General features: G+C 67.1%; 54 protein-coding genes, 1 other RNA gene and 1 pseudogene (1 of these 56 cut by a window edge). 26 read left to right on the forward strand and 30 right to left on the reverse strand.

The genetic code is table 11. From position 1 onward, the window contains the following. On the reverse strand, positions 1 to 1364 hold a 1364-nt coding region (dnaX, locus tag JMF86_RS08930), incomplete at its 3' end, for a DNA polymerase III subunit gamma/tau (RefSeq protein ID WP_201316960.1). 127 nt (positions 1365 to 1491) lie between these two features. Beyond that, an RNA gene (gene ffs, locus JMF86_RS08935) (signal recognition particle sRNA small type) lies at positions 1492 to 1590 on the reverse strand. 390 nt (positions 1591 to 1980) lie between these two features. Between ffs and trxA the strand changes: the two genes are divergently transcribed. From trxA to JMF86_RS08975, 8 genes are all read left to right on the forward strand, one after another. After that, positions 1981 to 2307 carry a thioredoxin TrxA gene (gene trxA / locus JMF86_RS08940; RefSeq protein WP_006402348.1) on the forward strand — a complete coding sequence of 109 codons (327 nt, stop codon included), beginning with the start codon at positions 1981 to 1983 and terminating at the stop codon, positions 2305 to 2307. A 194-nt stretch (positions 2308 to 2501) separates the two neighbouring features. Next, positions 2502 to 3764 (forward strand): transcription termination factor Rho, encoded by a 1263-nt coding sequence (gene rho / locus JMF86_RS08945; protein ID WP_006478662.1) that lies wholly within the window; start codon positions 2502 to 2504, stop codon positions 3762 to 3764. Between the two features lie 128 nt (positions 3765 to 3892). After that, positions 3893 to 4393, forward strand: coding sequence for a MerR family transcriptional regulator (locus JMF86_RS08950; RefSeq protein WP_011549679.1), 501 nt, complete (start codon positions 3893 to 3895; stop codon positions 4391 to 4393). After that, complete coding sequence (locus tag JMF86_RS08955) at positions 4390 to 5946, forward strand: MFS transporter (protein WP_011549678.1); 1557 nt, start codon at positions 4390 to 4392, stop codon at positions 5944 to 5946. The genes JMF86_RS08950 and JMF86_RS08955 overlap by 4 nt, the downstream gene beginning before the upstream one ends. Before the next feature lie 38 nt (positions 5947 to 5984). Further along, positions 5985 to 6818 carry a zinc-dependent peptidase gene (locus JMF86_RS08960; protein ID WP_011549677.1) on the forward strand — a complete coding sequence of 278 codons (834 nt, stop codon included), beginning with the start codon at positions 5985 to 5987 and terminating at the stop codon, positions 6816 to 6818. 157 nt (positions 6819 to 6975) lie between these two features. Further along, the gene (locus tag JMF86_RS08965; RefSeq protein ID WP_011549676.1) at positions 6976 to 7242 is read left to right on the forward strand and encodes a type B 50S ribosomal protein L31; all 267 of its coding nucleotides are present in this window, start codon (positions 6976 to 6978) and stop codon (positions 7240 to 7242) included. A 144-nt stretch (positions 7243 to 7386) separates the two neighbouring features. Then, entirely contained in the window at positions 7387 to 9219 is a 1833-nt protein-coding gene (locus JMF86_RS08970) for a glycosyltransferase family 39 protein (RefSeq protein ID WP_006478657.1), read from the forward strand. A gap of 2 nt (positions 9220 to 9221) precedes the next feature. Next, on the forward strand, positions 9222 to 10574 hold the full coding sequence (locus tag JMF86_RS08975) for an MATE family efflux transporter (protein ID WP_011549675.1): 1353 nt from the start codon (positions 9222 to 9224) through the stop codon (positions 10572 to 10574). Between the two features lie 11 nt (positions 10575 to 10585). On the opposite strand, the gene lipA is transcribed toward JMF86_RS08975, so the two are convergent. The 6 genes from lipA to JMF86_RS09005 form a co-directional block, all read right to left on the reverse strand. Beyond that, on the reverse strand, positions 10586 to 11551 hold the full coding sequence (gene lipA, locus JMF86_RS08980; protein WP_011549674.1) for a lipoyl synthase: 966 nt from the start codon (positions 11549 to 11551) through the stop codon (positions 10586 to 10588). A 2-nt stretch (positions 11552 to 11553) separates the two neighbouring features. After that, positions 11554 to 12669, reverse strand: a complete 1116-nt coding sequence (locus JMF86_RS08985; protein ID WP_201316961.1) for an acetoin dehydrogenase dihydrolipoyllysine-residue acetyltransferase subunit — start codon at positions 12667 to 12669, stop codon at positions 11554 to 11556. A 4-nt stretch (positions 12670 to 12673) separates the two neighbouring features. Further along, positions 12674 to 13678, reverse strand: a complete 1005-nt coding sequence (locus JMF86_RS08990; RefSeq protein ID WP_011549672.1) for an alpha-ketoacid dehydrogenase subunit beta — start codon at positions 13676 to 13678, stop codon at positions 12674 to 12676. Between the two features lie 54 nt (positions 13679 to 13732). Beyond that, entirely contained in the window at positions 13733 to 14716 is a 984-nt protein-coding gene (locus JMF86_RS08995) for a thiamine pyrophosphate-dependent dehydrogenase E1 component subunit alpha (RefSeq protein ID WP_011549671.1), read from the reverse strand. 76 nt (positions 14717 to 14792) lie between these two features. Next, the gene (locus JMF86_RS09000) at positions 14793 to 15569 is read right to left on the reverse strand and encodes an SDR family NAD(P)-dependent oxidoreductase (protein WP_011549670.1); all 777 of its coding nucleotides are present in this window, start codon (positions 15567 to 15569) and stop codon (positions 14793 to 14795) included. Positions 15570 to 15635: 66 nt separating this feature from the next. Then, positions 15636 to 16694 carry an ATP-NAD kinase family protein gene (locus tag JMF86_RS09005; RefSeq protein ID WP_054927898.1) on the reverse strand — a complete coding sequence of 353 codons (1059 nt, stop codon included), beginning with the start codon at positions 16692 to 16694 and terminating at the stop codon, positions 15636 to 15638. Positions 16695 to 17229: 535 nt separating this feature from the next. Here JMF86_RS09005 and JMF86_RS09010 point away from each other — a divergent pair. Beyond that, positions 17230 to 19149, forward strand: a complete 1920-nt coding sequence (locus tag JMF86_RS09010) for a sigma-54-dependent Fis family transcriptional regulator (protein WP_011549668.1) — start codon at positions 17230 to 17232, stop codon at positions 19147 to 19149. A gap of 19 nt (positions 19150 to 19168) precedes the next feature. Here the strand turns inward: JMF86_RS09010 and JMF86_RS09015 are convergent, their stop codons facing one another. After that, positions 19169 to 19603: a carboxymuconolactone decarboxylase family protein gene (locus JMF86_RS09015; RefSeq protein ID WP_011549667.1), complete on the reverse strand. Its 435-nt coding sequence runs from the start codon at positions 19601 to 19603 to the stop codon at positions 19169 to 19171. Beyond that, positions 19587 to 20048 (reverse strand): MerR family transcriptional regulator, encoded by a 462-nt coding sequence (locus JMF86_RS09020; protein WP_006478649.1) that lies wholly within the window; start codon positions 20046 to 20048, stop codon positions 19587 to 19589. The genes JMF86_RS09015 and JMF86_RS09020 overlap by 17 nt, the downstream gene beginning before the upstream one ends. Before the next feature lie 296 nt (positions 20049 to 20344). Between JMF86_RS09020 and JMF86_RS09025 the strand changes: the two genes are divergently transcribed. Further along, on the forward strand, positions 20345 to 20956 hold the full coding sequence (locus JMF86_RS09025; protein ID WP_011549666.1) for a helix-hairpin-helix domain-containing protein: 612 nt from the start codon (positions 20345 to 20347) through the stop codon (positions 20954 to 20956). A gap of 88 nt (positions 20957 to 21044) precedes the next feature. Then, a complete protein-coding gene (locus tag JMF86_RS09030) occupies positions 21045 to 21476 on the forward strand; it encodes a YidB family protein (protein ID WP_006478647.1) in 432 nt (143 codons plus the stop codon). A gap of 126 nt (positions 21477 to 21602) precedes the next feature. Here the strand turns inward: JMF86_RS09030 and clpB are convergent, their stop codons facing one another. Both clpB and JMF86_RS09040 read right to left on the reverse strand, forming a co-directional pair. Further along, positions 21603 to 24200, reverse strand: a complete 2598-nt coding sequence (clpB, locus tag JMF86_RS09035; RefSeq protein ID WP_011549665.1) for an ATP-dependent chaperone ClpB — start codon at positions 24198 to 24200, stop codon at positions 21603 to 21605. A gap of 153 nt (positions 24201 to 24353) precedes the next feature. Continuing rightward, positions 24354 to 24869 (reverse strand): Rrf2 family transcriptional regulator, encoded by a 516-nt coding sequence (locus JMF86_RS09040; protein WP_011549664.1) that lies wholly within the window; start codon positions 24867 to 24869, stop codon positions 24354 to 24356. Positions 24870 to 25112: 243 nt separating this feature from the next. Between JMF86_RS09040 and JMF86_RS09045 the strand changes: the two genes are divergently transcribed. Beyond that, entirely contained in the window at positions 25113 to 25658 is a 546-nt protein-coding gene (locus JMF86_RS09045; RefSeq protein WP_201316962.1) for a group III truncated hemoglobin, read from the forward strand. 67 nt (positions 25659 to 25725) lie between these two features. Here JMF86_RS09045 and JMF86_RS09050 read toward each other — a convergent pair whose 3' ends face one another. From JMF86_RS09050 to JMF86_RS09075, 6 genes are all read right to left on the reverse strand, one after another. Further along, positions 25726 to 26202, reverse strand: coding sequence for a molybdenum cofactor biosynthesis protein MoaE (locus tag JMF86_RS09050; RefSeq protein WP_011549662.1), 477 nt, complete (start codon positions 26200 to 26202; stop codon positions 25726 to 25728). Positions 26203 to 26212: 10 nt separating this feature from the next. After that, the gene (gene moaD, locus JMF86_RS09055; RefSeq protein WP_006478642.1) at positions 26213 to 26470 is read right to left on the reverse strand and encodes a molybdopterin converting factor subunit 1; all 258 of its coding nucleotides are present in this window, start codon (positions 26468 to 26470) and stop codon (positions 26213 to 26215) included. A gap of 19 nt (positions 26471 to 26489) precedes the next feature. Beyond that, positions 26490 to 27737 carry a gephyrin-like molybdotransferase Glp gene (gene glp / locus JMF86_RS09060; RefSeq protein WP_011549661.1) on the reverse strand — a complete coding sequence of 416 codons (1248 nt, stop codon included), beginning with the start codon at positions 27735 to 27737 and terminating at the stop codon, positions 26490 to 26492. A gap of 247 nt (positions 27738 to 27984) precedes the next feature. Further along, the gene (gene thrC, locus JMF86_RS09065) at positions 27985 to 29436 is read right to left on the reverse strand and encodes a threonine synthase (RefSeq protein WP_011549660.1); all 1452 of its coding nucleotides are present in this window, start codon (positions 29434 to 29436) and stop codon (positions 27985 to 27987) included. Positions 29437 to 29446: 10 nt separating this feature from the next. Beyond that, positions 29447 to 30775, reverse strand: coding sequence for a homoserine dehydrogenase (locus tag JMF86_RS09070; protein WP_006478639.1), 1329 nt, complete (start codon positions 30773 to 30775; stop codon positions 29447 to 29449). Between the two features lie 53 nt (positions 30776 to 30828). Further along, complete coding sequence (locus JMF86_RS09075) at positions 30829 to 32067, reverse strand: pyridoxal phosphate-dependent aminotransferase (protein WP_011549659.1); 1239 nt, start codon at positions 32065 to 32067, stop codon at positions 30829 to 30831. A 316-nt stretch (positions 32068 to 32383) separates the two neighbouring features. Here JMF86_RS09075 and JMF86_RS09080 point away from each other — a divergent pair, with 316 nt between their 5' ends. From JMF86_RS09080 to JMF86_RS09120, 9 genes are all read left to right on the forward strand, one after another. Then, complete coding sequence (locus JMF86_RS09080; protein WP_012328660.1) at positions 32384 to 32758, forward strand: Mth938-like domain-containing protein; 375 nt, start codon at positions 32384 to 32386, stop codon at positions 32756 to 32758. Positions 32759 to 32881: 123 nt separating this feature from the next. After that, positions 32882 to 34558, forward strand: a complete 1677-nt coding sequence (locus tag JMF86_RS09085) for a glycosyltransferase family 39 protein (RefSeq protein WP_011549657.1) — start codon at positions 32882 to 32884, stop codon at positions 34556 to 34558. Between the two features lie 13 nt (positions 34559 to 34571). Beyond that, complete coding sequence (locus JMF86_RS09090; protein WP_006478635.1) at positions 34572 to 34943, forward strand: EamA family transporter; 372 nt, start codon at positions 34572 to 34574, stop codon at positions 34941 to 34943. A 130-nt stretch (positions 34944 to 35073) separates the two neighbouring features. Beyond that, positions 35074 to 36225 carry a DegT/DnrJ/EryC1/StrS aminotransferase family protein gene (locus JMF86_RS09095; protein WP_041489547.1) on the forward strand — a complete coding sequence of 384 codons (1152 nt, stop codon included), beginning with the start codon at positions 35074 to 35076 and terminating at the stop codon, positions 36223 to 36225. A 6-nt stretch (positions 36226 to 36231) separates the two neighbouring features. Beyond that, on the forward strand, positions 36232 to 37269 hold the full coding sequence (locus tag JMF86_RS09100; protein ID WP_011549655.1) for a glycosyltransferase: 1038 nt from the start codon (positions 36232 to 36234) through the stop codon (positions 37267 to 37269). Beyond that, the gene (locus JMF86_RS09105; protein ID WP_011549654.1) at positions 37266 to 38213 is read left to right on the forward strand and encodes a formyltransferase; all 948 of its coding nucleotides are present in this window, start codon (positions 37266 to 37268) and stop codon (positions 38211 to 38213) included. Before JMF86_RS09100 ends, JMF86_RS09105 begins: the two co-directional genes overlap by 4 nt. Then, positions 38210 to 39265, forward strand: a complete 1056-nt coding sequence (locus JMF86_RS09110) for a bifunctional UDP-4-keto-pentose/UDP-xylose synthase (RefSeq protein WP_006478632.1) — start codon at positions 38210 to 38212, stop codon at positions 39263 to 39265. The genes JMF86_RS09105 and JMF86_RS09110 overlap by 4 nt, the downstream gene beginning before the upstream one ends. 13 nt (positions 39266 to 39278) lie before the next feature. Then, positions 39279 to 40175: a polysaccharide deacetylase family protein gene (locus JMF86_RS09115; RefSeq protein ID WP_011549653.1), complete on the forward strand. Its 897-nt coding sequence runs from the start codon at positions 39279 to 39281 to the stop codon at positions 40173 to 40175. Positions 40176 to 40284: 109 nt separating this feature from the next. Then, positions 40285 to 40746 (forward strand): peroxiredoxin, encoded by a 462-nt coding sequence (locus JMF86_RS09120; RefSeq protein WP_011549652.1) that lies wholly within the window; start codon positions 40285 to 40287, stop codon positions 40744 to 40746. Positions 40747 to 40941: 195 nt separating this feature from the next. Here JMF86_RS09120 and JMF86_RS35020 read toward each other — a convergent pair. Next, a pseudogene (locus JMF86_RS35020) lies at positions 40942 to 41183 on the reverse strand (hypothetical protein); the annotation flags it as partial. Between JMF86_RS35020 and JMF86_RS09125 the strand changes: the two are divergent. Next, positions 41079 to 42881: a PhoH family protein gene (locus JMF86_RS09125; protein WP_011694301.1), complete on the forward strand. Its 1803-nt coding sequence runs from the start codon at positions 41079 to 41081 to the stop codon at positions 42879 to 42881. The pseudogene JMF86_RS35020 and the gene JMF86_RS09125 overlap by 105 nt on opposite strands. 236 nt (positions 42882 to 43117) lie before the next feature. Beyond that, positions 43118 to 44209, forward strand: coding sequence for a C40 family peptidase (locus JMF86_RS09130; protein WP_011549650.1), 1092 nt, complete (start codon positions 43118 to 43120; stop codon positions 44207 to 44209). A 141-nt stretch (positions 44210 to 44350) separates the two neighbouring features. Here the strand turns inward: JMF86_RS09130 and JMF86_RS09135 are convergent, their stop codons facing one another. The 10 genes from JMF86_RS09135 to JMF86_RS09180 all read right to left on the reverse strand — a co-directional run bounded on the left by JMF86_RS09135 (position 44351) and on the right by JMF86_RS09180 (position 51973). Next, complete coding sequence (locus tag JMF86_RS09135) at positions 44351 to 45361, reverse strand: inorganic phosphate transporter (protein WP_006478628.1); 1011 nt, start codon at positions 45359 to 45361, stop codon at positions 44351 to 44353. A 10-nt stretch (positions 45362 to 45371) separates the two neighbouring features. Next, positions 45372 to 45998, reverse strand: a complete 627-nt coding sequence (locus JMF86_RS09140; RefSeq protein WP_006478627.1) for a DUF47 domain-containing protein — start codon at positions 45996 to 45998, stop codon at positions 45372 to 45374. 138 nt (positions 45999 to 46136) lie between these two features. Then, a complete protein-coding gene (locus tag JMF86_RS09145) occupies positions 46137 to 47519 on the reverse strand; it encodes a replicative DNA helicase (protein ID WP_006486249.1) in 1383 nt (460 codons plus the stop codon). Between the two features lie 142 nt (positions 47520 to 47661). Then, positions 47662 to 48114, reverse strand: a complete 453-nt coding sequence (gene rplI / locus JMF86_RS09150) for a 50S ribosomal protein L9 (RefSeq protein WP_006486256.1) — start codon at positions 48112 to 48114, stop codon at positions 47662 to 47664. Between the two features lie 27 nt (positions 48115 to 48141). Next, positions 48142 to 48417 (reverse strand): 30S ribosomal protein S18, encoded by a 276-nt coding sequence (gene rpsR / locus JMF86_RS09155; protein WP_004193360.1) that lies wholly within the window; start codon positions 48415 to 48417, stop codon positions 48142 to 48144. 4 nt (positions 48418 to 48421) lie between these two features. Beyond that, the gene (gene priB, locus JMF86_RS09160) at positions 48422 to 48721 is read right to left on the reverse strand and encodes a primosomal replication protein N (protein ID WP_011549649.1); all 300 of its coding nucleotides are present in this window, start codon (positions 48719 to 48721) and stop codon (positions 48422 to 48424) included. A 40-nt stretch (positions 48722 to 48761) separates the two neighbouring features. Further along, positions 48762 to 49136, reverse strand: coding sequence for a 30S ribosomal protein S6 (gene rpsF, locus JMF86_RS09165; RefSeq protein ID WP_011549648.1), 375 nt, complete (start codon positions 49134 to 49136; stop codon positions 48762 to 48764). Between the two features lie 232 nt (positions 49137 to 49368). Beyond that, positions 49369 to 50268, reverse strand: a complete 900-nt coding sequence (locus JMF86_RS09170) for an anti-sigma factor (protein WP_011549647.1) — start codon at positions 50266 to 50268, stop codon at positions 49369 to 49371. Further along, a complete protein-coding gene (locus JMF86_RS09175) occupies positions 50258 to 50893 on the reverse strand; it encodes an RNA polymerase sigma factor (RefSeq protein WP_011549646.1) in 636 nt (211 codons plus the stop codon). Before JMF86_RS09175 ends, JMF86_RS09170 begins: the two co-directional genes overlap by 11 nt. A gap of 168 nt (positions 50894 to 51061) precedes the next feature. After that, positions 51062 to 51973: a LysR family transcriptional regulator gene (locus JMF86_RS09180; protein ID WP_006478620.1), complete on the reverse strand. Its 912-nt coding sequence runs from the start codon at positions 51971 to 51973 to the stop codon at positions 51062 to 51064. Between the two features lie 171 nt (positions 51974 to 52144). Between JMF86_RS09180 and gcl the strand changes: the two genes are divergently transcribed. The 3 genes from gcl (at position 52145) to JMF86_RS09195 (ending at position 55789) form a co-directional block, all read left to right on the forward strand. Further along, positions 52145 to 53920 (forward strand): glyoxylate carboligase, encoded by a 1776-nt coding sequence (gcl, locus tag JMF86_RS09185; protein ID WP_006478619.1) that lies wholly within the window; start codon positions 52145 to 52147, stop codon positions 53918 to 53920. Positions 53921 to 54044: 124 nt separating this feature from the next. Next, a complete protein-coding gene (hyi, locus tag JMF86_RS09190; RefSeq protein WP_011549644.1) occupies positions 54045 to 54854 on the forward strand; it encodes a hydroxypyruvate isomerase in 810 nt (269 codons plus the stop codon). Positions 54855 to 54895: 41 nt separating this feature from the next. Then, a complete protein-coding gene (locus JMF86_RS09195) occupies positions 54896 to 55789 on the forward strand; it encodes a 2-hydroxy-3-oxopropionate reductase (protein WP_011549643.1) in 894 nt (297 codons plus the stop codon). A gap of 275 nt (positions 55790 to 56064) precedes the next feature. Here JMF86_RS09195 and JMF86_RS09200 read toward each other — a convergent pair whose 3' ends face one another. Continuing rightward, positions 56065 to 56182: the 3' portion of a hypothetical protein gene (locus JMF86_RS09200; protein ID WP_166488141.1), read on the reverse strand. The gene runs 53 nt beyond the window's last position; 118 of the gene's 171 nt are visible here — the last part of the coding sequence; its start codon lies beyond the right edge, outside the window; it ends in the stop codon at positions 56065 to 56067.

Below are 56182 nucleotides of genomic sequence, written 5' to 3' on the forward strand. Positions count from 1 at the left end.
CCTCCGATCGCTTGTGCGTCGACCGCTGTCGGTACCGAGGCTGCAGCCTCTGCCGGTGACTGGGCGGCAGGCGGCTTGGCGGCCGGCCGTTCGGCTTCATCGCTTGACTGCGCGGGCGCCGAACGGGCGACCGGCGCAACCGGTGCAGCCGGCACCGCAGCTTGCGGACGCGCTGCGCCGGCGGGCGTGGCCGACACCGGCTTCGCCGCGGCAGCACGCGGGGCCGGCACCGCACGCGGCGGCACGGACGGCTGGCCGCCCGGCGCGCTGCCGGCGCCAACGGCCGGCTCGAATGCGAGCATCCGCAGCAGCGTCATCGTGAAACCGGCGTATTCGTCGGGCGCAAGGCCAAGCTCGGCGCGCCCGACCGTCGCGATCTGATAGAACAATTGCACCTGCTCGGGGCTCAGCGTCTCCGCAAAACGACGCAGGTCGGCCGCTTCCGGCCATTCGTCGAGCACCGAGCCCGGCGCGAACTGCGCCCAGGCGATCCGGTGCAGCAGGCTCGCGAGATCCTGCAGCGCGGTCGAGAACGACAGGCTGCGCAACGACATCTCGTCGGCAATCGCGAGGATTTCCGGGCCATTGGCCGCCGCGAGCGCGTCGAGCAGGCGCACCATGTATGTCTGGTCGAGCGCGCCGAGCATGCCCGACACCGCCGACTCGGTCACCTCGTTCGCCGAATAGGCGATCGCCTGGTCGGTCAGGGACAGCGCGTCGCGCATGCTGCCCTGCGCGGCGCGCGCGAGCAGGCGCAGCGCCTGCGGCTCGAACGTGATCTGCTCTTCGCCGAGGATCCGCTCGAGATGCGACACGATGTGCCCGGCCGGCATCTGCTTCAGGTTGAACTGCAGGCAGCGCGACAGCACAGTCACGGGGATTTTCTGCGGATCGGTCGTCGCGAGGATGAACTTGACGTGCGGCGGCGGCTCTTCGAGCGTCTTCAGCATCGCGTTGAACGCGTGATTCGTCAGCATGTGCACTTCGTCGATCATGTAGACCTTGAAGCGCGCATCGACGGGCGCGTACACCGCGCGCTCGAGCAGCGCGGCCATTTCATCGACGCCGCGATTGCTCGCCGCGTCCATCTCGACGTAATCGACGAAACGGCCCTCGTCGATCTCGCGACAGGCACGACACACGCCGCACGGCTGCGACGTGACGCCGGTTTCACAGTTGAGCGCCTTCGCGAAGATCCGCGACAGCGTCGTCTTGCCGACACCGCGGGTTCCGGTAAACAGATAGGCGTGATGGAGACGCTCGCCGTCGAGCGCGTGCGTGAGCGCCCTGACGACGTGCTCCTGGCCGACGAGCGAAGCGAAATCCTTCGGACGCCACTTGCGTGCGAGAACTTGATAGGTCATCGGGAAATTGTATCAGTAACGCTGCGTCGCGCCGACACGCGAAACGGTGCGGAAGACGGGCAAGAGGCAGGTCGAACGGAGTGTGACGCAGAAATAAAAAACGCCCTGCGAACGGGGCGAGAAGGAAGGTGACGAGCCCAACCCTCGGCACTGGCGGAAAACGATTGTGGCTGCTTCGTTCCCGACCTGACCAGGTTCACCGCCCCACCATGCGAGGAGGCCCGTCACGGCATATTCTATCACCGCTTCCGGACGAATGCGACCGTTTGTTCGCATCAATGCGAATATCGCCGGGCAAACCGGCGCATCGCCCCTTCGCGCGGGCGGGATGCGGCCCGCCCCTTGCAATTGGCGGACCGGCCTCCATCTGCGTGGCACGACGGTCGAACGTCGCGTCGTACCCCTACTCGCGTAGCGGCTACTATCGCCGCCCGCAGCAGATAGCAATTTAGGCTAATATGACGCCCGAACGACCCGCGAGCCGCGGCATGCAGCGCTTACGCCCCTCCTTTCCGGAAAGGCGGAGTGACCTGCCGCAGCGGCCGGCAGCCTACGGCGGCCGGTACGCCGCAACGCGCAAGCAGGCAGTCCCCGAACCGTAAGAGGTATTGACCCAATGAGCGAACAGATCAAACACATCAGCGACGCATCGTTCGAACAGGACGTCGTCAAGTCCGACAAGCCCGTACTCGTCGATTTCTGGGCCGAATGGTGCGGCCCGTGCAAGATGATCGCCCCGATCCTCGACGAAGTCGCGAAGGACTACGGCGACAAGCTGCAGATCGCGAAGATCAACGTCGACGACAACCAGGCCACGCCCGCGAAATTCGGCGTGCGCGGCATCCCGACGCTGATCCTGTTCAAGAACGGCGCGGCCGCCGCGCAGAAGGTCGGCGCGCTGTCGAAGTCGCAGCTCACCGCATTCCTGGACAGCCACCTGTAATACTGGCAGTTCCGCGGACGTGTTGTCAGTCGGCAACACGTCCGCCGTCAAGCCGCCGATCGCTCGCTCAAGCGCGAATCGGGCTATGCTAGAATTAAAAAACGTCGACAAGACGCATTTAAGTCTCTGAGCGCTTCCGCTCGCCCTCCTCCCTTATTTCTTTCGTCGCATCTCCTCCCTGGCGGGTTCTCCGTATGCATTTATCCGAGCTCAAGTCTCTGCACGTCTCCGAACTGATCGAAATGGCCAATGGCCTGGAGATCGAAAACGCGAACCGCCTGCGCAAGCAGGAGTTGATGTTTGCCATTCTCAAAAAGCGCGCCAAGACGGGAGAGACGATCTTCGGCGACGGTACGCTCGAAGTGCTGCCGGACGGCTTCGGCTTCCTGCGCTCGCCGGAAATGTCGTACCTCGCGAGCACCGACGACATCTACATCAGCCCGTCGCAGATCCGCCGCTTCAACCTGCACACCGGCGACACCATCGAAGGTGAAGTCCGCACGCCGAAGGACGGCGAGCGCTACTTCGCGCTGGTGAAGGTCGACAAAGTCAACGGGCAGCCGCCCGAGGCCTCGAAACACAAGATCATGTTCGAGAACCTCACGCCGCTGCACCCGAACAAGCCGCTGTCGCTCGAACGCGAAATGCGCGGCGAGGAAAACGTCACGGGCCGCATCATCGACATGATCGCGCCGATCGGCAAGGGCCAGCGCGGCCTGCTCGTCGCGTCTCCGAAGTCGGGCAAGACCGTGATGCTCCAGCACATCGCGCACGCGATCAAGCAGAACCACCCGGACGTGATCCTGTTCGTGCTGCTAATCGACGAACGCCCGGAAGAAGTGACCGAAATGCAGCGCTCGGTCGCCGGCGAAGTGATCGCGTCGACGTTCGACGAACCGGCCACGCGCCACGTCCAGGTCGCCGAAATGGTGATCGAGAAGGCCAAGCGCCTCGTCGAAATGAAGCACGACGTCGTGATTCTGCTCGACTCGATCACGCGTCTCGCGCGTGCGTACAACACCGTGATCCCGGCGTCGGGCAAGGTGCTGACGGGCGGTGTCGACGCGAACGCGCTGCAGCGTCCGAAGCGCTTCTTCGGTGCGGCGCGCAACATCGAGGAAGGCGGCTCGCTGACGATCATCGGCACCGCGCTGATCGAAACCGGCAGCCGCATGGACGACGTGATCTACGAAGAGTTCAAGGGCACCGGCAACATGGAAGTGCACCTCGAGCGCCGTCTCGCGGAAAAGCGCGTGTACCCGTCGATCAACCTGAACAAGTCGGGCACGCGTCGCGAGGAAATGCTGATCAAACCCGAGATCCTTCAGAAGATCTGGGTGCTGCGCAAGTTCATCCACGACATGGACGAGGTCGAGGCGATGGAATTCCTGCTCGACAAGATCCGCCAGACGAAGAGCAACTCCGAGTTCTTCGACCTGATGCGCCGCGGCGGCTGATCGCCTCCGCTCCGCAACACGGCCGCCCGCGCACCCTGCCCGGCGGCCGTTTTTTGATCCCAACCTGAACGTGAACGTACAGGTTGATCTATAATCGCGTCATTGTCCCTTCGAATTCCCCGCACCCGATGCCGAACGATGCAGCCACCCCGCACCTGACCGTCAGCGACGCCGCGTCGCGACTCGGCGTCACGCCGCGCACGCTCAAATATTACGAAGAGCGCGGACTCGTCACGCCATCGCGCAGCGAAGGCCGCTACCGCCTCTACGACGAAGCCGACCTCGAACGCTTCGCGCGCATCCTGCGGCTGCGCGCGCTCGGCTTCTCGCTGCACGGCATCACCGAAATGCTGAAGCGTCCGCTGGAAGAAACGGGCGACGGCCGGCGCCGCTATTCGGATGCCTCGCTGCGCGACATCCGCACCGGCCTCGCCGAGCAGATCGATACGCTCGACCGGCGGATCGCGGCCGTCCAGCGCGAGTTGAAGGAAGCCGTCGCGCTGCGCAAGGAGTTGCAGCACGACATCGACTACGTCGAGCGGCGCCTCGCCGGCGAAAACGCGGATGAACTGATCGCGCAGCGGCGGGCCGAAGCCGGCGCGCGGCGCGCCCGCAAGGATCGCGAATGAACGCGGTGCCGGGCCGGCCGCCGCTGTGGAGCCGCGCAAACCTGCGGGGGGACCTGTTCCCGTGGGCACTCGCGCTCGTCACCGGCATCGACTACTTCGACAACGCCGTCTTCTCGTTCTTCGCGAGCTACATCGCGGGCGGCATCAACGCGTCGCCCGACGAACTGGTGTGGTCGTCGAGCGCGTACGCGGTCACGGCCGTGCTCGGCATCCTGCAGCAGCAATGGTGGGTCGACCGGCTCGGCCATCGCCGCTACGTCGCGGGCTGCATGCTGATGTTCTCGTTCGGCGCGATCGCGGCGGCGCTGGCCGACACGTCGCTGGAGCTCGCGTTCGCGCGCGGCTTCCAGGGCTATTTCATCGGCCCGATGATGGGCGCGTGCCGGATCCTGATCCAGATCAGCTTCAAGCCGCAGGAGCGGCCGCCCGCGACGCGCGCGTTCCTGATCATGATCCTGCTCGGCAGCGCGCTCGCGCCGATCGTCGGCGGGCTGCTGGTCGCGCATTCGACGTGGCGCGCACTGTTCGCGTGCACGGCGCCGGCCGGCATCGCGTTCGCGATCCTCGCGTTGCTCACGCTGCCCGATTCCGGCCGCACGCCGGACGACGAACGCGGTTCCGGACATTTCTGGCCGTACGTCGTGTTCGCGCTCGCGCAAGGGGCGCTGCAGATCGTGCTGCAACAGGTGCATTACCAGCTCTACAGCGGCTCGCCGATGCTGATCATGCTGACGTTCGCCGGGCTCGGCGCGCTCGCGTGGTTCGCGTATCACCAGTGGCACCATCCGACGCCGCTCGTGCGGCTGCATGCGTTTCGCGAGCGGACGTTCCAGGTCGGGCTGCTGCTCTACATGTTCTATTACTACGAGACGACGGGCTTCAGTTACCTGACGTCCCGGTTACTCGAGGGCGGGCTCGGCTATCCGGTCGAGAATGCCGGGCGCCTGGTCGGCACGATGTCGCTGATCTCGGCCACCGCGCTGTTCGCCTACCTGCGCTACGCGAAATTCGTCGCGCACAAGAAGTGGTTCGTCGTGCCCGGGTTCGCGATCGCCGTCACGGCCGCGCTGTGGATGACCCGGATGACGCCGCAGATCGGCGAAGCCGCGCTGATCGTCCCGTTGCTGCTGCGCGGGCTGCTGCTGCTCTTCATCGTGCTGCCGGTCGCGAATCTCACGTTCCGGATCTTCGCGATCGACGAATACACGCACGGCTACCGGCTGAAGAACATCGTGCGGCAACTGACGATCTCGTTCGCGACGTCGTCGGTGATCATCGTCGAGCAGCACCGCGTGGCCGTGCACCAGACGCGGCTCGTCGAGCGCGCGAGCGTGTTCGACCCGCTGTTCCAGCAGACCGTCGATGCACTGACGCGCAGCTATGCGGCCGCCGGCCACGCGCTGAACGACGCGCACGGCCTCGCGATCGCGTCGATCGCGCGGATGGTCGCGCAACAGGCGTCGTTCCTCGCGTCGCTCGACGGTTTTTACTTCCTCGCGGGCGTCGCGCTCGTCGGCGGTCTCTTCGCGGCATGGCAAAAACAGATCGATTGAGTTAAAAGACAGGCTTTGGATTTTCGTCCGCCGCCTCCATGCTTTCGAAACTGACCCGCTGGTTCGACGATCGCCGCCGCGACCGCGCGCTGCGCAGCCATCCGGTTCCCGACGCGCTGTGGCAGGAAACCGTCGAGCGCCTGCCGTTCCTCGCCGCCCTGCCGCCTGACGCGCTCGCCAGGCTGCGCGAGCTGACGAGCCTGTTCGTCGCGAAAAAATCGTTTTCGACCGCGCACGGGCTCGAACTGACCGACGCGATGATCGTCGCGATCGCCGCGCAGGCCTGCCTGCCCGTGCTGAATCTCGATTTGTCGCTGTACGACGGCTGGGTGGGCGTCGTCGTGTATCCGGGCGAATTCGTGATCCGCAAGACGGTGCAGGACGAGGACGGCGTCGTCCACGAAGTCGAGCAGGATGCGAGCGGCGAGGCATGGGAAGGCGGCCCCGTGATCCTGTCGTGGGAAGACGCGCAGATGACGGACGGCCGGGACGCGTACAACGTCGTGATCCACGAGTTCGCGCACAAGATCGACATGGTCAACGGCGCGGCCGACGGCTATCCGCCCCTGTTTCGCCGCTGGCATGCGCCGCACCTCGACGCGCAGGCGTGGGCCGACGTGTTCGAACATGCGTACGACCAGTTCTGCGCGCGCGTCGACGCGGTGCCGGATCGCGCATGGGCGCGCTTCGAGCGGGACTCGCTGATCGATCCCTATGCGGCCGATCACCCGTCGGAATTCTTCGCGGTGTGCAGCGAGGCGCTGTTCGTCCGGCCGAAAGCGTTCGAGTCCGAATTTCCGGAGCTGTACCGGCTGCTGGCGCGCTACTACCGGCAGGACCCGGCCGGCACCGGGGCCCTCGACGCGCCGTGAAAATTATTCGTCAACCGTCTGATTTTCTGGCATAATCGCCGTTTTTCGACCTTAGGCAAGTGGCTCGCGCCGGGCTTGGCGTCGGCCGAATCGCTCCCATCGGGGCGGCTCGACACGGCAAGCGGCGGGTTGGCTACCGCTATCACCAAGGAAAATCATGAAACCTGGCATTCACCCGGACTACCGCGAAGTCGTCTTCCAAGACATGTCGAACGGCTTCAAGTTCATCACGCGCTCGACGATCCAGACGCGTGAAACCATCGAACACGAAGGCAAGACCTACCCGCTCGCCAAGATCGAAGTGTCGTCGGAATCGCACTCGTTCTACACGGGTCAGCAAAAGATCATGGACACGGCAGGCCGTGTCGAGAAGTTCAAGAACAAGTTCGGCGCACGCGCCAACGGCAAGGCTGCAGCAAAGTAAGCCTTGCACCGTTCCGGTGGTTGCTACGCACCGGTACCGCACGAAAGGGCAGCCCAGGCTGCCCTTTTTTGTCTCTGCTCGCCCGGAAAGACGCCGCCCGGCGCCCGGGAAACGACCTGACGCACAACAGCGGGCGCGACTACAATGCCGGATGCTCGAAACCGGCTCGACCGCGCGCACCCGCGCCGGCCGCCTGCCCATAACAAATCGCTCATCTGCATGAAGCCTGTCGTCCGCCTCACCGCCTCCGCCACGCGTGCGCTGCCACGCTGGCTGCTGCTCACGCTCTGCTTCGTCTACGCGGCGTTCGGCCTGTTCGGCCGCGACCCGTGGAAAAACGAGGACGCGGCGGGCTTCGGCGTGATGTGGACGATGGCCAAGGGCGGCTGGCACGACTGGCTGCTGCCGAACCTGGTCGGCAAGTTCATCACGACCGACGGGCCGCTCGGCTACTGGCTCGGTGCGCTGTCGATCCGCGGCCTCGGCCCCTGGGTCGACGCGAGCAACGCGTCGCGCGTCGATACCGGCGTGCTGTTCTGCGTCGCATGCGCATTCGTCTGGTACGCGGCCTACCTGCTCGGCCGGCGCGCCGAGGTTCAACCGTTCAAATACGCATTCGGCGGCGAACCCGAGCCCCGCGACTACGGCCGCACGCTCGCGGACGGCGCGCTGCTGGTGCTCGTCGCCTGCTTCGGCCTCGCGGAACGCGGGCACGAAACGACGCCGCAGCTCGCGCAGTTCGCGTGGATCGCGATGCTCGTGTACGGGATCGTGCGCGGCATCGACAAACCGCTGCAAGGCGCACTGTGGTGGGGTCTCGCGATCGGCCTCGTTGCGCTGTCCGGCAACCCGGTGCTGGTCGTCGCACTGCTCGCGGGCACGGCCGCGCTGTGGCTCGTCACGCCCGAGATGCGCAACCTGCGCCTGCCGCTGGTCGGCGTGCCGCTCGCGGCCGCGATCTTCGCGCTGTGGCCGCTCGCCGCCTTCGTCGCGGCGCCCGACGACGCCGCGTGGTTCTTCAACCAGTGGATCCACGGCAGCCTGATGCGCTTTTCGGGCCCGCCGACGGCCGTGCTCGGCTATGCGGCGAAGAACCTGCCGTTGTTCACGTGGCCTGCGTGGCCGCTCGCGATCTGGGCGTGGTGGAGCTGGGCCGGCATGCGTCGTCGGGCGCACATCGCGATTCCGCTGTCGGTCGCCGTGCCGCTCGTCGCGCTCGTGATCCTGCAAAGCCAGCAGTCGAACCGCATGTACATGCTGCTGCTACCGCCGCTCGCGGTGCTCGCGACGTTCGCGCTGCCGACCCTCAAGCGCGGCGCGATCAACGCGATCGACTGGTTCGCGGTGCTGAGCTTCACGATCCTCGGCACCTTCGTGTGGCTCGTCTGGCTCGCGTCGCTCACCGGCTTCCCGCATCCGCTCGCGCGCAACCTCGCGCGCCTCGTGCCCGGCTACGAGCCGCATTTCAAGATCCTGTCGTTCATCTGCGCGGTGATCGTCACCGTGTGCTGGTGCTTCCTCGCGCGCTGGCGCGTGTCGCGACAGCCTAAGGTGCTGTGGCGCAGCGTCGTGCTGTCGAGCGCGGGCACCACGCTGATGTGGGTGCTGCTGATGACGCTGTGGCTGCCGATCGTCAACTACGGCCGGACCTATCGCGACGTCGCGCAACAGATCGCCGTGCACCTGCCGTCCGACTACGAGTGCATTTCGCCGGTGCGGCTCGGCGACGCGCAGATCGCGACCTTCGCGTATTTCGGCAACATGCGCTTCGATTTCTCCGGCGACTGCGACGTGATCCTGCGTCAGGACCGCGCCGACTTCGGCGAGCCGAGCGCGATGTCGCAATACGTGTGGCGTCTCGTCTGGGAAGGCCGCCGCGTCGCCGACCGCGACGAGCGCTTCCGCCTGTACGAGCGCATCGAACGGCCGAAGACGCCCGTCAAACGGCGTCCGCCGCGCCGCCAGGCGGCCGATTGACGATGTTCGGCGACATCCGCCGGATCGTCGGTCTCGCGTGGCCGGTGCTGGTCGGCCAGCTCGCGATCATCGCGTTCGGCGTGATCGACACCGCGATGGTCGGCCGCTACTCGGCCGTCGATCTCGCCGCGCTCGGGCTCGGCTCGTCGATCTACGTATCGATCTACATCGGCCTGACGGGTATCCTGTCCGCGCTGCAGCCGATCACCGGGCAACTGTACGGCGCGCGGCGCTATGCCGAGATCGGCGAGGAAGTGCGCCAGGCGCTGTGGCTCGCGCTGCTGCTCTCGATTCCGGGCTTCCTGCTGCTGCATTTTCCCGAGCCGCTGCTGCGCGTCGCGCACGCGCCCGCCGCGCTGCACGATCGCACCGTCGACTACCTGCGCGTCCTGTCGTACGGGCTGCCCGCCAGCCTCGTATTCCGCATCTATAACGCGCTGACCAACGCGGCCGGCAAGCCGCGGCTCGCGATGATCCTCCAGATCGGCGCGCTGCTGCTCAAGTTTCCGCTGAACGTGTGGTTCATCTTCGGCGGCTTCGGCGTACCGGCGCTCGGCGGCCCCGGCTGCGGGCTGGCCAGCACGCTGATCAACTGGGCGCTCGCGCTGATCGGCTACACGCTGCTCGCGAAGCTCGACGTGTTCGCGCCGCTCGCGATCTTCTCGCGCTTCTGCTGGCCCGTCTGGGCGCGCCAGAAGGCGATCCTGAAGCTCGGCGTGCCGATGGGCCTGTCGTACCTGATCGAGGTCACGTCGTACACGTGCATGGCGCTGTTCATCGCGCAGTTCGGCACGACGACGCTCGCCGGCCACCAGATCGCCGGCAACATCGGCGCGGTGCTGTACATGACGCCGCTGTCGATCGGCGTGGCGGCGTCGACGCTGGTCGCGCGCGCGCTCGGCGCGGGACGCGCCGAGGAAGCCCGGCTGCTCGGCCGGCACAGCGTGTTCTTCGCGTGCGGCGTGGCGGCCGCCTACGGCGTGCTCGTGTTCGCGCTGCGCCCGCTGATCATCGGCGGCTATACGCCGAACCCGGCCGTCGCCGCGGCCGCGATGCCGCTCGTCGCGATCGTCGCGTGCTACCACATGTTCGATGCGCTGCAGGTCACGTCCGCGTTCGTGCTGCGCGCGTACAAGGTGGCGGTCGTGCCGACCGTGATCTATGCGGTCGCGCTGTGGGGTGTCGGACTCAGCGGCGGCTACGTGCTCGGCTTCGACGTGGGCGGGATCGCGCCCGCGTGGCTGACCGGCGCGCGCGGCTTCTGGTTCGCGAACACGGTCAGCCTGATGCTCGCGGGCGCGGGGCTCGTGCTGTACCTGCGCCGCATCAGTCGCGCGCACGCCGCCTTGGCCTGACGCGCGGCGCGCTACGCGCTCTCCAGCACGTCGGCCGCGTGATACGACGACCGCACGAGCGGGCCGGCGACGACTTCCCTGAAACCGAGCGCGAGCGCCTCGTCGTGCCATGCGGCGAAAGCCTCCGGGCTCACGTAACGCCGCACCGGCAAATGGTGTTCCGACGGCGCCAGATACTGGCCGAGCGTCAGCACGTCGACCTCGTGCGCGCGCAGGTCGCGCAGCGTGTCGCGCACCTCGTCGTCGCGCTCGCCGAGCCCGAGCATCAAGCCCGATTTCGTCACGAGCGTCGGCCGCGCGGCCTTCGCCTGCGCGAGCAGTTCGAGCGAGCCGCGATAGTCGGCGCCCGGCCGCGCCGCGCGATACAGCGACGGCACCGTCTCGATGTTGTGGTTGAACACATCGGGCCACGCCGACGACAGCGCGTCGAGCGCACGCGCCACACGGCCGCGGAAGTCCGGCGTCAGCACCTCGACACCGATACCCGGCACGCTCGCGCGCACCGCCGCGATGCACGCGGCGAAATGCGCGGCGCCGCCGTCGCGCAGGTCGTCGCGGTCGACCGACGTGATCACGACGTAGCGCAACCCGAGCGCCGCCGCCGCGTCGGCCAGCCGCGCGGGCTCGTCGGGATCGAGCGGCTCGGGGCGGCCGTGCGCGACATCGCAGAACGGGCAACGCCGCGTACACAGTCCGCCCATGATCATGAAGGTCGCGGTGCGCTGCGCGAAGCATTCGCCGATGTTCGGACACATCGCCTCCTCGCAGACGGAATGCAGCCGATGCTCGCGCAGCACGGCGGCCATGTCGGCCACCGCCGCGCTCATCATCGGCCGCGCGCGCAGCCACGGCGGCTTCGGCAGCGCCGCGCCGGCCGCGGGCTCGACGCGCACCGGAATGCGCGCGAGCTTGTCGCGACTTCTCGCGCCGGGCTGGCCGAGCGCCGTGCGGCTGGGTCGTTCGAGCGCGGCGGTCATCGTCAGTCTCCGAGGAACGCGACGATCAGGCGGTTCACGTCGGCGGCCGCTTCCATCTGCACCATGTGCCCGCTGCCGGCGATCACCTCGGCACGCACGCCGTCCGGCAAGCCCTGCGCATGCTGCACGGGAATCACCTGGTCGCGCTCGCCCCAGATCACGAGCGTGCGCGGCGCCAGCGTCGCGAGCCGGTCACGGAACACACGCCGCTGCGCGGCGCCGTCGAACGCGGCGTGCGCGATCTTCTCCAGCGCGGCCTGCACGCCTTCGAGCCGCTTGTACTTGACGAGGTCCTCGACGAGTTGCCGCGTGACCAGCGCGTCGTCCGCGAACAGCGCGCCGAGGTGCGGTTTCAGCGTGTTGCGGCTGTTGCCGGCGACGAAGCCGTCGATGTACGCGCGGTTGATGTCGGTGCCGAGCCCCGCGCTCGCGATCAGCGTGAGCGATGCAACGCGTTGCGGTGCGCGCTCGGCCACCGTCATCGCGACCGCCCCGCCCATCGAATGGCCGATCGGGTGCGCGCGCTCGATGTGCTGCGCATCGAGCAGCGCGAGCACCGCGTCGGCCAGTTCGTCGAGGCTGCCGGTCTCGACCGCCTTGCCCGATTCGCCGTGGCCGGGCAGATCGAGCGCCCACACCGGCCGGTGCGCGGCGAGCTCCGCGTGGTTGAACAGCCAGTTGTTCAGGTCGCCGCCGAAGCCGTGGATCAGCACGGCGGGCGTGCCCGACCCCTCGCCCAGCTTCAGGAAGCGGACCGTGCGGCCGCCGATCTGCGCCTTCTCCGGCTGCGGGCCGGCCGCCTCGTCGGACGCCGCGCTCGGCACGAAATCGCGCTGGAAATCGGCGATCGCCGCGTCGATGTCGGCATCGCTCGCCTCGGCGGCCGCGACGACACCGAGCAGCGCGCCGACGGGCAGCGTCTCGCCCTCCTGCGCGACCTGCCGGCGCAGCGTGCCGTCGAATGCGCATTCGACACCCGACGAGATCTTGTCGGTCTCGACGTCGAGCACTTCGTCGCCCTTCGCCACGCGTTCGCCGACCGCCTTCAGCCAGCCGTTGACCTGCCCCTGCTCCATCGACAGCCCCCATTTGGGCATCGTGATCATGTGAATCGACATCGTGTCAGCTCCTCGTCTTGAGTACCGCCTGCGCAATTGCATCGGCGGACGGGATATACAGGTCTTCCAGCACGCCGGCGAACGGCGCGGGCGTATGCGGCGCGGTGACGAGCTCGATCGGCGCCTTCAGAGACCGGAACGCGCGCTGCGCGACGAGCGCGGCGATGTCGGTCGCGATCGAGCAGCGCGGATTCGCTTCGTCGACCACCACCACGCGCCCGGTGCGCGCCGCGCTTTCGAGGATCGTTTCCTCGTCGAGCGGCGACGTCGTGCGCAGGTCGATCACGTCGCACTGGATGCCGCCCTTCGCGAGCGTCGCGGCCGCGTCCATCGCGAGATGCACCATCCGGCCGTACGTGACGATCGTCGCGTCGTCGCCGTCGCGCAGCACGTTCGCCTCGCCGAACGGAATCGCATAGGATTCCTCCGGGACGTCGCCCTCACGCGTATAGAGCAGCTTGTGTTCGAGGAAGATCACGGGATCGTTGTCGCGGATCGCCTGGATCAGCAGCCCCTTCGCGTCGTACGGCGTCGACGGGCACACGACCTTCAGCCCCGGGATATGCGTGAACAGCGACGTGAGCATCTGCGAGTGCTGCGCGGCCGCGCGCAGGCCGGCGCCGTACATCGCGCGGATCACGACCGGCGTCACGGCCTTGCCGCCGAACATGTAGCGGAATTTCGCGGCCTGGTTGAAGATCTGGTCGAAACACACGCCCATGAAATCGATGAACATCAGTTCCGCGACGGGACGCATCCCGCACGCGGCGGCGCCGACCGCCGCGCCGATGTAGCCGCCCTCCGACAGCGGCGTATCGAGCACGCGGCCCGGAAACTTGTGGAACAGCCCCTTCGTCACGCCGAGCACGCCGCCCCATGCGTCGTCCTCGCCCGGCGCGCCCGCACCGCCCGCGTTGTCCTCGCCCATCACGATCACGCTGTCGTCGCGCGCCATTTCCTGCGCGAGCGCCTCGTTGATCGCCTGCGAATAAGTGATCTTCCTTGCCATGTCTGTCTCCTGGAATGTTCGGTTCGCCGTGCCGGCTGCTGGATCAGGCCGCGCTCACGGATACGACACGTAGACGTCGGCCAGCAGGTCGGCGGCATCCGGCAGCGGCGCCGCCTTCGCCTGCGCGACCGCGTCGTCGATCAGCGCCTTCACCTGGGCGTCGACCGCACGCAGGTCGTCGGTCGTCAGCGCTTCGGCGCGCACGACGCGGGCTTCGAAATGCTTCAGGCAGTCCTTCTCGTCGCGCAGCTTCTGCACTTCGCCCGGCGCCCGGTAGGTTTGCGCATCGCCCTCGAAGTGGCCGAAGTAGCGCGTGAACTTCACTTCGACGAGCGTCGGCCCGCCGCCGTTGCGCGCCCGTTCGACGGCCTCGCCGAGCGCCTCGTGCACCGCGAAGAAGTCGAAGCCGTCGACGATCACGCCCGGCATCCCGAACCCGTTCGCGCGATCGGCGATGTTGTCGGTCGCGACCGACCAGCTCGACGACGTCGCTTCCGCATAGCCGTTGTTTTCGGCGACGAAGATCGCGGGCAGCCGCCACACCGACGCGAGGTTCATCGATTCGAAGATCACGCCCTGGTTCGACGCGCCGTCGCCGAAGAAGCACACGCCGACGCCGCCCGTCTTCTTGTGCTTGGCCGCGAGCGCCGCGCCGCACACGAGCGGGCCGCCCGCGCCGACGATCCCGTTCGCGCCGAGCATCCCCATCGACAGGTCGGCGATGTGCATCGAGCCGCCCTTGCCGTGGCAGACGCCCGTCTTCTTGCCGTAGATCTCGGCCATCATCCCGTGCACGTCGACGCCCTTGGCGATGCAATGGCCGTGGCCGCGGTGCGTGGTGGCCACGTAGTCGTCGAGGCCGAGGTGCAGGATCGTGCCGACGGCGGACGCCTCCTCGCCCGCGTACAGGTGAACGAAGCCGGGTATCTCGCCGGTCGCGAATTCGACGTGCAGGCGTTCCTCGAATTCGCGGATCGTGCGCATCAGCCGATAGGCGTCCAGCAGCTTGTCCCTGCCGAGCTGTGTCGAAGCGGTCATGTGTGTCTCCTGGTAGGTCTGACTGCGAATGCCGCCCCGGCCATGCCGTGGCGGCGGATTGCACGGCCTGGGGCCGTCAGTGGAACGTGAAGCCGCCGTCGACGTTCACGGCCTGGCCCGTCACGTTGTCCATCGTCGCGAAGAACAGCGCGAGCCGGCCCATGTCTTCCGGGGTCTGCGCGCGGCCCTGCGGAATCAGCGTCAACTGGTGCCGCTGCCACGATTCCTCGACCGATTCGCCGTCGGTCTTCCATTCGTCTGACAGCCGGTCCCACATGTAGGTACGGACGATGCCCGGGCAGATCGCGTTGACGGTCACGCCGTCGCGCGCAAGCTCCTTCGCCAGCGCGTTGGTGAAGCCGACGACCGCGAATTTCGATGCGCTGTAATGCGCGAGATTCGGAAAGCCTTCCTTGCCCGCGATCGACGCGACGTTGATGATCCGGCCGCGCCCCTGCGCCTTCAGGTGCGCGAGCGCCGCCCGGCAGCCGAGGAACGTGCCCTTCGCGTTCACGTCCATCACGAAATCCCAGTCGCGCTCGGTCAGTTCGGCGACCGGATGAATGCTGATCACGCCCGCGCAGTTCACGAGGATGTCGAGCCCGCCGAGGTCGGCGAGCGCCTGCGCGACCATCGCGTCGACCTGCGCGGCCTGCGTGACGTCGACCTTCGCGATCGCGGCCCGCCGGCCGAGCGCGCGCACCTCGCGCGCGGTGGCGTCGAGCGCGTCGTCGAGCAGGTCGGCCAGCAGGATGTCGGCGCCGGCGCCGGCGAGCGTCAGCGCGATGCCGCGGCCGATGCCGCGCGCGCCGCCCGTGACGATGGCGACCTGTCCTTCGAGAGGGGCTGTCATGGCGATGTCTCCTTGATGATCGTGATGGATGTCGAAATGCCGGTGCGTGAAACCAACCGTCGATCGTTAGTCCTGCCACGCACCCGCGTCGCGCAGCAGTTGCCGCGACGACGCGTAGCGCAGCGTGCGGCCGACGTCGACCGTCAGCGGCCCGTGCCAGTCGAGCGCAATCTCGTAGCGATCGCCGCGCGCGACCTCGATCTCGCGCTCGCCGTCGAACGCGAGCGTGCCGCGCTCGAACGGGATCGCGTGCCACGTGTCCGGCTCGAGCCGCTCGCAACTGCGCATCACGACACGGTCGACGCGCCCCGGCGCGATCGGCGCGACGAGCGGCGTGCCGGCCGCGTTGCCGGCTTGCGCGAAGCGCATCGCGAGCCCGTGCGGCGCGCTGCGTTCGAGCGGCGCCCACGCGCCGCCGAGCGCGGACAAGCCGATGCCGTCCGGTTCCGCGAACGTCAGGTAGAGCGAATCGATGTCGTCGGAGCCGGAGATCGCGCGTGCGCCGATGAAGCGCTGCCGCGCGGCGCACACGTCGACGAGCGCGATCTCCTCGCGCCCCGGCTGCGCGCCCGCGACGCAGCGCACGACGAGCCGCTTGTTGCGCACGAACGCGACCTCGGCCGGCACGGCGCCGGTCGCGGCAAGCCCTGCGGCGACGCCGGCGACGGTCGCCTCGCGATGTTCGGGAAACGCGTTGTTGGTGCCGGTGGACAGCGCGACGAGCGGCGTCGCGCCGCAATGCGCGGCCACCGCGCGATGGGTGCCGTCGCCGCCGAGCACGACGATCAGCGCCACTTCCATCCGGTGCAGATAGGCCGCGCCGGCCTGCGTGTCGGCGACGGAATCGGTGATCGGCAAGTCGACGAATTCGACCTGCGGCCAGCGCTCGTGCGGCGCGACCGCGCGATGCGTGTCGATCGCGCGCAGCAGCAGCGTCGCGATACCCGTGCGGTCGCGCAGCGTCAGCACGCGCTCGACGCCCATCGCGCCAAGGCCGGCCAGCAGGCGCACGATCATGTTCGCCTTCTCCGCGGTCGGGAACACGGATGCATGCGTCGTGAGGCGGCGGATGTCGCGCCCCGAAGCGGGGTTCGCGATCACGCCGACGGTAACGGGCGTCGTCACGGATTTGTCTCCATCCAGTGGGCGGGGCCGGCGCATTGGCGCACGCATCGGCCCTGCCTGTTTCGTCCGCTGCCATCGACGGGCGGCGGATCGTCGTCGCCGACGCAATCGCACCGGCTTGCCCGTCATCTCTGCAAGCAGCGTGCCATCGCGCGTGCGATGGCCACGAAACCCGCGTCCGCACTGGCGCGGCGGGCACACGCGAATTCGGGATGCTTGGCCGTGACGACGCAGCACACATCGAATTCGCCGCGGCGTCTCACGTCGTCGATACGGCGACGTGGTCGTCGCGGCACCCGCGCCTGCCCGGCATTCCGCCCGCCAACCCCGCGTTCGCGCGGCGCCGCGCATGCAGCGCCGCGCCGGCCGAGCGCCGCACGCCACGCATGCGGCCGTCTCAACCGCGCGAGACACGGCGCGACACCGGTGAGACGACCGTCTCACGCGCGCCGCGTGCTGCGATGCAATGTGATCCGCAGGACCGGATGTGCTACAAGAACAGCGACATCCCCGCCGTACGGAACCGGAGCCGACCATGCCCTACGCCGTCCCCCAGGCCCAGCACGCCGATCGTGTCCTCGGCGCGCTCGCCGGACGCCTGCCCGCGCCGGCGGATTCCGCGCGTCTCGTGTCGTCGTGGCAACGATCGCTGGAGCGCTACCGTCTCGACCCCGCTTCGTCGATCGGCCCGCGCGTGCTGACCGCGGCCGAACTGCGCGAAGTGCGCGACAAGGAGGAAGCCTTCCTGCGCGCGTCGGGCCAGTGCCTGACGCGGCTGCACGACATGATCCGCGTCGCCGATTACTGCGTGATGCTGACCGACGCGCACGGCGTGACGATCGACTACCGGATCGACCGCGAACGCCGCAACGACTTCCGTCACGCGGGGCTGCACATCGGCTCGTGCTGGTCGGAAAGCGAGGAAGGAACCTGCGGTGTCGCGAGCGTGCTGACCGATCTCGCGCCGATCACCGTGCACAAGACCGATCACTTTCGCGCCGCGTTCACGACGCTCACCTGCAGCGCGGCGCCGATCTTCTCGCCGGGCGGCGAGTTGATCGGCGTGCTCGACGCGTCGGCCGTGCATTCGCCCGACGGCCGCGACAGCCAGCGCCTCGTCTATCAGCTCGTGCGGCAGAGCGCGGCGCTGATCGAGGACGGCTACTTCGTGCACAGCACCGCGCAGCACTGGATATTGTTCGGGCATCCGAACCGTCACTACGTCGAGGCGCAACCGGAGTGGCTGATCGCGTTCGACGAATGCGGCAACATCGTCGCCGCGAACCGGCACGCGCGCGATGCGCTGCCGGCGCTGCGCGAGCCGCGCCATATCGACGAGATCTTCGACGCGACCGAGATGCCGCTGCGCGATGCGGCGCGGCTCGATGCCATCGTCGCGCTGCGGGTGCGCGCGACCGGCGCACCGCTCTACGCGCGGCTGCGCGCGCCGCTACGACGCGCCGGCCGTGAACCGGCCGCTGCATCGCGCCGCCCGGGCACCACCGCGCCGCGTCACGTCGGCGCGCTGACGCCGTTCCTGCACAGCAGCGACGCGCGCATCGCGCAACAGGCCGAACTCGCGCTGCGCGTCGCGAGCAAGCGGCTGCCTATCCTCGTGCTCGGCGAAACCGGCGCGGGCAAGGAAGTGTTCGCCCGCGCGATCCACGACGCCGGCGCACGGCGCGCGCGGCCGTTCATCGCCGTCAACTGCGGCGCGCTGCCGGAAGCGCTGATCGAGAGCGAACTGTTCGGTTATGCGGCCGGCGCGTTCACCGGCGCACGCAAGCACGGCGCGCGCGGCAAGATCGCGCTCGCCGACGGCGGCACGCTGTTTCTCGATGAAATCGGCGACATGCCGCTCGCGCTGCAGACGCGCCTGTTGCGCGTCCTGGCCGACGGCGAGGTCGTGCCGCTCGGCAGCGATACGCCCGTGCGCGTCGATCTCGACGTGATCTGCGCGACGCACCGCGATCTCGGGCGGATGGTGGCCGACGGCACGTTCCGCGAAGACCTGTACTACCGGCTGAGCGGCGCGACGTTCGACCTGCCGCCGCTGCGCGAACGCGCGGACGTGCGCGACGTGATCGCCGCCGTGTTCGCCGAGGAAGCGCAAGCGACCGGCCACGTGCTCACGCTCGACGCGACGCTCGCCGAACAGCTCGCCGCGTATCCATGGCCGGGCAACGTGCGGCAACTGCGCAACGTGCTGCGCTATGCGTGCGCGGTGTGCGACGCCGCGCGCGTGACGCGGCGCGACCTGCCGACCGACCTCGCCGCGCAACTCGGCGGCGCGCCGGCGGGCGCGCTGCCCGACGACGAACGCAGCCGCATCGTCGCCGCGCTCACCATGCACCGCTGGCGGCCCGACGCGGCCGCCCGGGCGCTCGGCATGTCGCGCGCGACGCTGTACCGGCGCATCGCGAAGTACCGGATCGTCGCGCCGCACCGCGCGTGACGCACGGGCGCATGCCTGGTCATGCGGGCTGCCCGGCCGCTTCGTTCGGGTGGTCCGTCACGCCGGCCGCTTCGTCGCGCCGCGTGAACACCTCGTGCGCGGCGAACAACGCGTTGAGCGCGGCGGGCATCCCCGCATACACGGCCATCTGCATGAACACCTCGACGATCTCGTCGCGCGTGCAGCCGACGTTCAGCGCGGCCTCGATATGCACCTTCAGTTGCGGCTGCGCGTTGCCGAGCGCGGCCAGCGCGGCGATCGTCGCGATTTCGCGCGCCTTCAGGTCGAGCTGCGGCCGGCTGTAGATGTCGCCGAAGCTGAATTCGACCAGGAGCCGCCCGAAGTCCGGCGCGATCGGCGCGAGCGCCGCGATCACGCGTTCGCCCGCTTCGCCGTCGATTTCCTTGAGCTTGTTCCAGCCGCGCGTGTAGCGATCCTCAACGAGTCGTTCCATCGTGTCCGTCCTGTTCCGATAAAGAGTGAGAAGGTTTCGCCCGTCGTTCCGTTTCCCGTTCCCGCGCCTCGTAGTACGCGATCTTGTCGCCGATCGCGTCGAGGCTCGCCTGCAGCTCCGCGATATGCGCACGCACCGCGTCGCGATGCGCGACCAGCAAGTCGCGCCGCGCGCCGAACGTCGACTCGCCCTGCTCGCGCAGCACCGCGAACGCCTGCATCTGCGCGATCGGCATGCCGGTCGCCTTCAGGCGCATCACGAAGGCCAGCCAGTCAAGGTCGGCCGGCGCATAGAGCCGGTGCCCGGCCGCCGTGCGCGAGATCGCGCGCAGCAGCCCGGCCTGCTCGTAATACCGCAGCGTGTGCGTCGACACGCCCGTCAGTTCGGCGACTTGCCCGATCGTCAGCGGACCGGCGGCGGAGGGTTGGGATACGGTTTTCGACATGGCAGGAACAAGGTTAGGAGTTAGAGTTCACTCTAAGTCAAGCATTGTCTGACGGCCAGTGCGGCGTTTTTCCGCGCGCCCCTCGCAATACGCCGGCGACACCGTAAAGAATCGTCAAAATCGGCGCCCGGCATCGGGTTCGGCCTTTACAGCACCGCAAGCCTTCAGCAAGATTCGGTCAGCCTGTCTCAAAAAGGGCACGCATTTGTCCTATGCTTAACGCGACGCCCGGCCAACTCGCACGTCGCCGTCCGTTGCAACAACCATTCATCCGTCAGAACCAGGGAGCCTTTGCCATGCTGAAAAAGCTGCTGATGCTGTTCGTCGCGCTATCGCTGTCGCTTGCCGCAGGCCTTGCCGCGGCCGTCGAAGTCAACACGGCCGACCAGGCCGCGCTCGAATCCGTGAAGGGGCTCGGGCCCGTGAAGTCGAAGGCGATCATCGACGAACGCACCAAGAACGGCCCGTTCAAGGACGCCGACGATCTCGCGAACCGCGTGAAGGGCCTCGGTACCAAGTCGGTCGGGCATCTCGAGGAAAACGGCCTGACGATCGGCGGCGCGTCGACGCCGCCGAAGGGTGTGAAGCTGTCGAAACCGGCCGCGACGACGTCCGCGACCACGTCGACCACGACGTCGGCAGGCACCGCCGCGACGTCCACGACCGCGACGGCCGGCACGACGACCGCGGCGCCCGCGCCGGCGGCTAGTGCACCGGACGCGGCCGCCAAGCCGGCCAAGACCAAGCGCGCGTCGAAGAAGGAAAAGGCGGCAGCGGCGGCAGCGGCATCCGCCGACGCGGGTGCGAGCGCACCGGCGGCCGCGTCGTCCACGAAGGCAACGAAGGGTTCGAAGAAGAAGAGCAAGAAGGACAAGGCAGCCTCCGCCGCCGCGGCGTCGGGCGCCTGATGTGCGCCGCGCGCGCGACGGCGTGCGCGCGGCATTCGTTCAACGGGCGCCGTCGTCACGGCGCCCTTTTCAGTGAAGGTGAAGAACCATGGGTCTCCTCGACATCGTTGGCGGTCTGATCGGCGGCCAGGCCGGCGGCAACTCGCAAAGCGCGCTGATCACGACCGCGCTCGAATTCATCAACAACCAGCCGGGCGGCCTGAACGGGCTGATCGAGAAGTTCAAGGCCGGCGGTGCCGGCGAGATCATCGGTTCGTGGGTCGGCACCGGCGAAAACCAGCCGATCTCGCCGGACACGCTGCAGAACGTGCTCGGCTCGGACGTCGTCGGCTCGCTCGCGAGCAAGGTCGGCATCGATCCGTCGCAGGCGTCGTCGATCCTCGCGCAGGTGCTGCCGCACGTCGTCAACGGCGCGACGCCGAACGGTGAAGTGCCGGCCAGCGGCCAGGTGGACACGTCGAACGTGCTCGGCACGCTCACGCAGCTTGCCGGCATGTTCGGCGGCAACAAGCAGGCGTAAGCCCGCCGCGCAGCGGCCGGCATCCGGCATAGCGGTTTCGGCCGCTCCATATGCAAACACCCCGCCGAGGCGGGGTGTTTGTTTTTGCGCCCGGTGCGAACCGGGCACGCTGCCGATGGCAGGCGATCAGTGCACGACGCGGTCGAACACGAACTGGCCGTCGTTGACGTCGACCGGGATCACGTCCTTCGGACCGAAGCGGCCGGCGAGGATCAGCTTCGCGACCGGGTTCTCGATCTCCTGCTGGATCGCGCGCTTCAGCGGCCGCGCACCGAACACCGGATCGTAGCCGACCTTCGCGATCTGTTCGAGCGCCGCGGGCGACACGTCGAGCGCCATGTCGAGCTTCGCGAGCCGGTCGTGCAGGCGCGCCAGCTGGATCTTCGCGATCGACTCGATGTTGCTGCGGTCGAGCGCATGGAACACCACGACGTCGTCGATCCGGTTCAGGAACTCGGGGCGGAAATGCTGCTTCACCTCGAGCCACACCGCGTCCTTGATCTCGTCCTGCGGCGCGCCCGTCATCGCCTGAATCACCTGCGAGCCGAGGTTCGACGTCATCACGATGACCGTGTTCTTGAAGTCGACCGTGCGCCCCTGCCCGTCCGTCATGCGGCCGTCGTCGAGCACCTGCAGCAGCACGTTGAACACGTCCGGATGCGCCTTCTCGATCTCGTCGAGCAGGATCACGCTGTACGGCTTGCGACGCACGGCTTCCGTCAGGTAACCGCCTTCCTCGTAGCCGACGTAGCCCGGCGGCGCGCCGATCAACCGCGCGACACTGTGCTTCTCCATGAACTCGCTCATGTCGATGCGGATCAGATGCTCTTCCGAATCGAACAGGAACGACGCCAGCGCCTTGCACAGCTCGGTCTTGCCGACCCCCGTCGGGCCGAGGAACAGGAACGAGCCGTACGGACGGTTCGGATCGGCGAGACCCGCGCGCGAACGACGGATCGCGTCCGCCACCGCGCTGATCGCCTCGTCCTGGCCGACCACGCGCTCGTGCAGCTTTTCCTCGATGTGCAGCAGCTTCTCGCGTTCGCCCTGCATCATCCGCGACACGGGAATGCCCGTCGAACGCGACACGACTTCCGCGATTTCCTCGGCGCCGACCTGCGTGCGCAGCAGGCGCGGACGCGTCGGGTTGTGCTGCTCCTGCTCTTCGGCCTGCGTGACCTGCTTCAGCTGGGCCTCGAGCTGCGGCAGCTTGCCGTACTGCAGCTCGGCGACCTTCTCGAGCTTGCCTTCACGCTGCAGGCGCGCGATATCCGCCCGCACCTTCTCGATCTCTTCCTTGAGCTGCGCGCTGCCCTGCACCGCGGCCTTCTCGGCGGTCCAGATCTCTTCCAGGTCCGCATATTCGCGGCCGAGGCGGTCGATCTCTTCCTCGATCAGCTGCAGGCGCTTCTGCGACGCTTCGTCCTGCTCCTTCTTCACGGCTTCGCGCTCGATCTTCAGCTGGATCAGACGACGGTCGAGCTTGTCCATCTCTTCGGGCTTCGAATCGATTTCCATCTTGATCTTCGAAGCGGCTTCGTCGATCAGGTCGATGGCCTTGTCGGGCAAGAAGCGGTCGGTGATGTAGCGATGCGACAGCTCGGCCGCGGCGACGATCGCCGGGTCGGTGATGTCGACACCGTGGTGCAGTTCGTACTTCTCCTGCAGCCCGCGCAGGATCGCGATCGTCGCCTCGACGCTCGGCTCGTCGACGAGCACCTTCTGGAAGCGCCGTTCGAGCGCGGCGTCCTTCTCGATGTACTTGCGGTATTCGTCGAGCGTGGTCGCGCCGATGCAGTGCAGTTCGCCGCGCGACAGCGCCGGCTTCAGCATGTTGCCTGCATCCATCGCGCCTTCGGCCTTGCCCGCGCCGACCATCGTGTGGATTTCGTCGATGAAGACGATCGTCTGGCCTTCGTCCTTCGCGATGTCGTTGAGCACCGCCTTCAGGCGCTCCTCGAACTCGCCGCGATACTTCGCGCCGGCGAGCAGCGCGGCCATGTCGAGCGACAGCACGCGCTTGCCCTTCAGCGTCTCGGGCACTTCGCCGTTGACGATCCGCTGCGCGAGCCCTTCGACGATCGCGGTCTTGCCGACGCCCGGCTCGCCGATCAGCACCGGGTTGTTCTTGGTGCGGCGCTGCAGGATCTGGATCGAGCGACGGATTTCGTCGTCGCGGCCGATCACCGGATCGAGCTTGCCCGCGCGGGCGCGCTCGGTCAGGTCGACCGTGTATTTCTTCAGCGCCTCGCGCTGGCTTTCCGCATCCTGGCTGTGCACCTGCGAGCCGCCGCGCACCGCGGCGATCGCGGCTTCGAGCGACTTGCGCGTGAGGCCGTGCTGGCGCGCGAGCTTGCCGGCGTCGCCCTTGTCGTCGGACACGGCGAGCAGGAACATCTCGCTCGCGATGAACGTGTCGTTGAGCTTCTGCGCTTCCTTGTCGGCCTGGTTCAGCAGCCCGGCGAGTTCACGGCCGATCTGGATGTCGCCGCCCGTGCCCGTCACTTGCGGCAGGCGCGAAATGGCTTCGTTCAGCGCGCCTTGCAGCGCCTGCACGTGAACGCCCGCGCGCGACATCAGCGAGCGGGCAGAGCCGTCCTGCTGCGCGACCAGTGCCGCGAGCACGTGAACGGGTTCGATGTATTGATTGTCGCGGCCTGCCGCGAGGCTTTGCGCGTCCGCGAGTGCTTCCTGGAACTTGGTGGTGAGCTTGTCGATTCTCATTTAGTCGAGACCTCCAATTTTCGATTAACACCAAGATGAGGATGGTTATGCGGCTTTCAAGCGAAATTCGGGTTGATTCAGCGCAAAAATTGCCGGATCGCCTGAAAACGGTCCGGAGGGCGCGACGGGATGGGCGCGCGGGACGCCCGCGTGTCAGTGGGTCTTGGACGCCGGCTCGGCTGCCTGCGCTTCGTCCTGCACCGGCGCGGCACGCACGAGCACGGCCGGACGGATGCCGAGCAGCGACGCGAGCGGCGATGCAGGCTCGGCCAGTTCGCCGAGCGTATGACGATCGAGCTCCGCGAAGAAGGCATCGCGCGCGGCCGCCAGCACGCCCTTCAACCGGCACTGCGGCTCGATCACGCAGCCGCGCGACTCGACGCCGTCGGCCGAAAAGCAGCCGACCAGCGCGAAGTCGTTTTCGGTGGCCCGCACGACCTCGCCGACCGTCAGTTGCAGCGAATCGGCGAACAGCCGCAGCCCGCCGTTGCGGCCGCGCACGGTGTCGACCCAGCCCAGCTCGCCGAGCTGCTGGACGACTTTCATCAGATGGTTCTTCGAGATGCCGTAGGCGTCCGAGATCTCCTGGATCGTCGCGAGCCCTTCGCCGCGCACCGCCAGGTACAGCATCACGCGCAGCGAATAGTCGGTGTAGTCGGTGAGTCTCATGAGCGAATACGGAAAATATCGATCGTATCCCGATTATGTGAACCGGGCCGATCGATGGCGCCGTTGCGCGGCCCCGGGTTGCCGGGATCGCGGGCGCGCAATAAGATGCGTGACATCCACACGTTTTCCAGGGGTTGTTGGACGCTATTTTGCGTCAAAATCCGGCCGGCGTCCTGCTCGTCACCCGCGCCGCCCGCCCCGCTGCTGTCCCGCCGCTGCTCCGATCTACCGGCCCTTTTTGTCATGACTGCCCTGCCCGCATCGGCCCGCCCCCGCGACGCCGAGCCGACCGAAGACAATATCCGCGATCTCGTCTACGCGTTCTACGACCGCGTGCGCGCCGATCCGCTGCTCGGGCCGGTGTTCGACGCGAAGCTCGCCGGCCGCTGGGACGATCATTTGCCGAAGATGGTGACGTTCTGGTCGAGCCTCGTGCTCGGCACCAAGGGCTATCGCGGCAACGTGCAACAGGCGCACCAGCCGCTCGACGGGGTCGAGCCGGCCCATTTCAGCCGCTGGCTGTCGCTGTTCCTGAAAACGGTCGAAGCGCGCTACGCGCCGCCCGCGGCGATCCGCTTCATGGAGCCCGCGCTGCGGATCGCGCAGAGCCTGCAGTTGAGCCGGTTCGGTTGGGACTACCGGATTCCGCCCGAGCAGCAGGCGCTGCTCGACGCGATCGCGCCGCGCCGCCGCGACGCGGGCGACGATCCGCACGCGTTGCCGTCGCGCGCCCGCGGCGAGCCGTTTCCGACGAAGATCATCGGGCGCGGCATCGACCCGGACGCGTAACGCCCGTCGTGTGCGACACCGGCGCGCATGCGACACATCGCCGCACCGCCCGCGCGCCGCGCTCAGCTCAGCGCGGCGTGTTGCCCGACTCGACGCCCCAGCGCGCGAGCGCGGCGTCGTCGGTACTGCGCGCATCGACCCAGCGCTCGCCGTCCGGCGTCGTTTCCTTCTTCCAGAACGGCGCTTCGGTCTTCAGATAGTCCATCACGAATTCGCACGACGCGAATGCATCGCCGCGGTGCGACGCGACCGTCGCGACCATCACGATCTGGTCGAGCGGCAGCAGCCTGCCGACGCGATGCACGATCGCGACGTCGATGCCCGGCCAGCGCCGGCCGGCCTCGGCCGCGATCCGCTCGAGCGCCTTCTCGGTCATGCCGGGATAGTGCTCGAGCTCCATCGCGGCGACCGCATCGCCTTCGTTCAGGTCGCGCACCGTGCCGACGAAGCACGCGAGCGCACCGATCTTCGGGTTGCGCGCACGCAATGCCGCCACTTCGGCATTCAGGTCGAAATCGTCGGTCTGGACTCGTATCGTCGCCATGACAGCCGCCTCAACCACCCGTCACCGGCGGGAAGAACGCGACCTCGCAGCCCTCGGTGAGCCGCGTGTCGGGATCGGTCATCTCGTGGTTGCACGCCATGCGCAACGCGCGCCCTTCGGCGAGCGTATCGGCCCACGCGCCACCGCGCACGCGCAGCCATGCGCGCACGTCGCCGACGGTCGTCACGCTGTCCGGCACGTTGGCTTCTTCATCGGCCACGCCCAGCGCCTCGCGCACGCTTGCAAAAAATTTCAGTTGAATCTTCATGGTTCGGGAAGCCGTCGCGTTACGACAGCAATTCGGAAAACGGGATGAAACGCACGGTCTCGCCTGCGCTGATCACATGCTGCGGCGGATTGTCGATCAGGCCGTCGCCCCAGACCGTCGACGTCAGCACGGCCGAGCTCTGGTTCGGGAACAGGTCGAGACCGCCGGCTGCGTTGACGCGCGCACGCAGGAATTCGTTGCGCCGGTCGCCCTTGCTCTGCGAAAAATCGGCACGCAGCGACAACGCGCGCGGCGCGACGTCGCGCACGCCGGACAGGCGCAGCAGGAACGGCCGCACGAACAGCAGGAACGTGACGAAGCTCGAGACGGGGTTGCCGGGCAGCCCGATGAAGTGCGCATCGGCGCGCTCGTCGCCGCGCCGCACCGCGCCGTACGCGAGCGGCTTGCCGGGCTTCATCGCGATCTGCCACAGCGCGAGCCGCCCTTCGGCCTCGACGGCCGGCTTCACGTGATCCTCGTCGCCGACCGACACGCCGCCGCTCGTCAGGATCACGTCGTGATCGCGGGCGGCCGCGCGCAGCGTGTCGCGCGTCGCGGCCAGCGAGTCTGGCACGATCCCGTAGTCGGTCACGTGGCAGCCGAGCCGCTCGAGCAGCCCGCGCAGCGTGAAGCGGTTCGAGTTGTAGATCGCGCCGGGCTTCAGCGGCTCGCCCGGCATCGTCAGTTCGTCGCCGGTGAAGAACACCGCCACGCGAATCCGCCGCGCGACCGACAACCGCGCGCAGCCGACCGACGCGGCGAGACCCAGCGCCTGCGGCGTGAGCCGCGTGCCGGCCGGGAGGATCACCGCACCCTGGCGGATGTCCGCGCCCTGCGCGGTGATCCATTCACCGGCCTTCGGCGTGTGCAGGATCTCGACCGCGTCGCCGTCGGCCGCTGCCTGCTCCTGCATCACGACGGCGTCGGCGCCGGGCGGCACCGTCGCGCCGGTGAAGATCCGCGCGGCCGTGCCGGCCGCAAGCGGTTGCGCCGGATGGCCGGCCGGGATGCGCTGCGAAACCGGCAACCGTCGATCGCCGTGCAACAAATCGGCGACGCGCACCGCATAGCCGTCCATCGCGCTGGTATGCATCGGCGGCACGTCGAGCGGCGAGCTCACGTCGGCCGCCAGCACGCGGCCGAGCGCGTCGAGCGTGGCGACGGTTTCGGCGCCGGGCAGCGGCTTCGCGGCGTCGAGCAGCGCGGCGAGCGCCTCGGCGGTCGACAGCATCGGCGCGCGCGGCGCCGCGGGATTCGGGTTCGACATCGATGGAATCGGGGATCGTTGGAATCAATACGTCATTGTAGCGACGCCGTCACGCGGACGCGCGATATGGCGAACATGCGAAGACTGTAATCGGCGCGAACGCACGGGTCTGGCACTTGTTTCGCGCGACGGACGATGGCCGCGTGCCAAACCTGAGTACCAAACGAAACGGCCGGAACCCCGATCCGTTCGACGAATCGGCATTCCGGCCGTCCTGCGCCGCCGGGCCCGCGGGCCCGGCCGTGCGTCATGCGCCCGTATGGGCGGCGATGAAGTCCTTCACCTGCTGCGCGTCGGCCTTCACGACCTCGAAGCGCTGCGGCAGCGCCTCGAGCCCGTCGAAGGCGGCCGGCCGCTCGGCTTCGCGATCGAGCGCTTCGCGGATCGTCTCGCCGAACTTGATCGGCTGCGCCGTCTCGAGCACGACCATCGGCACGCCGGCCTCCAGATGCTCGCGCGCGACCTTCACGCCGTCGGCCGTATGCGTATCGATCATCGTGTCGTAGCGCGAGAACACGTCGCGGATCGTCGCGATGCGGTCGGTGTGGCTGCTGCGGCCCGACACGAAACCGAATTCGGCCACGCGCGCGAAATCGCCGCTCGCCGCGAGATCGAAGCCGCCCTTCTCCTCGACGTCGCGGAACAGTTGCATCACGCGCGCCGGATCGCGGCCGAGCAGGTCGAACACGAAGCGCTCGAAGTTCGATGCCTTCGAGATGTCCATGCTCGGGCTGCTCGTGTGATAGGTGTGCTCGGCGCTGCGCACGCGATACGCGCCGGTGCGGAAGAATTCGTCGAGCACGTCGTTCTCGTTGGTCGCGACCACCAGCTTCGCGATCGGCAGCCCCATCATCCGCGCGATGTGGCCCGCGCAGACGTTGCCGAAGTTGCCCGACGGCACCGTGAACGACACGCGCTCGTCGTTCGACCGCGTCGCCGCGAAATAGCCCTTGAAGTAGTACACGACCTGCGCGACGACGCGCGCCCAGTTGATCGAGTTGACGGTGCCGATCTTCTGCTGCGCCTTGAACGCGTGATCGTTCGACACGGCCTTCACGATGTCCTGGCAGTCGTCGAACACGCCTTCGACCGCGAGGTTGAAGATGTTCGGGTCCTGCAGGCTGAACATCTGCGCCGTCTGGAACGCGCTCATCTTCTTGTGCGGCGACAGCATGAACACGCGCACGCCGGCCTTGCCGCGCATCGCGTATTCGGCCGCGCTGCCGGTGTCGCCCGACGTCGCGCCGAGGATGTTCAGCGCTTCGCCGTGCTTCGCGAGCGTGTACTCGAACAGGTTGCCGAGCAACTGCATCGCCATGTCCTTGAACGCGAGCGTCGGGCCGTTCGACAGTTCGAGCAGCGACAGCGCCGTGCCGTGCTCGGTGCCGAGCGTCTTCAGCGGCGTGATGTCGGATGCGTTCTCGCCGTGGCGCGTGTTGCTGTACACGGCAGCCGTGTAGGTACGGCGCGTGATCGCGCGCAGGTCGTCGGCCGGCACGTCGTCGCAGAACTTCGACAGGATCTCGAACGCGAGATCCGCGTACGACAGCGTGCGCCAGCGCGCGAGCTCGTCGGCGGACACCTTCGGATACTCGGCCGGCAGGTAGAGGCCGCCGTCCTTCGCGAGACCGCCGAGCAGGATGTCGGAGAACGTATGGCGCTCGCCGATGCCGGCGCCGCGCGTGGAGATGTAGTTCATGTCGTCAGCCTCAGTTCAGCGCTTCCATGCGCAGCTTCGTTACCTTCGAGACCACCGTCGCCAGGCTCTCGATCTGCGCGATCGCCGCGTTGACGTTTTTCTCGACCGTCTCGTGCGTGATCAGGATGATGTCGGTCTCGCCGTTCGCGCCGTCGATCTGCTCCGACTCCTTCTGCAGCAGCGCGTCGATCGAGATGCCCGATTCGGCGAGGATGCGCGTGATCGCGGCGAGCACGCCGGTCTGGTCGGCCACGCGCAGGCGCAGGTAGTAGCCGCTCGTCACTTCCTCGATCGGCAAAATCGGCGTGTTCGACAGGCTGTCCGGCTGGAATGCGAGGTGCGGCACGCGATGCTCGGGATCGGCCGTGTGCAGGCGCGTGACGTCGACCAGATCCGCGACGACGGCCGACGCGGTCGGCTCCGCGCCCGCGCCCTTGCCGTAGTACAGCGTCGTGCCGACTGCATCGCCGTGCACGACGACCGCGTTCATCGCGCCCTCGACGTTCGCGAGCAGGCGCTTTTCCGGGATCAGCGTCGGGTGCACGCGCAGCTCGATGCCGTTGGCGGCGCGGCGCGCGATGCCGAGCAGCTTGATCCGGTAGCCGAGTTCTTCCGCATAGCGGATGTCGGTCGCGTCGAGCTTGCTGATGCCCTCGACGTACGCGCGGTCGAACTGCACCGGCACGCCGAACGCGATCGCGCTCATGATCGTCGCCTTGTGCGCGGCGTCGACGCCTTCGATGTCGAAGGTCGGATCGGCTTCCGCGTAGCCGAGCTCCTGCGCGGCCTTCAGCGCGGTCGCGAAGTCGAGCCCGCGGTCGCGCATTTCCGACAGGATGTAGTTCGTCGTGCCGTTGATGATGCCGGCGATGTACTGGATGCGGTTCGCGGTCAGGCCTTCGCGCAGCGCCTTGATGATCGGGATGCCACCGGCGACGGCCGCCTCGAACGCGACCATCACGCCCTTCTCGCGCGCGGCTTCGAAGATCTCGGTGCCGTGCACCGCGAGCAGCGCCTTGTTCGCCGTCACGACGTGCTTGCCGTTCGCGATCGCGCGCAGCACGAGCTCGCGCGCGATGCCCGTGCCGCCGATCATCTCGGCGATGATCGCGATCGACGGATCGTCGACGACCGCATTGAAATCATCGGTGATCTGCGCGGTGCCGGCGTTGCCGCCGAGCGCGGCCTGCGCCTTGGCGGGGTTGCGCACGGCAATGCGCGCGACCTCGATGCCGCGCCCCGCGCGTCGTTTGATTTCTTCCTGGTTGCGGTGCAACACCGTGAAGGTGCCGCTGCCGACGGTGCCGAAGCCCAACAGGCCAACTTTGATCGGTTCCATGCTGCGTGTGATCGATGAGTAAGAAGTAGTGAGTTCCGTGTGGCCCTGCCCGCTCAGACCGAATGGCGCTTGCGGTAGCCGTCGAGGAAGCGTGCGATCCGGTTGATCGAATCGGCCAGGTCGTCGAGGTTCGGCAGGAAGACCACGCGGAAGTGGTCCGGCGTCGCCCAGTTGAAACCCGTGCCCTGTACGAGCAGCACGCGCTCCTCGAGCAACAGGTCGAGAATGAACTGCTGGTCGTTCTGGATCGGGTAGAGCTTCGGGTCGAGGCGCGGGAACATGTACAGCGCGGCCTGCGGCTTCACGCAGGTCACGCCCGGGATCGACGTCAGCATGTCATACGCGAGTTCGCGTTGCTTGTACAGGCGCCCGTTCGGCACGATCAGCTCGTTGATGCTCTGGTAGCCGCCGAGCGCCGTCTGGATCGCGAACTGGCCGGGCACGTTCGCGCACAGGCGCATCGACGACAGGATGCCGAGCCCTTCGAGGTAGTCCTTCGCGCGCCGGCGGTTGTCGCCGCCGAGGCCCGACACGGCCATCCAGCCCGCACGATAGCCGCACGAGCGATAGCTCTTCGACAGGCTGTTGAACGTGACGGTGATCACGTCCTCGGACAGCGAACCCAGCGCCGTGTGCTCGAGGCCGTCGTAGACGATCTTGTCGTAGACCTCGTCGGCGAACACGATCAGCCCGTGCTCGCGCGCGATCTCGAGCAGTTCGAGCAGCAATTCGTCGGAATAAAGCGCGCCGGTCGGATTGTTCGGGTTGATCACGACGATCGCCTTCGTGTTCGGCGTGATCTTGCTGCGGATGTCGTCGAGATCGGGCATCCACGCGTTCTGCTCGTCGCACACGTAGTGCACGGGCGTGCCGCCCGACAGGCTCACGGCCGCCGTCCACAGCGGGTAGTCGGGCGCGGGCAGCAGCACTTCGTCGCCGTCGTTCAGCAGCGCCTGGGTCGCCATCACGATCAGCTCGGACGCGCCGTTGCCGATGTAGATGTCGTCGAGGCCGACGCCGACGACGCCCTTTTCCTGCGTGTAGTGCATCACCGCCTTGCGCGCCGAGAACACGCCCTTCGAATCCGAATAGCCGGACGACGCCGGCAGGTTGCGGATCATGTCCTGGATGATCTCGTCGGGCGCGTCGAAACCGAACGGCGCGAGGTTGCCGATGTTCAGCTTGATGATGCGGTGGCCTTCTTCCTCGAGGCGCTTCGCGTGCTCGAGCACCGGGCCACGGATGTCGTAGCAGACGTTGAGCAGCTTGTTCGACTTCTGAATCGGTTTCACGACGACACGGTTCCTGGGTTGGCCTTGCGGCCGGGGGGACGGGATCAAAACTGGAAAGCGGCCGGTCTGTGCGCGCTGTCTAGACTGGGAAAAAGCGGCGGTCGGACGCGGCTTGTGGCGACGCACGACGCAAGTGGCGCCCGGGGGCGACCAAAAAGTTATAATTTAGCGGATTTTGGCCGACTTTCGCAATGCACCATAGCCGCGCCGGGCCCGCGCCGTCGGGCGTCCGCGCGTGCCCCGGCGCGCGAAACCGGCCAGCGGGGCCCCTGCGGCCCGGCCCATCCATTCCCCTACGGAACCGCGGAATACCGATTTGAAACTGCACCAGGACACGAGCGGCGCGCTCAACACCGTCACCGGCTACGGCCCCGATTATGTCGACGTCAATCTCGAACGCCATGAAACGAGCGTCATCGTGCTGCCCGGCGCGCCGGTCCAGGCCTGGCCCGTGTCGTCGTTCGACGCGCTCGCGCCCGAGCATTTCGCGATGCTGCTCGACCCGACGCCCGAACTCGTGATCTTCGGCAGCGGCGCGCGGCTGCGCTTTCCGCACCCGCGCCTCGTCGCGGCGCTCACCGCGAAGCGGATCGGCGTCGAGACGATGGATTTCCAGGCCGCCTGCCGCACCTACAACATCCTGATGGCCGAGGGCCGCAAAGTCGCCGCCGCGCTCTTAATTGAACGTTAATCCCCGATGCGGTAAAACTCGGGCCGGCGCAGCGGGTCGATCCCCCGATCGGCCCGGCCAGGCCGCCCGCCCCGGCGCTGCCCGCCGGCGGCCCCGTCACAACAACCAACAGGCTGAAAACCCATGAACGATACGCCGTCGAGGCTACCGCTCAATCGCATCACGCTCGTCCTCCTGCTCGTCGCGCTCGCGATCGTCTGGTTCGCGCCACTCGGGCTGCGCCACCTGATCCCGAGCGACGAAGGCCGCTACGCGGAAATGGCGCGCGAGATGTTCGTCACCGGCGACTGGATCACGCCGCGCTACAACGGTTACAAGTACTTCGAGAAGCCGCCGCTGCAGACCTGGCTGAACGCGCTGACGTTCGCGTGGTTCGGTATCGGCGAATGGCAGGCGCGCCTCTACACGGCCGTCGCGAGCTTCGCCGGCGTGCTGCTCGTCGGCTACACCGGCGCGCGCCTGTTCAACCCGCTGTCGGGCTTCCTCGCGGCCGTCGTGCTCGCCAGCGCGCCGTACTGGAACCTGATGGGCCACTTCAACGCGCTCGACATGGGGCTCGCGTTCTGGATGGCGCTGTCGCTCTGCTCGCTGCTGCTCGCGCAGCGGCCCGGGCTGCGCCCGGCGGCGGTACGCGGCTGGATGTGGGCGTGCTGGGCCGCGATGGCGTTCGCGGTGCTGTCCAAGGGCCTCGTCGGGCTGATCCTGCCCGGCGCCGTGCTCGTGCTGTATACGCTGATCGCGCGCGACTGGGCGCTGTGGAAGCGCCTGTATCTCGTCAGCGGCCTCGTGATCTTCTTCGCGATCGTCACGCCGTGGTTCGTACTGGTCCAGCAGCGCAACCCCGAGTTCTTCAACTTCTTCTTCGTCGTCCAGCAGTTCCGCCGGTACCTGACCCCGGAACAGAACCGCCCGGGCCCGCTGTACTACTTCGTGCCCGTGCTGCTGGTCGGCTTCCTGCCGTGGCTGTCGGTCGCGTGGCAGAGCATCCGCCATGCGCTGCGCATGCCGCGCCAGCCGAACGGCTTCTCGCCGATGCTCGTGCTGCTGATCTGGAGCGCGTTCATCTTCCTGTTTTTCAGCGCGTCGCATTCGAAGCTGATCTCGTACGTGCTGCCGGTCGCGCCGGCGCTCGCGCTGATCATCGGCGCTTACCTGCCGCTGATGACGGCCGAGCGCTTCCGCCGCCACCTGCTCGGCTACCTCGTGTTCTTCGTCGCCGCGGCGTTCGGGATCATCTTCCTCGCGTACCAGGGCGACGCCCGCACGCCGAACGCGTTGTACCGGGCGTTCCAGATGTGGCTGTACGCCGGCCTCGCGGTCTCGGCCGCGCTGACGCTCGCGGCCGCCTGGCTGAACCGCCGCGCGGGCGTGGCCGCCGCGCTCGCGGCGTTCGGCGCCGCGTGGCTCGCGTTCGGCACGATCGGCGGTACCGGACACGACGAGTTCGGCCGCTACAGCTCGGGCGCGCTGCTCGCACCGGCCGTGCGCGCCGAGCTGGCGAAGCTGCCGCCCGATACGCCGTTCTACTCGATCGAAATGCTCGATCACACGTTCCCGTTCTACATGGGCCACACGACGATCATGGTCCAGCGCCAGGACGAGCTCGCGTTCGGGATCTCGGTCGAGCCGAACAAGTGGGTCCCGACCGTCGGCGAATGGATCACGCGCTGGAAGCAGGACACCCATGCGCTCGCGATCATGCCGCCCGGCCAGTACGACGCGCTGGTCAAGGAAGGCGTGCCGATGCGCGTGATCGCGCGCGACAACCGCCGCGTGATCGTCGAGAAACCGCAATCGTAAGGACGTCCCCCGCATGAACCCCGTTTCGTTCGTCTGCATCGTCACCGGCGTGATGCTCAACGCCTGTGCGCAACTTCTGCTGAAAGCCGGCGTCAACGCCGTTGGACACTTCGAATTCAGCCGTGCGAACATCCTCCCGGTCGGCCTGAAGATCGCGACCCAGCTGCCGATCATCGGCGGCCTCGGCTGCTATGTACTGAGCGTCGTGGTGTGGATCGTCGGGTTGTCGCGGGTCGACGTGTCGATCGCGTATCCGATGCTGTCGCTCGGCTACGTCGTCAACGCGTTCGCGGCGTGGTACCTGTTCGGCGAGGTGCTGTCGGTCCAGAAGCTCGTCGGCATCGGCATCATCCTGATCGGTGTGCTCGTGCTGGCGCGCAGCTGAGCGCGGCCCGCGCCGTTAAGCGTCCGCCTACAAAAAATCACGGTACGAATCCGCCAACCGGTGTTTAATGCCGGTTTCGGGCGGATCGCCCGACCCTTTTATTACACGCCATTACAGGCCCAACGCGTTCATGAGCCAGACTACCGCTCCGTTTCTGCCGTTCACCCGCCCCGAGATCGATGAGGAAACCATCCAGGGCGTCGTCGACGTGTTGCGCTCGGGCTGGATCACCACCGGCCCGCAGTGCCAGAAATTCGAGGCCGCGCTGTCCGAGTACTGCGGCGGCCGTCCGGTTCGCGCCTTCAATTCGGGCACCTGCACGCTCGAGATCGGCCTGCGCATCGCCGGCGTCGGCCCCGGCGACGAGGTGATCACGACGCCGGCGTCGTGGGTCTCGACCAGCAACGTGATCATCGAGACGGGCGCGACGCCCGTGTTCGCGGACATCGACCCCGTCACGCGCAACATCGACCTCGACAAGCTCGAGCAGGCGATCACGCCGCGCACCAAGGCGATCATCCCCGTGTTCCTGTCCGGCCTGCCGGTCGACATGGACCGCCTGTACGCGATCGCCCGCGCGCACAAGCTGCGCGTGATCGAGGATGCCGCGCAGGCGTTCGGCTCGACGTGGAACGGCAAGCGCATCGGCGCGATCGGCGACATCGTGTCGTTCAGCTTCCACGCGAACAAGAACCTGACGACGATCGAAGGCGGCGCGCTCGTGCTGAACAACGAGGACGAAGCGGCGCTCGCGCAGAAGTATCGGCTGCAGGGCATCACGCGCACCGGCTTCGACGGGATGGACTGCGACGTGCTCGGCGGCAAGTACAACCTGACCGACGTCGCCGCGCGCGTCGGCCTCGGCCAGTTGCCGCACATCGAGCGCTTCACCGCGCAGCGCCGCGCGCTCGCCCGTGCGTATTTCGCCGCGTTCGACGGCGGCGCGGCCGTGAAGCTGGGCCTCGGCCTGCCGGTCGCCGAATTCGAGAACGGCAACTGGCACATGTTCCTGGTCACGCTGCCGCTCGAGCGGCTGACGATCACGCGCGCCGAATTCATGGCGCAAATGAAGGAACGCGGCATCGGCACCGGCATCCACTACCCGGCGATCCATCTTTTCACGCTGTATCGTGCGCGCGGCTTCAAGGAGGGCATGTTCCCCCACGCCGAACGGTACGGCGCGTCGACCGTCACGCTGCCGCTGTTTACGCAGATGACGGAAGGCGACGTGCGTCGCGTGGTCGACGCCGTCAATCAGATTTGCGAACAATACGGAAAATAAGCGTACATGAGTCACCTTGAAGCACGCGCCGGGCATCCGGGCGCCGCGCATCTGGACGCCGGCCGGCCGGAAGTGTCGGTCATCATCCCCGTGTACAACGAGGAAGACGGCCTCGCCGCGCTGTTCGCGCGGCTGTATCCGGCGCTCGACGCACTCGACACGTCGTACGAAGTGATCCTGATCAACGACGGCAGCCGCGACCGCTCGGCCGCGATGCTCGCCGATCAGTTCCACGTACGGCCCGACACGACGCGCATCGTGCTGCTCAACGGCAACTACGGCCAGCACATGGCGATCCTCGCGGGCTTCGCGCAGTCGCGCGGCGAGATCGTCATCACGCTCGACGCCGACCTGCAGAACCCGCCCGAGGAAATCGGCAAGCTGATCGCGAAGATGCGCGAGGGCTACGACTACGTCGGCTCGATCCGCAAGCAGCGCCAGGACAGCCTGTGGCGGCGCAAGGCGTCGCAGATGATGAACCGGCTGCGCGAGCGCATCACGCGCATCAAGATGACCGACCAGGGCTGCATGCTGCGCGCGTACAGCCGCCGCATCATCGACACGATCAACGTGTGCGGTGAAGTCAACACATTCATCCCCGCGCTCGCGTACACGTTCGCGCAGAGGCCGACCGAAATCGAGGTCGCGCACGAGGAACGCTTCGCGGGCGAATCGAAATATTCGCTGTACAGCCTGATCCGGTTGAACTTCGACCTCGTGACGGGCTTCTCGGTCGTGCCGCTGCAGTGGCTGTCGTTCATCGGCGTGATCCTGTCGCTCGGCTCCGCCGCGCTGTTCGTGCTGCTGCTCGTGCGCCGCTTCATCGTCGGCGCGGAAGTGCAAGGCGTGTTCACGCTGTTCGCGATCACGTTCTTCCTGCTCGGCGTGATCATCTTCGCGCTCGGCCTGCTCGGCGAATACGTCGGCCGCATCTACCAGCAGGTGCGCGCGCGTCCCCGCTACCTGATCCAGGCCGTGCTCGAGCAGCACGACGGCGTGCCGCCGGTGCCGGCCGCCGCGAACCGCCCGGGAGCCGCGCAATGAAGCCGCGCGCGGTCGTCTTCGCGTATCACAACGTCGGCGTGCGGTGCCTGCAGGTGCTGCTCGCACGCGGCGTCGACGTCGCGCTGGTCGTCACGCACGAGGACAATCCGAACGAGAACATCTGGTTCGGCAGCGTCGCATCCGTCGCGGCCGAGCACGGCATTTCGGTGCTCACGCCGGCCGATCCCGCCGATCCGGCGCTGCGCCGCGCGGTGTCCGACGCGCAGCCCGATTTCATCTTCTCGTTCTACTACCGCCACATGCTGCCGGTGGACCTGCTCGCGATCGCGCCGCGCGGCGCGTACAACATGCACGGTTCGCTGCTGCCGAAATACCGGGGTCGGGTACCGACCAACTGGGCCGTGCTGAACGGCGAGACCGAGACCGGCGCGACGCTGCACGAGATGGCCGCCAAGCCCGACGCGGGCGCGATCATCGCCCAGACCGCGGTGCCGATCCTGCCGGACGACACGGCTGCGCAGGTGTTCGACAAAGTCACGGTGGCTGCCGAGCAGACGCTGTGGCGCGTGCTGCCCGCGCTGCTCGCGGGCGAGGCGCCGCACCTGCCGAACGATCTCGCGACCGGCAGCTACTACGGCGGGCGCAAGCCCGAGGACGGCCGCGTCGACTGGTCGAAGCCGGCCGCGCAGGTCTACAACCTGGTGCGCGCGGTCGCGCCCCCGTATCCGGGCGCATTCACGGACGTCGACGGCGCGCGCTTCGTGATCGCGCGGGCGCGCCTCGCGGCGCCCGGCAGCGCGGCAGCGGCCGCCGCGGCGGATTTGCCGCCCGGCCTGCACGTAAGCGATAATGCGCTATTCGGCGTCTGCGGCGACAGCCGCGCCCTATCCATTCTCGAACTCCGGCAGCAGCGCGACGGCAGCGAAACCGTCGTGACGCCCGCGGAATTCGCGCAGTTCATTCATTCTTCCCGTCATTCATGAAAGCAAAAAAAGTCCTGATCCTGGGTGTGAACGGCTTCATCGGCCATCACCTGTCGAAACGCATTCTTGAAACCACCGATTGGGAAGTGTTCGGCATGGACATGCAGACCGACCGGCTGGGCGACCTCGTCAACCACGAGCGGATGCATTTCTTCGAAGGCGACATCACGATCAACAAGGAGTGGGTCGAGTATCACGTGAAGAAGTGCGACGTGATCCTGCCGCTCGTCGCGATCGCTACGCCGGCCACCTACGTCCAGCAGCCGCTGCGCGTGTTCGAGCTCGACTTCGAGGCAAACCTGCCGATCGTGCGCTCGGCCGTCAAGTACGGCAAGCACCTGGTGTTCCCGTCGACCTCCGAGGTCTACGGCATGTGCTCGGACGAGCAGTTCGACCCGGACGCGTCGGCGCTCACCTACGGCCCGATCAACAAGCCGCGCTGGATCTACGCGTGCTCGAAGCAGCTGATGGACCGCGTGATCTGGGGTTACGGGATGGAAGGCCTGAACTTCACGCTGTTCCGTCCGTTCAACTGGATCGGCCCGGGCCTCGACTCGATCTACACGCCGAAGGAAGGCAGCTCGCGCGTGGTCACGCAGTTCCTCGGCCACATCGTGCGCGGCGAGAACATCAGCCTCGTCGACGGCGGTTCGCAGAAGCGCGCGTTCACCGATATCGGCGACGGCATCAGCGCGCTGATGAAGATCATCGAGAACAAGGGCGGCGTCGCGTCGGGCAAGATCTACAACATCGGGAATCCGAAGAACAACTTCTCGGTTCGCGAGCTTGCGCACAAGATGCTCGAACTGGCCGCAGAATTCCCCGAGTACGCCGATTCGGCCAAGCAGGTGAAGCTCGTCGAAACGACGTCCGGCGCCTACTACGGCAACGGCTACCAGGACGTGCAGAACCGCGTGCCGAAGATCGACAATACGATGCAGGAGCTCGGCTGGGCGCCGCAGGCGACGTTCGACGACGCGCTGCGCAACATCTTCGAAGCGTATCGCGGCCACGTCGCCGACGCGCGCGCGCTCGTCGAACAGCAAGGCTGACCGGGACGTTCGCTTGGCTCGTATCGTCCTCAAGATCGACGTCGACACGCTGCGCGGCACGCGCGAAGGCGTGCCGAACCTCGCGCGCATCTTCGATCGCTTCAATGCGCGCGCGACCTTCCTCTTCAGCCTCGGCCCGGATCACACCGGCTGGGCACTGCGGCGCGTGTTCCGCCCGGGCTTCCTGAAGAAGGTGTCGCGCACGTCGGTGGTCGAACACTACGGCGTGAAGCAGCTGATGTACGGCGTGCTGCTGCCCGGTCCCGACATCGGCCGCCGCGCGATCGCCGACATGCGCGCGATTCACGAGGCCGGCTTCGAATGCGGGATCCACACGTGGGATCACGTGTATTGGCAAGACAACGTGCGCGTACGCGACCGCGACTGGACCGCGCGTGAAATGCAGAAGAGTCACGCGCGCTTCATCGAGATCTTCGGCGCGCCGCCCGTCACGCACGGCGCGGCCGGCTGGCAGATGAACGATGCCGCGTTCGAGCAGATCGACGCGTGGGGGATGCGCTACGCATCCGACGGCCGCGGCCACTCGCCGTACCTGCCCGTCGTCGGCGGCCGCACGCTGTCGCATGTGCAAATGCCGACCACGCTGCCGACGCTCGACGAAGTACTCGGCATCGACGGCGTCGACACGCACAACGTCGCCGCGCACATCCTCGCGTTCACCGCAACCAATCCGCACGACCAGGTGTTCACGCTGCATGCGGAGCTGGAAGGCCAGAAGCTCGCGCCCGTGTTCGAGCAACTGCTCGCCGGCTGGCGCGCGCAAGGCCACACGTTCGCGACGATGGGCGACTACCACGCGACGCTGGACCGCGACTCGCTGCCATCGTACCCTGTCACGTGGGGCGAAATCCCCGGCCGCTCCGGCGAACTGATCGTCCAGCCCGACTGAGTTCGCGCGCGAGCCGGCGTCGCCGCTCCGCCCTTGCGGCGCGCTGCCGCGACGCCCCGCCGAACCGCGCCGCCGCGGCGGCGCCCTTCCATAACAACAGGAGAAACACGTGTCTGTCGAAGTTGACCGTCAAGTTCCCGATTTCACCGCACCGGCCACGGGCGGCGACGTTTCGCTGTCCGACCTGAAGGGCAAGAAGCTCGTGCTGTACTTCTATCCGAAGGACAACACGCCGGGCTGCACGACCGAAGGGCTGCAGTTCCGCGATCTCTATCCGAAGTTCAAGAAGGCCGGTGCGGAAGTCATCGGCGTGTCGCGCGACAGCCTGCGCTCGCACGACAATTTCAAGGCCAAGCTCGAACTGCCGTTCCCGCTGATTTCCGATGCCGACGAAGCACTGTGCGCGCTGTTCGATGTCATCAAGATGAAGAAAATGTATGGCAAGGAAGTGCGCGGAATCGAGCGATCGACGTTCCTGCTCGACGCCGACGGCGTGCTTCGCCAGGCATGGCGCGGCATCAAGGTACCGGGTCACGTGGACGACGTGCTAAAGGCTGTACAAGCGCTTTGAGGCGCGTTATATTGGGCCGCAATGAATGCCAGTTCGCCCCATATTTCTCGTAGCTGCGCCCGTGCCCGTTGCAATGCTTCCCGGCACCTGACGCGCACGACGGCATCAGCCGAGCCGCATGTCCCTGTCGACGGGGCAGCGGCTTTTTTTATGGAACGCGCGCCGGCCCTCCCCGGTCCGGCCCTTACCGCATCGAGGAGCTGATCGACACTTAGGCGAACCGGCTAGACGAAATTCCTGTGCGCCACCGCGCGCAAACTGCATGCGTCTACGTCACGCAGGATGCGATCAGCGGCGCACGCCATGCGACACGATTCCTCCCGAGGGACACCATGCCTTTGCCTACTCCCCCCAGCAAGCTCGGCAGCCTGCTGCCGCCCGACGAATACAAGGCGAAAGCGCGGCCCGCGAAAGCCGCGAAGAAATCCGCCGAAGGGGACGCATCCACAGCCGGTGACTATGGTCCGGCCAGCGTGGCCCAACCGATGATCGAAGCCGCGAACACGGCCGCGCCGCTGCGTGCCGTCGCGTCTTCGGCGCCCGATGCCGCGAGCGCGCCCGCGCGAGGCCGCAAGACCCGACAGACGGCCGCGCTGTTGCAGCCGCTGCAGGCGCCTGCGGCCCCCGCGGCACCGGTCGTTGCACGCAACGACAAGCCGGCCACCGGGAAACCGGCCGCCGCGCCCGCGCGCGATGCCGGCGCCGCGACGAAGTCGCGCAGCCGCAAGCCCGCCGAAGTCGAACAGCAGAAACTGTTCGTGCTCGACACCAACGTGCTGATGCACGACCCGAGCAGCCTCTTCCGCTTCGAGGAACACGACGTCTATCTGCCGATGATGACGCTCGAGGAACTCGACAACCACAAGAAGGGGATGTCCGAAGTCGCGCGTAACGCCCGTCAGGTCAGCCGCACGCTCGACGCGCTGGTCGCCGACGGCGGCCCGATCTCGGACGGCATCCCGCTGTCGCGCCTCGGCAGCCGCGAGGCGGTCGGCCGCCTGTACTTCCAGACGAAGCTCGCCGACATCGCGCCGGTCGAAGGCTTGCCCGCAGGCAAGGCCGACAACCAGATCCTCGGCGTCGTGCGCGCGCTGCAGCGCGACCGGCCCGACCGCCAGGTCGTGCTGGTGTCGAAAGACATCAACATGCGGATCAAGGCGCACGCGCTCGGCCTGCCCGCGGAAGACTACTTCAACGACCAGGTCCTCGAGGATTCGGATCTCCTGTACAACGGCGTGCGCGAACTGCCGCAGGACTTCTGGACCAAGCATGCGAAGGGCATGGAGAGCTGGCAGGACACGAAGACGGGCACCACGTACTACCGCGTGACCGGCCCGCTCGTCGCGTCGATGCTCGTCAACGAGTTCGTCTATCTCGAGCCGCAGAACGGCGAGCCGACGTTCCACGCGATCGTCCGCGAGCTGAACGGCAAGACGGCGCTGCTGCAGACGCTGCGCGACTACAGCCACCACAAGAACAACGTGTGGGGCATCACCGCGCGCAACCGCGAGCAGAACTTCGCGCTGAACCTGCTGATGAACCCCGAGATCGACTTCGTCACGCTGCTCGGTCAGGCCGGCACCGGCAAGACGCTCGTCGCGCTCGCGGCCGGCCTCGCGCAGGTGCTCGACGACAAGCGCTACAACGAGATCATCGTGACGCGCGCGACCGTGCCCGTCGGCGAGGACATCGGTTTCCTGCCCGGCACCGAGGAAGAGAAGATGCAGCCGTGGATGGGTGCATTCGACGACAACCTCGAAGTGCTGCAGAAGACCGACGACGCGGCCGGCGAATGGGGCCGTGCCGCGACGCAGGAGTTGATCCGCTCGCGCCTGAAGGTGAAGAGCATGAACTTCATGCGCGGCCGCACGTTCGTCGACAAGTATCTGATCATCGACGAGGCGCAGAACCTGACGCCGAAGCAGATGAAGACGCTCGTCACGCGCGCGGGCCCCGGCACGAAGATCGTGTGCCTCGGCAACATCGCGCAGATCGACACGCCTTACCTGACCGAAGGCAGCTCGGGCCTGACCTACGTCGTCGACCGCTTCAAGGGCTGGGGCCACAGCGGCCACGTGACCCTCGCACGCGGCGAACGCTCGCGGCTCGCCGACTACGCGTCGGACATTCTGTAACGCGCACGCCGGCCGACCGGCCGGCTTTCGACGCCACACGGCGCTCCGTTTCCGGAGCGCCGTTTTTATTTGGGGTCGAAAACGAAGGTAATGCCCCGTCACGCAACAACGCAGTTTACGCGCGAAACTTCAAGTAAATTCTCAAGAATGGTTGCCTAAGCCCCGCTGGAGCGTCTACCATCGGGCCTATCTGTTGTCATACGATTCGCGAGCGCGCCGCGCTCGCCCGCCTTGCCATGCTTCGAATCTGGGTTCCCGTCGCCGTCGTCTCCCTGCTTGCGGCCTGTTCCAGCGTGCCGCCGCAGTCGGCATCGCGTTCCGCTTCGGGGATGAAGATCACGACGCCGCGCGCATTCCCCGCGCCCGCCAATTTCCCGAAATTCGTCGACCACAGCGTCGGCCAGGAAGAAATCTCGATCCAGGCGATGAGCCTCGTCGGCGTCCCGTATCGCTGGGGCGGCAACACGCCGACGAGCGGCTTCGACTGCAGCGGGCTCGTGCGCTACGTGATCGGCCGCGCGGCCGACGTGAACCTGCCGCGCACGACTGCCGACATGAGCGGCCGCGGCGTATCGGTCGAACCCGACGAGATCGCGCCGGGCGACCTGATTTTCTTCAATACGACCGGACGGCCGCATTCGCACGTCGGCATCTATGTCGGCAAGCTGCGCTTCGTCAACGCGCCGTCGACGGGCGGCACCGTACGGCTCGACTACCTGACGAACCCGTACTGGGCCAAGCGATTCGACGGCATTCGCCGCGTCGCGCCGCCGCGCTCGGCCCCGACGCCGTTCGATGCGCCGACTTACGAGGCCAAGCGTGACGAGCCGCGTAATCCGCCGGTGGTCGCGGCCGCTCCGGTGGTCGTGACGGCTGCCGTCGCACAGCGGCAGCCCGCGTATGCGTCGTCGCAAGCAAGAGCAACGCAGACACAGGCACCGGCCATCCCGAGCACGCCGGTCGTGACGGCCGCCGCAGCTGCACCGGCAGCACCGGCCGCCGATCCGTATGAACCGCCGCCACCGAGGATGCAGGCGGCCCAGCAGCAAGCCACGTCGGTGAATGACGGCGCAACCGCGATGGCGGCCAATGCAGGACCGGCCGCGTCGGCGGAGGTCGGCACGCAGATTCCGACGACCGCGCTGACGGCCGCCCAGGCTGCCGCCTTCGATGCAGAGCCGCCGCCCGCCACCGCGTCGACGCCGGCACGCAGTATCGAGCCCGCGCCCGTGCAGGTATTGCGTGCGTCGACGCAATCTGCACCCGTCAGCCCGCGCACGAGTACGGCGGACGATCCGATAGCACGGTTTGCGACCGGCAGTTACTGATCGATTGTTGCTTGCCGGGCGACGGTGACGTCGACGGTATCCGCTGCCGCTTCGCCGCAACCTTCCGCCCCCCCCAAAAGAAAATGCGCCGCGGCCTTTCGGCTCGCGGCGCATTTCGCGTCGATCAGGCGGCGTCGGCGATCAGAAGATCTGGTGCCCGAGCCACCACCCGCCGGCCGCGAACAGCGCGGCCGCCGGCAGCGTCAGCACCCACGCCCACACGATGTTGCCGGCGACACCCCAGCGCACGGCCGACAGCTTCTGCGTGGCGCCGACACCGACGATCGCGCCGGTGATCGTGTGCGTGGTCGACACGGGAATGCCGAGGAACGACGCGACGAACAGCGTGATCGCCCCGCCGCTTTCCGCACAGAAACCGCCGACCGGCTTGAGCTTCGTGATCTTCTGGCCCATCGTGCGCACGATGCGCCAGCCGCCGAACAGCGTACCGAGGCCCATCGACAGGTAACACGCGCCGATCACCCACGCCGGCGGCGCATCGGCGGTCGCCGACGCGTAGCCGCTCGCGATCAGCAGCATCCAGATGATACCGATCGTCTTCTGTGCGTCGTTGCCGCCGTGGCCCAGGCTGTACAGCCCGGCCGACAGCAGCTGCAGCCGGCGGAAGCGCCGGTCGACCTTGCTGGGCGCGGTACGGAAATACAGCCACGACACGCCGAGCATGAACAGCGAACCGAGGATGAAACCGAGCAGCGGCGAAATGAAGATGAACGCGATCGTCTTCAGCAGCCCGTCGATGTTCAGCGAGCTCCAGCCCGACTTCGCGAGCGCCGCACCGACGAGCCCGCCGATCAGCGCGTGCGACGAGCTCGACGGAATCCCGTAGTACCAGGTGATCACGTTCCAGCCGATCGCGCCGACCAGCGCGCCGAATATGACGTAATGGTCGACGATGTCGGGGTCGATCGTGCCTTTACCGACGGTCTGCGCGACTTTCAGGTGGAAGATGAAGTACGCGATCACGTTGAACGCGGCCGCGAACACGACGGCCTGCTGGGGCTTCAGCACCCCGGTCGACACGACGGTGGCGATCGAGTTCGCCGCGTCGTGAAAGCCGTTCATGAAGTCGAATACGAGCGCGACGAGCACCAGTGCCGCGACCATCCATAGGGCGAGTTGTATCGAATGCATCGTGGTCCGCTCAGGCGTTTTCCAGCACGATGCCTTCGATGATGTTCGCGACGTCCTCGCACTTGTCGGTGATCTCTTCGAGCAGCTCGTAGATCGCCTTCAGCTTGATGAGCGTCTTCACGTCGTCTTCTTCGCGGAACAGCTTCGACATCGCCGCGCGCAGCACGCGGTCGGCTTCCGATTCCCAGCGGTCGATTTCCTCGCATTGCTTGAGGATCTGCGCCGACTGTTTCATGTCGGACAGCAAGCCGACGGCTTGCTGCACGTGTTGCGCCGACTGGGTGACGATGTGCGCGAGCTGGCTCGCCTCGGACGTGACGGACTGCACGTCGTACAGCGACACGGCCGTCGCGACGTCTTCCATCAGGTCGAGGATGTCGTCCATCGTCGTGATCAGCTTGTGGATCTCGTCGCGATCGAGCGGCGTGATGAAAGTCTTGTGCAGCAGATCGATCGCCTCGTGCGTGAGCTTGTCGGCGGCCTTCTCGGCGATTTGCACGTTTTGCTTGTGAATCTCGGCGTCGGCGAGATTGTCGATCAGCAGTTCGAGCTCGCGGCCACCGGAAACGATGTGCTTCGCGTGCGCGTTGAAGAGTTCAAAGAACTTGCCCTCGGTGGGCATGAATCGACCGAACATGGGATTCCTGAGAGATTGTCAAACTACTGTCACGAAAACGGGCGACATTGTACCGGTTTCGGTCGCGACGCGACGTGCGCATATGCGCACGCCGGGATTGGATACAACATTTGGCGAAATAGGTGTTTACAACCGGCTTTACTCGCCGTAGAAGGTCTGCGCCCCGGCAAAATTGTCGAACTTCGTGTATTGCCCCAGGAACGTGAGCCGAACGGGCCCGATCGGACCGTTACGCTGCTTGCCGATGATGATTTCGGCCGTCCCCTTGTCAGGGCTGTCCGGATTGTAGACCTCATCGCGATAAATGAACAGGATCACGTCCGCATCCTGTTCGATTGCGCCCGATTCGCGCAAATCCGACATCACCGGACGCTTGTTCGGGCGCTGTTCGAGGCCGCGGTTCAACTGCGACAGCGCGATCACCGGCACGTCGAGTTCCTTCGCGAGGCTCTTCAGCGATCGCGAGATTTCGGAAATTTCGGTCGCGCGGTTCTCGCCCTGCGACGAACCCGACATCAGCTGCAGGTAGTCGACGATGATCAGGCCGAGCTTGCCGCACTGCCGCGCCAGACGCCGAGCGCGCGAGCGCAATTCCATCGGGTTCAGGCCGCCCGTCTCGTCGATGAAGAGCTGTGCCTCGCTCATCTTCTGCACCGCGTGCGTCAGCTTCGGCCAGTCCTCGTCCGTCAGGCGGCCCGTGCGCATCCGGTGCTGGTCGAGCCGGCCGATCGAGCCGAGCATACGCATCACGAGCTGGGTGCCCGGCATTTCCATCGAGAACACCGCGACCGGCAATCCATACTCGACCGCGACGTATTCGCCGATGTTCATCGAGAACGCCGTTTTACCCATCGACGGGCGCCCCGCGACGATGATCAGTTCGCCGCCGTGCATCCCGGACGTCATCCGGTCGAGGTCGACGAAGCCCGTCGGCGTGCCGGTGACGTCGCTCGGGTTCGCGGTGTGGTACAGCGTGTCGATGCGCTCGACCACCTGCGTGAGCAGCGGGCCGATCTCGAGGAAGCCCTGGTTGCCGCGCGCGCCCTCTTCGGCGATCGAGAACACCTTCGACTCGGCTTCGTCGAGCAGCTGGCGGACTTCCTTGCCCTGCGGGTTGAAGGCGTCGGCCGAGATCTCGTCGGCGACCGACACGAGCCGGCGCAGCACCGCGCGATCACGCACGATTTCCGCGTAGCGGCGGATGTTCGCCGCGCTCGGCGTGTTCTGCGCGAGCGCGTTCAGGTACGCGAGCCCGCCGACGTCGTCGGCCTTGCCGGACGTGGTCAGCGCTTCGTACACGGTCACGACGTCGGCCGGGCGCGTCGACGCGATCAGGCGGCCGATGTGCTCGTAGATGATCCGGTGGTCGTAGCGGTAGAAGTCGCCCTGCGACAGGAAGTCGGCAATCCGGTCCCATGCCGCGTTGTCGAGCAACAGGCCGCCGAGCACCGACTGCTCGGCTTCGACCGAATGCGGCGGGACTTTCAGCGATTCGATTTGGGGATCTTGCGGCGCGTTCATGGGTTGGGATTATCGCGAATAGATGGCGGCAGCGCTACCACCGCTTGCCGGCGAGCGGGCAATAAAAAAGGCAGGCCCCGGTTACCCGGGCGCCTGCCCTTGTCCGGACGGCGGAAGCCGCCCGGCAAGCTTGCGTCTACGCTTACGCGTGGTCGCCGATCACGTTGATCGTGACGTCGACGACGACGTCCGTGTGCAGCGCGACTTGCACGTTGTGCTCGCCGATCATCTTCAGCGGGCCTTCCGGCATGCGCACTTGCAGCTTCTCGACTTCGTAGCCTGCCTTCTTCAGCAGTTCAGCGACGTCGCCGTTCGTGACCGAGCCGAACAGACGGCCGTCGACGCCCGACTTCTGCGTGATTTCGAACGACTGACCGTTCAGCTTCTCGCCGACTGCCTGCGATGCGGCCAGCTTTTCAGCGGCGATCTTTTCGAGTTCAGCGCGGCGCACTTCGAATTCGGCGATCGCTTCCTTCGTTGCACGGCGAGCCTTGCGGTTCGGGATCAGGAAGTTGCGAGCGTAACCGTCCTTGACCTTGACGATATCGCCGAGGTTGCCCAGATTGGCGACTTTTTCCAACAGAATGATTTGCATTCGAATTCTCCTTATTGCGTCGCCTGATTACGCCTTGTGCTGATCGGTGTACGGCAGCAGCGCGAGGAAACGCGCACGCTTGATGGCCGTATCCAGCTGACGCTGATAGTGCGCCTTCGTACCCGTCAGACGAGCCGGCGTGATCTTGCCGTTTTCGCCGATGAAGTCCTTCAGCGTTTCCGTGTCCTTGTAGTCGATCTGCTCGACGCCGGCAGCCGTGAAACGGCAGAACTTCTTGCGCTTGAAGAGCGGGTTTTGTTGCTGACGACGCTTGTCGAATTTCTTACCAGTCGGGCGGGCCATGATTTCAGTCCTTTCCTGTGTCCTGCAATGCAGTGATGTGAAACACCAAGGTTCTCGCGTTGCGGCTTTTCTTGGCCAGGAAGCCCGTGAACAGCGTTTCGACGCCCATTTCACGACTTTCCAGCTTGCCGCTCGCCTCACCGGCCGCCACCGCCTCGATCGTCATTTCGACCTGACGGGGAATGCCTGCTTCGACGACTTCCGTGCGGTGATGCAACGTGGCGCTTGCGATCGGAACACCTGCCGGCGTATATCGCACCGGTGCGCGTTCGACGACGCTCGCCGTCAATTGCAACCTGTTCACGTGAGTGGCGCGCTCCTTGATGGCTTAATGAGTGACGAACTTAAGCCTGCGCTTCGGCCGGCTGAGCTGCAGCCGCCTTCTTGGCTTCTTCGCGCTGAACTTCCTTCATCATCGGCGACGGGCCGGTTTCGGCCTTCTTCATCTTGACGATGAGGTGACGCAGCACGGCGTCGTTGAACTTGAACGCGTGTTCGAGTTCGTCGAGCGTCGTCTGGTCGCACTCGATGTTCATGCAGACGTAGTGAGCCTTCGCGAGTTTCTCGATCATGTAGGCCAGCTGGCGACGGCCCCAGTCTTCGACACGGTGGATCTGGCCGCCGTGCGTCGTGATCGTGGTCTTGTAACGCTCGATCATCGCGGGCACCTGCTCGCTTTGATCCGGGTGCACGATGAATACGATTTCGTAATGACGCATTACACACTCCTTGTGGATTAAAGCCACCCGGGCGTCTGAACCGGTGTGGCAAGTGAGAAGCCGAAGATTCTAACCCGGTTACGGGGTGCATGCAAGGCCAATCGACGATTGGTCACCGGATTCTGGCCGTGTTTTCAAAGACTTGAACGGGTCCGTCGGGGCACGCACCCTCCGCTCGGCCTCTCGGCGGGCGGGGTCGAAACATCAACGCGCCCGCCCGCCGCCGCTGGGGTCATTCGCTGGGCGTGCCGGCGAGCCGCGCGTCGAGCGCCGTCCGGAACGCCGCGAGCGCCGCCGGCTCGGCGTCGGTCACGGCCCACCACGTCATCCCGGCCGCGTTCCAGCGGTCGAGCGCATAGCCCTGCGACACGGTCGTGTACGGGGCCGCCGGCCGCTCCCCGGCCGGCTGTACGTAGACGTCGACCACGTGTTGCCGGTGGCGGTAGACGAGCACCGCGACGCGGCGTCGCCCGACATAGTCGAGCCGGCCGCCGACCAGCGCGAAGCCGCTCCTGGCGAGATCCTCGACCGGCGGCGCATAGTCGAGCCGGCCGTTGAACCACGGCTTGACCGTGTGCTGGTCGGTCGAGATCACGTCGATGTCGCGCGCCGACAGGTCGGCCCGCACGTGGCTCGCGACCAGTTCGTCGACCGTTCGGTCGGTGTCGGCGTGGCGGGCCGACCATGCCATTCCGCCGGCCGCCGCGACCGCCATCAGCAACGCGACACCCCAGCCGAGCCCCGGCAACGCGGCCACGCGCGGCCTGGTGCCGGTGCCGGCCGGCCCCGGTCGGGCCGACCCGCCGCGCCCGGTCAGCCAGGAAAACCAGTCGCGGCCGCGCGGCCGCCGCGGCTCAGGCCGGGACTCAGGCCGCGGCTCAGCCCGCGACGGCTCGTGAGCAGGCGCGTCGGCCGCTGCCGGCAGGCTCGCGAGGATGCTCGCCCGCAGCGCGTCCGGCGCGCGGTGATAATCGGCCTGCCGCACGGCCTGCACCAGCGTGACGATCCGCGCGCGTTCGCGGCGGCACGCGTCGCACCCTTCGACATGCTGCTGGACCCGCAACGCATCGGGCGCCGACAGCTCGCGGTCGACGTCCGCGTCCAGCAACGCTCGCGCTTCGTTACAGTCCATCGATAGCCTCCGATGCGGTTCCGCCCGCCGGCGCTCGGCCCGGCCGGCCTTCGGTCGCCGGCACGCCGCCCAGCAGCGCGGCAAGCTTGCGCCGGCCGCGCGCGAGCCGCGACATCACCGTGCCGACCGGCACGTCCGCGATCGCCGCGATCTCGCGGTAGCTCAGGTCCTCCATCTCGCGCAGCACGAGCACCTCGCGGTATTCGGGCGGCAGCTTCGCGAGCGCCGCATTCACGAGCCGCACGTTCTCGCCGCGAAGCAGGTGCGCGAGCGGGTCCTCCGTCGCCGGCTGCCAGTCGTCCGGGACGTCGGCATCGTCGAGCGTGTCGGGCAGCGCGACCTCGTGCGCATGCGTGCGCCGCCGCCATTCGGTGTACCAGGTGTGGCGCACGATCGTCAGCAGCCACGGCCGCGCGTTGTCGCCGCGACACGAATCGACGAAGCGCAGCGCTCGCATGCACGCGTCCTGGACGACGTCGTCCGCATCGCCGGCGCTGCCGCTCAGCCAGCGCGCGAGGTTGTAGGCGGCGTCGAGATGCGGCAGCACGAGCGCGCGAAACCGCTCGCCGCGCGCGAGCGCATCGTCCGCCGCCCGTTCATCGACCGCCTGTCCGGCTTGCCCCACATGGCCTCCCTGGTCCCGGCGGCCGACGCCGCGCCCGTTCCGCGCACGGCGCCCGGACAGACCGGCAACGTGCGCGCTCGATGACCTTACCGCCGCTGCGTCGAGTTTATTCCCGCGCGGCACGCATGAAGCGTAAAAAAATCGCCGGACGGCCAGGCGGGCCGCCCGTTACGGCGTGGTGCTCCAGTAGCCGGGGCGTGCATACGCTTCGCGCAGGTAGTCGATGAAGTAGCGCACGCGCGCCGGCACGTAGCGCTGCTGCGGATAGACCGCGAGGATGTCGTAGTCCGGCAGCGCATAGTCGTCGAGTACGGTCTCGAGCTCGCCCGTTTCGAGTTGCGCGGCGATTTCCCACGTCGAGCGCCAGCCGAGCCCGAGCCCCTCGGCCACCCAGCGGTGCAGCAGCTCGCCGTCGTTGCAGTCGAGATTGCCGGTCACGCGCATCGTCGCGATCTTGCCGTGGCGCTGGAAATACCAGCCGCGGTTCTGCCCGCCCTGCAGGTTGAACGCCAGGCAGTTGTGCTTCAGCAGGTCGTCGAGCGACTTCGGCCGGCCGTGCAGGCGGAAATAGTCGGGCGTGCCGCACACCACGCGCCGGTTCGACGCGAGCTTCACCGCGACGAAATTCGGATCGACCGCGCCGCCGATCCGGATCGACAGGTCGTAGCCTTCGCGCACGAGATCGACGACGCGGTCGGTCAGGTTGAACGACAGCTGCATCTCCGGCTTGTCGGCGAGGAAGCCCGGCGCGTGCGGCGCGACGTGCTTGCGCCCGAACGCGGCCGGCGCCGACACGATCAGGTGGCCGCTGACCGCGCGCCGACCGGCGGCCAGTTCGTTCTCGGCCTGATCCCATTCGGACAGCAGCCCGCGACAGCGCTCGAGGAACGCGGCGCCCTCCTCGCTGACGACCAGCCGCCGCGTCGAGCGGTACATCAGCTTCACGCCGAGGCGCTTCTCCAGCGCGTCGATGCGCCGCCCGAGCACCACTGGCGACACACCTTCCTCCAACGCCGCCGCCGCGAGGCTGCCGGCATCGGCCACCCGCACGAACGTCTCGATCTGCTTGAAACGATCCATCCCCTGTCTCCGTCCCGGCTCCGACACCGGCGGGAAGCCCCGTCCGGCCGTCATTCCATACTTTTAGTTTCGAAATAAGCGACTTCGGCTGATCTTATCAAACCTTTCCTGCATCCCTAAAGTGTCCTCAACAGACCGATTCGCAAGATTCAACTATCCAAGGAGACATTCATGGCCAAGATGAGAGCCGTCGACGCAGCCGTACTCGTGCTCGAGAAGGAAGGCATCCAGACCGCGTTCGGCGTGCCGGGCGCCGCGATCAATCCGTTCTACTCGGCCATGCGCAAGTCGGGCGGCATCAGCCACGTGCTGGCGCGCCACGTCGAAGGTGCATCGCACATGGCCGAAGGCTTCACGCGTGCCGCCCCCGGCAACATCGGCGTTTGCATCGGCACGTCGGGCCCCGCCGGCACCGACATGATCACCGGCCTCTATTCCGCGTCCGCCGACTCGATTCCGATCCTCGCGATCACCGGCCAGGCACCGCGCGCGCGTCTCTACAAGGAAGACTTCCAGGCCGTCGACATCGAATCGATCGCGAAGCCGGTCACGAAGTGGGCCGTCACCGTGCGCGAACCGGCGCTCGTGCCGCGCGTGTTCCAGCAGGCGTTCCACCTGATGCGCTCGGGCCGCCCGGGCCCCGTGCTGGTCGACCTGCCGATCGACGTGCAGCTCGCCGAAATCGAATTCGACATCGACACGTACGAACCGCTGCCGGTCTACAAGCCCGCGGCCACCCGCGCGCAGATCGAGAAGGCGCTCGCGATGCTCAACGACGCGGACAAGCCGCTGATCGTGTCGGGCGGCGGCGTGCTCAACGCGGCGGCCGAAGACCTGCTCGTGCAGTTCGCCGAAACGGTCGGCGTGCCGGTGATCCCGACGCTGATGTCGTGGGGCGCGATTGCCGACGACCACCCGCTGATGGCCGGCATGGTCGGCTTGCAGACGTCGCACCGCTACGGCAACGCGACGCTGCTCGCATCCGACTTCGTGCTCGGCATCGGCAACCGCTGGGCGAACCGCCACACGGGCAGCGTCGAGGTCTATACGAAGGGCCGCAAGTTCGTGCACGTCGATATCGAGCCGACGCAGATCGGCCGCGTGTTCGGCCCGGACCTCGGCATCGTGTCCGACGCGAAGGCGGCACTCGAACTGTTCGTCGCGGTCGCGCGGGAATGGAAGGCCGCCGGCAAGCTCAAGGACCGCAGCGCGTGGGTCGCCGACTGCCAGGCGCGCAAGCGCACGCTGCAGCGCAAGACGCACTTCGACAACGTGCCGGTCAAGCCGCAGCGCGTGTACGAAGAGATGAACAAGGTGTTCGGCCGCGATACCTGCTACGTCAGCACGATCGGCCTGTCGCAGATCGCCGCCGCGCAGTTCCTGCACGTGTTCAAGGCACGCAACTGGATCAACTGCGGCCAGGCCGGCCCGCTCGGCTGGACGATCCCCGCGGCGCTCGGCGTGCGTGCAGCCGACCCGAGCCGCCCGATCGTCGCGCTGTCCGGCGACTACGACTTCCAGTTCATGATCGAGGAGCTGGCGGCCGGCGCGCAATTCAAGCTGCCGTACGTGCACGTCGTCGTGAACAACTCGTACCTCGGGCTGATCCGCCAGGCGCAGCGCGCGTTCGACATGGACTACTGCGTGCAGCTCGCGTTCGACAACGTGAACGCGCCGGAACTGAACGGTTACGGCGTCGACCACGTGGCCGTCGCGGAAGGCCTCGGCTGCAAGGCGCTGCGCGTGTTCAAGCCGGAAGAGATCGAGCCGGCGCTGCGCCAGGCGCAAACGCTCGCGGAAGAATTCAGCGTGCCGGTGGTCGTCGAAGTGATCCTCGAGCGCGTGACGAACATCTCGATGGGCACCGAAATCGACGCGATCAACGAGTTCGAGGATCTCGCCGAAAAGGCCGAGCACGCCCCGACCGCGATCTCGATGCTCGACTGAACCGACTGAACCGACTGAACCGACTGAACCGACTGAACCGACTGAACCGACTGAACCGACTGAACCGACTGAACCGACTGAACCGCACGACTTTTTTGACTGACCGACCGAAGAGGCTTAGCTCATGCCGAAGTTTGCTGCAAACCTGACCATGCTGTTCAACGAAGTGCCGTTCCTCGACCGCTTCAAGGCGGCCGCGGACGCGGGCTTCGACGCCGTCGAGTTCCTGTTCCCGTACCCGTACGCGAAAGAGGAACTCGCCGAGCGGCTCGAGACGCATCGCCTGCGCCTCGTGCTGCACAACCTGCCCGCCGGCAACTGGGACCAGGGCGAGCGCGGCATCGCGTGCCTGCCCGATCGCGTCGGCGAATTCCAGGAAGGCGTCGGCCGTGCGATCGAGTACGCGAAGGCGCTGAAGGTGCCCCAGCTGAACTGCCTCGTCGGCATTCCGTCGGCGAGCACGGCGCGCGACAAGACGTTCGTGACGATCGTCGACAACCTGCGCTTCGCCGCCGACGCACTGAAGCGCGAAGGCATCCGCCTGCTCGTCGAGCCGTGCAACAGCTTCGACATCCCGGGCTTCGCGCTGAACCGCTCGTCGGAAGGGCTCGACGTGATCCGCGCGGTCGGCTCGGACAACCTGTTCCTGCAGTACGACATCTATCACATGCAACGCATGGAAGGCGAACTGGCCGCGACGATCGAACGCAATCTCGCGTCGATCGGCCACGTCCAGCTCGCGGACAACCCGGGCCGCAACGAGCCGGGCACCGGCGAGATCAACTATGCGTTCCTGTTCGCGCTGCTCGACCGGCTCGGCTATGCCGGCTACGTCGGCTGCGAATACAAGCCCCGTACCACCACGACGGAAGGCCTCGGCTGGCTGCAAAGCGTGGCCGGCTGCGCACCGGCCTCGGCGCGTCGCGCCGCCTGAATCGCACCCTTCCCGTTTTCAGCCCCATAGGAGACTTTCACATGGCAACCATCGGTTTCATCGGCCTCGGCATCATGGGCGCGCACATGGCGCGCAACCTGCTCAAGGGCGATCATCAACTCGTCGTGAACGGCGCGTTCCCGATTCCGGACGACCTGCGCGGGAACGCGAAGGTCGTCGCGAACTCGACCGAAGTCGCGCAGCACGCGGACATCATCATCTCGATGGTGCCGGACACGCCGGACGTGCGTAACGTGCTGTTCGCCGACGACGGCGTCGCGAAAGGCCTGACGGCCGGCAAGCTCGTGATCGACATGAGCTCGATCTCGCCGCTCGACACGCAGGCGTTCGCGAAGCAGATCAACGCGCTCGGCTGCGACTACCTCGACGCGCCGGTGTCCGGCGGCGAAGTCGGCGCCCGCGAAGCGACGCTGACGATCATGGTCGGCGGCCCGGAGAAGGCGTTCGAACGCGCGAAGCCGCTGTTCGAGAAGATGGGCAAGAACATCACGCTCGTCGGCGACAACGGCGCGGGCCAGACCTGCAAGGTCGCGAACCAGATCATCGTCGCGCTGAACATCGAGGCGGTCGGCGAAGCGCTGCTGTTCGCCGCCCGCTCGGGCGCCGATCCGGAGCGCGTGCGCCAGGCGCTGATGGGCGGCTTCGCAGCGTCGCGCATCCTCGAAGTACACGGTGCGCGGATGACCAAGCGCACGTTCGATCCGGGCTTCCGCATCGAGCTGCACCAGAAGGACCTGAACCTCGCGCTCGACGGCGCACGCAAGCTCGGCCTCGCGCTGCCGCACACCGCGAGCGCGCAGCAGCTGTTCAGCGTGTGCGCATCGCACGGCGGCAAGGCATGGGATCACTCGGCACTCGTGCGCGCGCTCGAGATCATGTCGAACTTCGAGATCGGCCAGACGCCGGCCGCGTAACGCGGATGCCGCAACGCGCGTTTGTGCTGCGATCGCGGACGCGCGCGACGCATACACGCGATTCGGCCGCGGCCGGTCGCATCGATGCGCGATGCACGCGCGCATCACGGTGGGGCGCCCCGCCCCGCATCGCCAACGGCATGCGGGACGGGGCGAAAAACGCCGCTCTGGGCTGAGAGCGGCGTGGTGGGGTCCGCAGCGGCACCCGGCGGCGCCGGGGAAGCCTTGGTCGGTCAGACGTCGTCGTCGGGTGTCCGCCTGTCGGATTTCGCGTATTACATTTCTTTACGTTCGAGCGTGCGATTTTTCATGCAATCGTCGCGTTGAACGCCTACACTTTCGCCACGCCTTTCGAGAAAACCGCCGCGCTTGCGCGCCCCTTCCGGGGTCCGC

This window comes from Burkholderia sp. E168m15, from assembly GCF_016586105.1.
Lineage (GTDB): Bacteria > Pseudomonadota > Gammaproteobacteria > Burkholderiales > Burkholderiaceae > Burkholderia > Burkholderia orbicola.

What these genes read in the sequence shown, in the direction of transcription:
- trxA (WP_006402348.1), top strand. Translation starts at nt 1,981, where the DNA reads ATGAGCGAACAGATCAAACACATCAGCGACGCATCGTTCGAACAGGAC.
- rho (WP_006478662.1), top strand. Translation starts at nt 2,502, where the DNA reads ATGCATTTATCCGAGCTCAAGTCTCTGCACGTCTCCGAACTGATCGAA.
- JMF86_RS08950 (WP_011549679.1), top strand. Translation starts at nt 3,893, where the DNA reads ATGCCGAACGATGCAGCCACCCCGCACCTGACCGTCAGCGACGCCGCG.
- JMF86_RS08955 (WP_011549678.1), top strand. Translation starts at nt 4,390, where the DNA reads ATGAACGCGGTGCCGGGCCGGCCGCCGCTGTGGAGCCGCGCAAACCTG.
- JMF86_RS08960 (WP_011549677.1), top strand. Translation starts at nt 5,985, where the DNA reads ATGCTTTCGAAACTGACCCGCTGGTTCGACGATCGCCGCCGCGACCGC.
- JMF86_RS08965 (WP_011549676.1), top strand. Translation starts at nt 6,976, where the DNA reads ATGAAACCTGGCATTCACCCGGACTACCGCGAAGTCGTCTTCCAAGAC.
- JMF86_RS08970 (WP_006478657.1), top strand. Translation starts at nt 7,387, where the DNA reads ATGCCGGATGCTCGAAACCGGCTCGACCGCGCGCACCCGCGCCGGCCG.
- JMF86_RS08975 (WP_011549675.1), top strand. Translation starts at nt 9,222, where the DNA reads ATGTTCGGCGACATCCGCCGGATCGTCGGTCTCGCGTGGCCGGTGCTG.
- lipA (WP_011549674.1), bottom strand. Translation starts at nt 11,551, where the DNA reads ATGACCGCCGCGCTCGAACGACCCAGCCGCACGGCGCTCGGCCAGCCC.
- JMF86_RS08985 (WP_201316961.1), bottom strand. Translation starts at nt 12,669, where the DNA reads ATGTCGATTCACATGATCACGATGCCCAAATGGGGGCTGTCGATGGAG.
- JMF86_RS08990 (WP_011549672.1), bottom strand. Translation starts at nt 13,678, where the DNA reads ATGGCAAGGAAGATCACTTATTCGCAGGCGATCAACGAGGCGCTCGCG.
- JMF86_RS08995 (WP_011549671.1), bottom strand. Translation starts at nt 14,716, where the DNA reads ATGACCGCTTCGACACAGCTCGGCAGGGACAAGCTGCTGGACGCCTAT.
- JMF86_RS09000 (WP_011549670.1), bottom strand. Translation starts at nt 15,569, where the DNA reads ATGACAGCCCCTCTCGAAGGACAGGTCGCCATCGTCACGGGCGGCGCG.
- JMF86_RS09010 (WP_011549668.1), top strand. Translation starts at nt 17,230, where the DNA reads ATGCCCTACGCCGTCCCCCAGGCCCAGCACGCCGATCGTGTCCTCGGC.
- JMF86_RS09015 (WP_011549667.1), bottom strand. Translation starts at nt 19,603, where the DNA reads ATGGAACGACTCGTTGAGGATCGCTACACGCGCGGCTGGAACAAGCTC.
- JMF86_RS09020 (WP_006478649.1), bottom strand. Translation starts at nt 20,048, where the DNA reads ATGTCGAAAACCGTATCCCAACCCTCCGCCGCCGGTCCGCTGACGATC.
- JMF86_RS09025 (WP_011549666.1), top strand. Translation starts at nt 20,345, where the DNA reads ATGCTGAAAAAGCTGCTGATGCTGTTCGTCGCGCTATCGCTGTCGCTT.
- JMF86_RS09030 (WP_006478647.1), top strand. Translation starts at nt 21,045, where the DNA reads ATGGGTCTCCTCGACATCGTTGGCGGTCTGATCGGCGGCCAGGCCGGC.
- clpB (WP_011549665.1), bottom strand. Translation starts at nt 24,200, where the DNA reads ATGAGAATCGACAAGCTCACCACCAAGTTCCAGGAAGCACTCGCGGAC.
- JMF86_RS09040 (WP_011549664.1), bottom strand. Translation starts at nt 24,869, where the DNA reads ATGAGACTCACCGACTACACCGACTATTCGCTGCGCGTGATGCTGTAC.
- JMF86_RS09045 (WP_201316962.1), top strand. Translation starts at nt 25,113, where the DNA reads ATGACTGCCCTGCCCGCATCGGCCCGCCCCCGCGACGCCGAGCCGACC.
- JMF86_RS09050 (WP_011549662.1), bottom strand. Translation starts at nt 26,202, where the DNA reads ATGGCGACGATACGAGTCCAGACCGACGATTTCGACCTGAATGCCGAA.
- moaD (WP_006478642.1), bottom strand. Translation starts at nt 26,470, where the DNA reads ATGAAGATTCAACTGAAATTTTTTGCAAGCGTGCGCGAGGCGCTGGGC.
- glp (WP_011549661.1), bottom strand. Translation starts at nt 27,737, where the DNA reads ATGTCGAACCCGAATCCCGCGGCGCCGCGCGCGCCGATGCTGTCGACC.
- thrC (WP_011549660.1), bottom strand. Translation starts at nt 29,436, where the DNA reads ATGAACTACATCTCCACGCGCGGCGCCGGCATCGGCGAGCGCCATACG.
- JMF86_RS09070 (WP_006478639.1), bottom strand. Translation starts at nt 30,775, where the DNA reads ATGGAACCGATCAAAGTTGGCCTGTTGGGCTTCGGCACCGTCGGCAGC.
- JMF86_RS09085 (WP_011549657.1), top strand. Translation starts at nt 32,882, where the DNA reads ATGAACGATACGCCGTCGAGGCTACCGCTCAATCGCATCACGCTCGTC.
- JMF86_RS09090 (WP_006478635.1), top strand. Translation starts at nt 34,572, where the DNA reads ATGAACCCCGTTTCGTTCGTCTGCATCGTCACCGGCGTGATGCTCAAC.
- JMF86_RS09095 (WP_041489547.1), top strand. Translation starts at nt 35,074, where the DNA reads ATGAGCCAGACTACCGCTCCGTTTCTGCCGTTCACCCGCCCCGAGATC.
- JMF86_RS09100 (WP_011549655.1), top strand. Translation starts at nt 36,232, where the DNA reads ATGAGTCACCTTGAAGCACGCGCCGGGCATCCGGGCGCCGCGCATCTG.
- JMF86_RS09105 (WP_011549654.1), top strand. Translation starts at nt 37,266, where the DNA reads ATGAAGCCGCGCGCGGTCGTCTTCGCGTATCACAACGTCGGCGTGCGG.
- JMF86_RS09110 (WP_006478632.1), top strand. Translation starts at nt 38,210, where the DNA reads ATGAAAGCAAAAAAAGTCCTGATCCTGGGTGTGAACGGCTTCATCGGC.
- JMF86_RS09125 (WP_011694301.1), top strand. Translation starts at nt 41,079, where the DNA reads ATGCCTTTGCCTACTCCCCCCAGCAAGCTCGGCAGCCTGCTGCCGCCC.
- JMF86_RS09130 (WP_011549650.1), top strand. Translation starts at nt 43,118, where the DNA reads ATGCTTCGAATCTGGGTTCCCGTCGCCGTCGTCTCCCTGCTTGCGGCC.
- JMF86_RS09135 (WP_006478628.1), bottom strand. Translation starts at nt 45,361, where the DNA reads ATGCATTCGATACAACTCGCCCTATGGATGGTCGCGGCACTGGTGCTC.
- JMF86_RS09140 (WP_006478627.1), bottom strand. Translation starts at nt 45,998, where the DNA reads ATGTTCGGTCGATTCATGCCCACCGAGGGCAAGTTCTTTGAACTCTTC.
- JMF86_RS09145 (WP_006486249.1), bottom strand. Translation starts at nt 47,519, where the DNA reads ATGAACGCGCCGCAAGATCCCCAAATCGAATCGCTGAAAGTCCCGCCG.
- rplI (WP_006486256.1), bottom strand. Translation starts at nt 48,114, where the DNA reads ATGCAAATCATTCTGTTGGAAAAAGTCGCCAATCTGGGCAACCTCGGC.
- rpsR (WP_004193360.1), bottom strand. Translation starts at nt 48,417, where the DNA reads ATGGCCCGCCCGACTGGTAAGAAATTCGACAAGCGTCGTCAGCAACAA.
- rpsF (WP_011549648.1), bottom strand. Translation starts at nt 49,136, where the DNA reads ATGCGTCATTACGAAATCGTATTCATCGTGCACCCGGATCAAAGCGAG.
- JMF86_RS09170 (WP_011549647.1), bottom strand. Translation starts at nt 50,268, where the DNA reads ATGGACTGTAACGAAGCGCGAGCGTTGCTGGACGCGGACGTCGACCGC.
- JMF86_RS09180 (WP_006478620.1), bottom strand. Translation starts at nt 51,973, where the DNA reads ATGGATCGTTTCAAGCAGATCGAGACGTTCGTGCGGGTGGCCGATGCC.
- gcl (WP_006478619.1), top strand. Translation starts at nt 52,145, where the DNA reads ATGGCCAAGATGAGAGCCGTCGACGCAGCCGTACTCGTGCTCGAGAAG.
- hyi (WP_011549644.1), top strand. Translation starts at nt 54,045, where the DNA reads ATGCCGAAGTTTGCTGCAAACCTGACCATGCTGTTCAACGAAGTGCCG.
- JMF86_RS09195 (WP_011549643.1), top strand. Translation starts at nt 54,896, where the DNA reads ATGGCAACCATCGGTTTCATCGGCCTCGGCATCATGGGCGCGCACATG.